We start from the raw sequence: 52,246 nt of genomic DNA, 5'->3' as shown, positions 1-52,246 counted from the left end.
TGACTAATTTCATTTAAAGATGACTTATATAATTTCTTTCTCAATACATTCTTAGGCTGCATTTTATTATGAGAGTAACGTGGGCTGATAAATTGACATCAATTGATTCAAATCAAAAATTGGTCAGATATTCAGTCATATAGACAACACGTAATGGACACACTGCACAAACGGTGCCAACATGCGAGAGCTTGTTGTGTCTGGCATCCTTTCAAAAATTCACTTCCAATTTTAGTCAAAAAGACCTTTTTTTTGTGTCATAAAGACTCTACCATGTATAAAAATACAAACGGTATGAACTCTTTATGCAAGATATCTCAGCATCCACTCTCATGGAAATGACGATTGGTTTAGCCAGCGGTGTGAACGATCAAGACCGTTTCAATCGCTTAATCGATGCCATTCGTAAAACCATCACATGTGATTGTGTCGCGCTTTTAAGCCTTCAAGGTGACACGCTAGTACCCATTGCTATGCAAGGACTCAGCAGAGACACATTCGGTCGTCGCTTTATCATTTCTGAGCACCCTCGCTTTGAAGAAATCTGCGCATCTCGCTCTCCTGTTCGCTTTGATGCTGACAGCTCATTACCTGATCCTTTTGACGGCTTGCTGATCGATCACGATGGGGATTTGCCAATGCACGCTTGTATGGGGCTTCCGCTGTTATTTGGAGACAAACTGCTGGGGATCCTAACGTTAGACAGCCTAAAGCCAGATGTCTTTGCTAATATTCCTGCTCGCAATCTCGAAGTACTGGCTGCAATTGCAGCGTCAACCATGCAAATGGCGATGACTTTCTCGCAACTTGAACATCAAGCTAAACAGTCAAAGCAGTTATTAGAAGAGTTAAATGTGGAGGCGTGGGAGCGCGATGGCGGAGAACTGATCGGCAAAAGCGATACCATGATGGCGCTTAAAAATGACATTGCGATTGTCGCGCCTTCAGAGTTCAATATCCTAATTCACGGTGACACGGGGGTTGGTAAAGAGCTCGTTGCTCGTACGCTGCATCATCAATCACAGCGTAAACGTAACCCGCTTGTGTATGTTAACTGCGCTGCGATTCCCGAAAATTTAGTAGAAAGTGAACTGTTTGGTCACGTTCGTGGCGCATTCACCGGCGCAGATAAAAACCGCTTAGGTAAGTTTGCTTTGGCCGATGGTGGCACACTGTTCCTTGATGAGATTGGTGAATTGCCTTTGGCTGCACAAAGTAAATTACTGCGTGCGCTGCAAAACAACGAAATTCAACCTGTTGGCCAAGATAACATTCAAACCATTGATGTTCGTGTATTAGCCGCGACCAACCGAGACTTAAAACAAGAAGTCGAAGATGGCCGATTTAGAGCCGATTTATATCACCGGTTGAGTGTTTACCCTATTGCTGTGCCTGCACTGAAAGATCGTGGTGACGATATCAGCTTGCTTGCGGGTTTCTTCCTAGAGCAAGCGCGTCGTAAACTTGGCATCAACCAAGTGAAATTCCGTTCTGATGTGCTTGTATTCCTGAACCGTTATGGCTGGCCTGGTAACGTGCGTGAACTGGAGCATGTGATCAGCCGTTCAGCGTTGAAAGCTCTAGCTCGTAGCACTAACAAAAACCTAGTGACGATTACCAAAGAAGATTGCGGCCCACTGGACCAAGATCAACCGATCGCAACCACACAAGCGAAGACGACACCGCTATCGACACCAACGATCGATCTCTCGGAAGGGTTGCGAGGAGCAACAGATGACTTTCAACGCAGCATCATTACTGAGGTGTTAGAAGATGCCAACTTTAACTGGGCGCAGGCAGGACGAGTGCTGAAAACAGACCGAGCAAACTTAACTCGACTCTCTAAACGTTTAGGGTTAAATGTGGCTAAGTCTCACACGATCGAACGGACAAAATAGATATTAGTGGTTTGTTGCGAGCATCTGGCAATACTTGTGTATATAATGCTGCAAATTGTAACGCTAATTTTAAATATGTAGAGAGAGTTATGAAGTTTATCCGTTGGTTCTTAGGTCGCGTCATTTTGCTATTGAATTTTGTTTTCAGCCCTCGTGGTGTGAAGCGTTCTCAAGAAGAGCAAAGCAAAGTGAATGAGCAAGCAAAAACGCACACGTTATACCAATTCGAAGCATGCCCGTTTTGTGTAAAAGTGCGCCGCGCGATGAAACGTCAATCGGTTCAGTTTGAACTTCGCGATGCAAAGAACAATGAACAACACCGTGCAGAGCTTGAAGCTGGCGGCGGTCGCGTGAAAGTGCCTTGTCTACGTATTGAGAAAGACGGCAAAACTGAATGGATGTACGAGTCTTCAGACATCGTCTCTTACTTAGAAAAACAGTTCGCATAAACTCACAAGCTAAGCGAAAGCCAGATACAAAAAATCCCTCGAATGTGAGGGATTTTTTATGCCTATTATTTGGTGCTAGTCGTTTCAAATTGGGAGCAAAACCTCAAATAACTATTTCGCCACAATCAGCATCAGCTCTACACGGCGGTTACACGCCTTACCTTGCGCTGAAGCGTTGGTACAAGCCGGAACATACTCACCAAAACCGCGAGTATAGATTGAACGACTCGACACGTAGTTGCTCTCTAATCGAGCTTTCACTTCTTTTGCACGCTTCTCTGAAAGAGGATCATTGATTTGATCAGTACCTGTGTTGTCGGTATGACCTTCAATCACAACATCGATGTCTTGGCGTTGAGATAAGTAACTGCCCAATGTATCTAACCATTGGTTGTAAGCAGGTTCGGGAAATGCAGAGCCTGTCTTAAAGTTCACATGTTGTTCAAGCTTTACCATCACATGGTTGCCAGGTAAAACTTCGAAATCGATTCGATTTTGTCTTAAAAAGACTTCCAACGGATCATTGGTCGATACGCCACGTCCGTAGTTGGTTGTGATTGTAGTATGAGTTTGCTGACGAGTCTTATTTTGGGTTGCGTAGCTTCGGTGGCTCGTGACGTGTGTTGCTTGAACCTCACCCCATTCAGGATGGATAAGATCGTAATCCGTTTGCGGTGCAGTCTCTAGCATTCCACCACCTAACATACTTGTCGGTAACGTCGTTTCACAACCAGCCAAAGCTATGCTTAACATTATCGCTAAATATCTCATTACTTCACCAACCACTTATGCAGATAACCATTCACTAATGTCTATATCGGCACCGAGGGAAAAACTTTAGACAAAAAAACGCACATCAAAAAAGTGCTTTTAATCACAGTTAACCATCAACCGGCCTGCCATCACTCACTTGTTTGAATTGTTTGCATTTATTTACCTTATAATTGTTTTCCAATTCGTACTAAATAGTTAGAATCTCACGACTTCTTAACACTAGAGTAAACATGATGTTTAAACCATTTGCTAAATTCATTACAGCACTCGCAGCCGTGCTTATTATCGCGGGTTGTAGTGAAACAGACGAGCCACAGAAAGGTGTTCAATACGAAGCGCTTCCTACTGCTCTTACAGAATTGAATCTATCTCCGGTCACTGAGATTTTCTCTCTTAACTGTGGTCATTGTCGTAAAATGGAAAGTGCTATTCCTGAGATTGAGTCCCTGACAGACCAAAAAATTGGAAAAGTGCATGTCACATTTAATGAAAGTGCTCAAATTAGCGCCATGATCTTTTACACCGCAGTAATGCAGCTTGATGCGACACCTGATCACTCCTTCATGGACGACCTATTCGGTGCGGTTCAAATGGGTGCCGATGCAACACCGGAGCAGCGCCAACAAGCTCTAGAAACAGCTTTTACTTCTCGTGGTTTGGTTAGCCCATACCAGTTAAACAAAGAGCAGCAAGTTGCGCTTTTTGACTACGTAAAGAAAGCCGAAGAGATCTCTGTAAAAGGTCAGATCAACTCAGTACCGACATTTATCATCAACGGTAAATACCAAGTACTCACGGCCGGCCACCAAGACGTTGCCAGCATCGCGAAAACGATCAACTACCTTTTGACTCAACCATAATCACGGCTTTGGCCAACTGATTAACACATTCTGCATTAATTACGAAATTCAGCACTCAATATAAATAGGTTTTACTATGTCTAAATTTATCATCCCGGTCATCGTCTTTGTTTTGGCCGGTTTCATGATTTACCGTACCTGGATGAATCATAAATCTGGCGAGGAGAACTTCGAACAAGGCCAACAATTCCTACTGGAAAACGGCACTAAAGAAGGCGTGATTACGACTGAAAGCGGCCTTCAATACCTTGTGCTTGAGGAAGGTACAGGGACTGAACACCCAACTAAGAACAGTAAAGTAACGGTTCACTACCACGGCACTTTGATTGACGGCACTGTTTTCGATAGCTCGGTTGAGCGCGGCGAGCCGATTTCATTTGCTCTTAAGCAAGTCATTAAAGGCTGGCAAGAAGGATTGACTTACATGGTTGAAGGCCAAAAAGTTCGTCTATTTATCCCAAGTCCATTAGCTTACGGTAAAGGCGGTTCAGGCCCTATCCCACCGTCATCAACTTTGATTTTTGATGTTGAATTAATCTCTATCAAATAACAGAATTCGTTGACTTAAGCCCCAATATACAAACCATGTTGGGGCTTTTTTCTCTACTAGAAAGCACGACAACTTCAGGATATTCAAAGACTAACTCTTCTAGTTGGATAACGGATAACAAGATCTAGACACACAAACTAGACGACTGGTCTAATTTAAATTATAGTACTGTTCATGAAAGAAAAAACGAATGACACCCGCTTACATATTTTGAATGTTGGTTATCAACTAATGGTAAGCAACGGCTTTAATAACGTAGGCCTATCGCAATTGCTTAAAGAAGCGGACGTGCCTAAAGGTTCGTTTTACCACTACTTTAAATCTAAAGAACAATTTGGTGAGGCGTTAATTCAGCACTATTTTGAAGACTACATCACCAAGATTGAATCAATCTTAGTACACAGTGAAGATAGTCATTTTCAGCGAATCATGAGTTACTTTTCACTATGGACTAAGACCGAAAACGGTACGTGTAATGCTCATAAGTGCTTAGTGGTTAAACTAAGCGCTGAAGTCTCTGATCTTTCTGATCCTATGCGCCAAGCGCTACTAAAAGGTGCTGACAAAGTAACAAATGCAATCAAGCAATGCATTATTGGTGGTATTGAAGACGGCTCTATAAAGCTTGAAAACAGCCAAGAAGCGGCTCAAAACTTATATTCTATGTGGTTAGGTGCTAGCTTGTTAAGTAAATTAAGCCAAAGCTCACATAGCTTGGAATCAGCTTTGAATCTTACTGAACGAATTTTGAAAGAGAGCCACTAAACATTAACAATGAAACGTATTCCGCTCCTTCTCACGAAATAGCGCTGAATCCGTTATTATTGGCCGGAATTACCCGCCCTCTTATCAACTTGATGATGGCGGGATTTTTAGACGATAAGGCTAGACGACTGGTCTAATTTTAAATAAACATAATATAAATTAAGGACATCCAATGGCTCAACAAGACAATCGCCGCATCGTATTGGCTTCTCGCCCAGTTGGCGCACCGACTCAAGACGACTTCCGTTTAGAGACAGTAGCCGCACCAACAATTAAAGATGGCGAAATGTTACTTCGCTCAGTGTACCTTTCTCTAGACCCATACATGCGTGGTCGAATGAGCGACGCTAAATCGTACGCTGACCCAGTTGCAATTGACGAAGTGATGGTCGGCGCAACCGTATGTCAGGTTGAAGAATCAAACAACAGCGATTTTGAAGTCGGCGAATGGGTATTGGCTTATACAGGTTGGCAAGATCTTGGTGTTTCTAACGGTGAAGGCCTAATCAAACTAGGTAAAGAACCAACGCACCCTTCTTACGCACTTGGCATCATGGGCATGCCTGGTTTTACGGCTTACATGGGTTTATTAGATATTGGCCAACCGAAAAAAGGCGATACTCTGGTCGTAGCTGCAGCAACAGGCCCAGTAGGTGCAACCGTTGGACAAATCGGTAAACTAAAAGGCTGTCGTGTTATCGGTGTTGCTGGCGGTCAAGAGAAGTGCCAGTACGCTAAAGAGGTACTTGGCTTTGATGAATGTATCGATCACAAAGCCGACGACTTCGCAGAGCAGTTGGCTAAAGCATGTGACAACGGCATCGACGTCTATTTTGAAAACGTTGGCGGCAAGGTTTTCGACGCAGTAATGCCATTGCTTAACACCGGTGCTCGTATTCCTGTTTGTGGACTAGTGTCTCAATACAACGCGACATCGCTTCCTGAAGGTCCAGATCGCATGTCCAGTCTTGTTGGTACCTTGCTAGTCAAGCGTATTAAGATGCAAGGCTTCATAATCTTTGATGACTACGCGCACCGTTACAACGAGTTCGCAGTGCAAATGACTGAATGGTTGTCTCAAGGAAAAATACATTACCGCGAGCATCTAATTGAAGGGCTAGAAGAAGCGCCGCAAGCATTTATTGGCCTATTAGAAGGTCAAAACTTCGGTAAACTTGTGATTAAAACTAACGAAGCGAAGTAAATTCAATAAACGGAATAAGTTAAATAGGTACAATCATGATTACTCTACATCACTTAAATAAATCACGCTCAAAACGTATCATCTGGCTACTGGAAGAACTTGGTGTTGACTACCAAATTAAACCATACCAAAGAGACAGTGTAACGTTTCTAGCGCCGCCAGAATTAAAGTCGGTTCACCCATTGGGTAAATCTCCGGTTATTGAAGACGATGGCGTTGTGATCAGCGAATCAGGCGCGATTACCGAGTACCTCATCGACAAGTTTGGCCAAGGTAAGTTTGCACCGGAACGTGGCTCAGCTGAGTATGTTGAATATTCGCAGTGGCTACACTTCGCTGAAAGCTCTGGTATTTTACCGATGCTACTTAAAATCTTTGTCATGAGAGATGGTGCTGAGACCAACTTCCTAAGCGGTTACGCAGATGATGAAAGCCAAAAAGTCTTAACCTATGTGAATAATGCATTGGAAGGCAAAACCTACCTAGTTGCGGAAACACTAACGGGAGCTGATTTTATGATGTCGTTCATCGTAGAAATCGTAGGAAACTTTGGTGCAACGGCGCTTTATCCTAACATTGCTAAATACGGCGAGCTGTTAGCTAGCCACCCTGCTTACCAAAAAGCGGAGCAAATAGAGCTAGAGCACTCGAACTGATCGAGTTTCACTCAAACGCGTGCTTCCTAAGGTAAACACGAAACAATAATTGATGCCAAAGCCGATTTATCTTCTGCTTTGGCTTCTCATTTGTCTTCATTTCGACAACAATATCGAACTCTAACTGCACAGCCACAGAGTTTGATCTTAATGCCAATAAACCTTGCTCAATACACACCTCTGCAACTAGCAAATGTAGATTTAGCGCTGCCGAATCGTTTTACGTTCCCGTATTACTATACCCCGCACCCTACATGTGAATTAGCCATGCAACAGCTTCAGCAGTCACTCATTGACAATGGTGTAAATGAAACCTCGCAAGGTAAACTCTATGCCGTTCTTCTTGTTCAGAATCCAATAACTCAAGAGCTAGGCTATCTTTCTGCGTTTTCAGGCTTACAGCTAGATCCGATACTGGCCTCTCAGTTAAAAAGTATCGACTTCGTTCCACCAGCATTCGACTCAGAACAATTTCAATCTCAAAACAGTGCCAACCTCGCTCGCCAATCTCGACTAGCGGATGACATCGAGAAACTACAAAAATCACACAACCTAAACGCATTAGAATCTGATCTTGAAACGCTGAAAGCAGAGTCTGCTCAAGCTATTGGAGCCTTTCAGCTAGCAATGGCCGAGAACAAAGCGCAGCGCACCGTACTCAGAGAGCAAGCCAATCAAGAAAAGGCATTCGGGAATATAGAGTCGGCAGCAAGCCTACTCAAGCAATTAGGTAACCAAAGCAGCCAAGAGAAACGCGACCTTAAAGCGCTTCGTATTGATTGGAAACAAAAGATCGCAGAACGCCAATTACAGGTAGATGCGATCGAAAGTGAATTGAAAAATCGTAAGCAAGATTACCAAACTATTTCTGCTGAATTAGAAGCTCAACGTTTGAACCACTACCGCTTTATCAACCAAGCAACTGAATCTAAGAGTTTACTTGATCTGTTGGAAGGCAAAGATGCACTTGAAGGTTCTGGTGACTGCTGCTTACCTAAGCTGCTTAACTTTGCCTTTGAATACGGTTTTAAGCCATTAGCATTGTCTGAATTTTGGTGGGGATTGCCTCCAGCAGATGTCATCCGACAACACGGAAACCTATACCCTGTTTGCCAAAGCAAAAGCTTCGAGATTCTCGACCACCAGCTAAACGGTATTGAATTAGAAGATAACCCACTTATCGTGAACCCTGCGTCGAGTAAGTCTTTCGATATTGTTTATGAAGACAACGAGATCGTGGTGGTTAACAAACCAGAAGAGTTTCTCTCGGTTCCCGGCAAGTTTATCGAAGACTCAATTTATACTCGTATCAAAGATCGTTACCCCGAAGCAACTGGCCCTTTGATTATTCATCGGTTGGACATGTCGACTTCTGGATTATTGATCTTGGCGCTCACGGCAAGATCAAACAAACACATCCAAAAACAGTTTATCGATAGAACAGTTGAGAAGCGTTACACCGCTCTGCTAGATGATGAAATAGAGGGTAGATCTGGTGATATCAGCTTGCCCTTGCGCGGCGACATCACGGACAGGCCAAGACAGCTGGTTTGCCATGAACATGGACGAGATGCAGAAACCCATTGGGAAGTGGTCAGCACGAAAAATGGCAAAACCAAGGTTCACTTATACCCTAAGACGGGCCGCACACATCAGTTACGTGTGCACTGTGCTCATCCATTAGGTCTTGGTGTTCCAATCCGCGGTGATGATCTTTATGGTTACAAACGCGATCGCCTACATCTACATGCTGGGTACCTCAAATTAATTCACCCAGTAACGGGAGAGTGGATCGAGTTTGAGGTGCCTTCAGAGTTCTAAACAAAATGTACAGTGAGGAGTGCGAAAGCCTGAAAGAGAGAATGGTTAGGTATTCATCAAACCGAATACCTAATTAATGTTCCAAGGTACTCTGTTGTCTCAGAGTATCATCTTGTTTCAACGCTTTGTGTGGTTTAATAAAGCCTATGGCTATTTCGAGGCACTATCTATCGATCGATAGTGAATGCACCAAAGCCACTGCATTCATACATTGATCTCAATGAGCAGGCCATTCATATTAAGTGGTTGAGAGCTCGCTTTTAAGGCCAACTAACACTATTCCCCCATCACATCAATTCGCTGCTCGACACACTCAAAAGAACCCATTTCAAACTCACGACAGATCCAAGGTCGGTTTTCGTAGATAGTACACATTAGTGTTTCTCTATCAACTGCCGAACACCAGCCGTCGTCTAATCTCAGCATGGTTTCACCGCCCCATTCGTCATAAGCAATATGCTCTTCAGGAACGCCGGTATCTGTGATGATCATAACTTCTAGCCGACAACAGCATGCCTGACAATTGGCACAAGTTACTTCAGGTTCGGTTACGTTCTTTATCTCTATGGTCATAAGTGACTACACTGCTAAATTTTGCGTATAGTAATAGAAACCGTCCGCTACGGCTAATAAAGAAAGCAGACGACATATTTTAGGTGTGTAAAAATAACAATAGGCGTTGTGATGAATCACAACGCCTATTGTATTGCTGTTTTTTATTGCCGCTGATTACTATTGCAAACGTAACAACTCACGCAACAAGGCCTACAGCATCACACCTGCGTATACTATTTAAACAAGCTCGCGAAGAACAATTTAACATAGTCCATCAAACGTTTTAAAAAGCTGCCCTGCTCAACGGCTTCAAGCGCGATCAATGGCTGAGTTTGAACATCTTCACCATCTACCATGTAATGAACCAAACCTAAGGTTTGACCTTCCGCAATCGGTGCCTTTATCTCAGAATCAAGTTCAATAGACGCAGTCAGCTTTTTACTGTCAGACTTCGAAAGCGTAATAAATGTATCTTTTGCAACACCGAGCTTCAATTTGTCTTGAGCGCCAAACCACACTTTTTCTTCAGCAACTTGTTCACCACTTTGGTGGGGGTGGAGTGTATCGAAGAATCGGAAACCATAGCTCAACAGTTGCTTACTATCTGACTCACGGCTCTTAACGCTAGACGCCCCCATGACAACCGCGATCAGTCTCATCTCACCTTGTGTTGCAGAACTGGCTAAGCTGTAACCCGCGCCAGATGTATAGCCTGTTTTCATACCATCAACTGTCAAACTTCTATCGCGAAGTAAACCATTTCGGTTATGTTGTGTAATGCCGTTGTAACTGAACGAACGCTCACTGTATAAGTCATACACATCCGGTAAATCACGAATAATTGCACGGCCTAATAACGCAATATCATAAGGGGTCGAATATAGATCGTCAGCATCTAAACCATGTGCGTTTGAAAAATGTGTGTTTTCTAATTTTAGAGACACTGCCCAAGAGTTCATAAGATCCACAAAAGCACCTTGTGATCCCGCCACGTGCTCTGCAATCGCAACACTCGCATCGTTGCCTGATTGCACAATCAATCCACGGTAGAGATCCATCATTGCTACGTCTGTGTTCACTTCAATGAACATTTTTGACGAGTCAGGAAAGTTCTTTGCCCACGCGTTTTCGCTGATTCGCACCTGGTCGTCAGCAGAAATGTTACCTCGTTTCATTTCTTGCCCAGCCACATAGCTGGTCATCAGCTTAGTCAAACTTGCTGGGTTTAATTTAGTGTGTGCATTTTTTTCTACTAGCACATCACCAGAATTAAAATCGATTAATACATACCCTTTGGATCCTAGATTAGGTGGGCTTGGTACTATAGAAGGTGCCGCTACAGCTACATTACTTACCACTGTTGCGTTACTTACAATGAATATACTTAATAAAGAGAGAGAGTATTTGGAGAACAGTTTCATTGGATCAAACCTAAGTTAACGTTTTGTCCAGTATAGACAAATGCTAGTAAAAGAAGCGCGAACTTTACGTTGCTTTACGCAAATGTACCTTTAGTTACAAATAAAAAAGTATAATCTGCGATCTGTCCATTTATTCAACAAGTAATATTGACCCAATGAATCCATCTAGCGCGTAGGCATGCGTCTAAATAGCATCTCTATAAAGCCCGTTATACGCTGCTTACTTTCGCTGGGCTCAATATCATTCTGAATACCAGACTGTGCTAATGCTTGCCATTGCACGATTTCAGAGTTAGGGACGAAAAAGGCAATATACAACGACCCTTTCTCGGCTAACTTTCCTTCATCATTATAAAATGGAACGCCTGTAGATAACTTAATCGCATCAAAGATCGATTCATCATTTAGCTCTGATTCTTCGGCCAACCCAAACCCGACGACGACATCACTAACGGCACCATTTTGCTTAAGCTGATAACCTTTCATAGAGAGTTGATCTTTAATTGCGTCACGCACCAAGTCAGTGACTACTGTCTTATCGTACTTTTGAGAAAGATACATCTGCTCTGATTCAGGATGCCATGAGTATGTGACGACATCATGTTTCATAAAATCAAAGTCACCGCTGGTCACCACACCATAGTTGTGGGTTGTAGGTACTTCTTGTGTTATACAAGCTGCCAGTCCAGCCGCTATCAAAACCACTAGTGCAGCTTTCTTTATGTCTTCTATTGTATATATGGATTGTTTATTCATTAGTGGTTTCCTGATCTATATAAGAATAATTATTAACTTAACCTCCAACATAAACAGTAATTATATTAACAAAAGAGTCATTAAACGTTTGCGTAATCGCTAACCTTCACTTCTGCTTGTTTTGGGGGTTTTATCACAAAAATAGAGTTGGTATAGTTTATCCAGTTAAACATAACCAGACCATTCGAGGCACGGAGCTTCCTCAATCATCTCATGAAGAGAAGAATTGGTACCGACAAAGTATCGGCAAATTTAAGAGGGTCAAACAATGGAATTCAATATGGTTGAGATTTTAGGTTACGCGGCGTCTATCATGGTCGCAATTTCATTAACAATGAAAGATATCGTTCGTCTGCGTGTTCTTAACTTTATTGGCTGTGCTCTCTTCACAGCATACGGTGTTATGATTGACGCATGGCCGGTTGTTGCAACTAATGGCTTTATCGCTTGCGTAAATATCTACTTCCTTGCAAAAATGCAAAAGGAAAAAAAAACGGAAGCGATGAAAGAAGCAAAAGCTTAAATTAGCGACTAGCACTTCAAATAATTCTGAAAAAGCCCAAATAGAGCAAACTATTTGGGCTTTTTAGTACACATCGTTGTGAATTTACCTAATTACTATTCCACTCGAATATTCGCGCACTACATTGTTGACGTATTAGGCATGGTTAAGAACATACTTTCGTCCAACTACCATCACTACCCGGTTCGGCACTTGTCCACCAGTTCGCTTGGTATACTACGTTGTTATAAACAACTTGGTCACCCGTGTTTGCATGGCTTGGGTTACCCGCCCAGTCTTTTTGAGGTAAATCAGGGTAAATCGCTAAACCTGTAGTGTCACAAGTACCAGGGTTTGTACCACCATCGCCAGGGTTACCGCCACCAGAACTGATATCACCTAGTGGTAAATCTGGTTGCTCAAAGCTAAAGGCATAGTCGACACCATTCACACTCACTGCATAGTTCGCAGGACCTGAAATTGGCAAGTAATACACCATATCTAGCTCATACACACCACCAGCAGGAAGATCTTTCCACGCGGGTAACGTAAACGCTACGCGGTGCATGGGTCCGTCTAGTCCGCCAATGTTATCCGCACGAGTATGACCAGATGCAATCACTGACAAACCACCGCCCGATTGATCTTTCGCGTTATCAGGTGCTGATACTGGGATATCGAATTGGAATTCGGTGCCCCCCGGAAGTGCTTGCCCCGTATTGTTCGTGAACGTGATCTTAGGGTTGATTGGGTAGTTTTGGTCACCGACTTTGAAGCCACCAACTGAAACCGCGATATCTAGCGCTTCTGTTGGGATAGCACCCGTCGCGACTTTGTTTCCATATGGGGTTGCAGACTTAAACTTATCGTAGATAGCTTTCGTCATTGTGTTACCCATGTGGAACTCACCGTTACCGCTGTTACATGCTTGCTCAGTGGTATCGATTGAAGTTCGGTTGCCACTCGCATCGAGTACATAACAGTTATAATCCCCTGCTAGCTCCCAGAACATAATGCCACCGATTTCTTTATCGATAACGTAGTCCGCTTTCACATCGATAGACTGCTTATCTTCTGTAGAAAGGAATACGCCCTTCTCTGCATTCCACAGCCAAGGTGCAACCGCCACGCTGTCGTAGTTACGCGTGTAAGTACCCGTTAGAACATCAGATGGATCGTTGACAGGATCAAGCTTGTAAGCATCCGCATAAGAACCCCAAATACCTTTCTCTAGGTTCTTAGCGTGCCACATTGGGTTAGAACCCGCGCCCATTTCGTTGCCTTTCGGGTCGGTATCATGCCACATGTTGTCGATACCAATTGCGCCATGACCACAGTTGTTCTTCTCGCCTTCGCCTGTACCCGCCGCACATTCAGATTGATTTGGTAGTGCAGCTCGGCCCCAAAGGCCATTCTCACCACCGGTCACACCTTGCCAACCACGAGTGTAGTAAGGCACACCGATGTTAATACGACCGGCTGGCATTGAACCGCGGAAGTAATGGTAAGCCCAATCCGTGTTCAGATAACCGATACCGCCGTAAGCGGCAGTGTCGTAAACGTTCCACTGTGCTAACTCTGAATCTTTACCTGTATCAAACAAGGCAGCGTTATGACCAACATGATCGTTCCACGCACCATGAAGATCGTAAGACATGATATTCACGTAATCGAGGTACTTGGTCACATCGAATGTTTCCATGCCACGCAATAAATAACCCGAAGAAGGAGCCGCGATAGTTAACATGTAATGTGTACCATCTTGTGCAGACGCCGCATCTAACTTCTCACGTAGCACTTCCATTAACACTTGGTATGAAGCCCATAAATGCTGACGACGTGGCTCCATGAAATCTTTGTCGTACGGGTTACCTGCGCCCGCCATTGAGGTTGGGTATTCGTAATCGATATCTAGACCATCGAACTGGTATTTACGAAGCATTTCAACCGCTGAAGTTGCGAATGTTTCGATGCCTTGATGGTTAATTGAACCATCGGCATTGGTGGTCATGGTATAGAAACCACCATCAGCCACTCGGCTTCCGTCAGTCGCGAAGTGACCACCGGTTTCAGCCCAACCACCAATAGAAATTAGTGTTTTAACACCGTGTTTTTTCTTCGCTGTCGCTAAAGCACCAAAATGACCTTTGAAGCCTAATTCAGGATCAACTTCCACGCCCGGCCATTCTTTACCAACCGCTGCGTTATTTGGATCGTTTACATCACCCACATTGACTTTGCCGTCTGAACCGATACTCACGAAAGCATAGTTAATATGTGTGAGTTGTTCCCAAGGAATGTCATTTACTAAGTAAGCGGCTTGTGGGTCGTCTCCTGCACGCCAGCTTGTGAAGTAACCAATCACCCGACGTGGGTGATCTGCGCCCATCTTCTCACGGCCATCTTCATCGTAAATCGTACAGTAGGGAACATCGATACCTTGTGTTTGGTACAAACCATCAGGACGACAAGTGCTCACTGTTGGAGCCCCATTCACAGTCAAAGAAGCCAGTGCTGAATCAGTCGTTGCACCTTGGTTGTCTGTCGCTTTCGCGTAAACCGCTAGAGAGCCTGCTTGAGTGGTTGTGTGATCTAGCGTGTATGGACTTGTCGCTGCTGTACCCACAAGAGCACCCGCTACATAGAAATCAACCTTATCAACTGTACCATCGCTGTCTGCTGCCGTTGCTGTCAGTGTGACTACACCACCAACATCAACAGATGTCGCTGAAAGTGCAACTGAAACTGTCGGCGCTTCATTGTCCGTTGCGACAACTGAAACCTGATGGTTACCAGACGTTGCAACCCAAGCCGCTTCAAATGGTGCCGCTGTCACCACCGCGACCGAAGACCCATCAACAAAGAATTCTACGGAAGCAACACTGCCATCAGTGTCTAGTGCTGTTGCGCTTAATACGACGTTGTCGCCTTCAACAATCACATCTGATGCCATTGGCGCTGTTAACGAAGCCGTTGGTGCTACATTTGGTGTACCGCCACCTCCGTCTCCGTTACACACATCGACTTTCTTCCATTGTGCATAGTCGCCTTCAAACTGGCTTGGGTTGTTATTCTGATTCCAGTAATTTGCTGTATAAGCACTGCCGTCATGTGAAACCTGATCACCACCGGTATATACAGTGGCAGAGTCCCACGTGTCTAAGGTTGAACAATCAACAGCTGCATAGCTGTTGAACGCCATTAAGCAGGACGCGGTGAGAGTACTGAGTGTAAAAACCTTCTTGGCCACTCTTCCTTGGTTTAGGTGCATGTGAGCTATCCCTTAAGTCTTTGTTTCAAAATGTTTAATCCAAGTGATACTTCTCAACCACTTAAATCTCTTCAAAAAACAACTGTAGGCAAAACGTACAATTAAACACCTAAAACATTCTCAATTTATAAAATGACTCGCATTAATTTGCTACAAGCATGCAATGAGTCGACACTTATTTTGCACCAATAACTAATATTAATTTATTTCGGAAAGCTAAAAAATCATGTCTCAAAAATCAGAAGTGTGATTCAAACTCGAGGAAAAAACCGCATCAAAACTAACCAAAAAGTAGAAATTTGCACACGATTTTGTGTTCTTTTTAAAATTCGCCCACTTTTTGATAACACATATGTTATTATCGGCGGCTTTTTTGACGAGCCTCACATTTATTATGTAAGTGTGGGAGAAATACATAGGCTTTAAATAGCCAAATATAGCGAAGAAATAATGTCCAACTTGACGCAAGTCGCCAACGAAAACATCAACGCAGAATCTACTTCTATCGATTTCAATAAAGCTCAATCTTTGGGTGAGAAACTGGAACTCGGAAACCCAGTCTTTTGGCTTAGTGGCAGTTTTTTAACCCTCTTTGTCATCCTCGCCTTTACCAACACCTCCGTGTTGTCCGAACTTGTTAACACCGGCTTTAGCTACTCTACAGAGTGGTTCGGTGCTTTCTGGCAAGTCCTTCTACTTCTCAATTTCATTATCGGCTTAGTGCTTGCACTAGGACGTACAGGCCATGTTCGTTTAGGAACGCTTGCCCTACCTGAAATGACAACCTTCAAATGGATGTCTATCGTCCTATGTACGCTGCTCGCTGGCGGTGGCGTATTCTGGGCCGCTGCAGAACCTATTGCGCACTTCGTTTCCGCCCCACCACTATATGGCACCGCTGATCCTCAGGCGATGGCATTAAACGCGTTATCGCAATCGTTTATGCACTGGGGTTTTCTTGCATGGGCTATCTTAGGTGGTCTGTCTTCTATTGTACTTATGTACCTGCACTACGAAAAAGGTTTACCGCTAAAACCTCGTACTCTTCTGTACCCTGTACTTGGCGACAAAGCTATCAACAGCTGGATTGGCAATGTTGTGGATGCATGTAGCATTGTGGCAGTCGCTGCCGGTACTATCGGTCCAATCGGCTTCCTTGGCCTACAGATCAGCTACGCACTGAGCGAACTGTTTGGTATTTCAGACAGCTTTGCCACTCAAAGCGTGGTTGTCCTATTCGCAATCTCAATGTACACGCTTTCTGCATTAAGCGGCGTGAACAAAGGCATCCAACTGGTTAGCCGTTACAACATCATTCTATCGGTTTGCCTGATCGGCTACATTCTTGTGGTTGGCCCTACTAGCTTCATCATTGATGGCTACCTTCAGGGCCTTGGTGCGACGGTTGATAACTTCATCCCAATGGCACTTTACCGTCAAGATACTGCTTGGCTCGGTGGCTGGACAGTTTTCTTCTGGGGTTGGTTCTTGGGTTATGGCCCTATGATGGCGATCTTCATCGCTCGTATTTCACGTGGCCGTACTATCCGCCAAATGATCGTTTCTATAAGCATCGTTGCACCGCTTGTTACATGTTTCTGGTTCAGCATCGTTGGTGGTAGTGGTTTAGCTTTTGAACTAGAGAACCCAGGTGTGATTTCTAGCGCGTTCGAAGGCTTCAACCTTCCTGCGGTTCTACTCGCAATCACAGGACAACTGCCGTTCCCTACTTTGATTTCGATTCTGTTTTTGGTCCTGACCACCACGTTTATCGTAACAACGGGTGATTCAATGACTTACACCATCAGTGTGGTAATGACAGGCACAACGGAACCGAACGCAGCGGTACGTACCTTCTGGGGTATCATCATGGGTGCTGTAGCTATTGCGCTTATCTCAATGGGTGCAGGTGGCATCTCGGCTCTACAGTCGTTCATTGTGATCACAGCCGTTCCTGTATCGTTCATCTTGTTACCGTGTTTATGGCACGCACCGAAGATCGCGAAACAGATGGCAAGAGATCAAGGCATCGCTTAATACCTAGCCCGATTTAGTTTCGGGTAGCGTGTAAACGAAAAAGCCACTCAAGTATTTCACCTGAGTGGCTTTGTTTTATTTGGTCGCTGTTTAATTGATTAATACTTGTGAAACGCAGGATGGTCTAACTTCTTACTAGTGAATGACATCCTGTTATTCGCGATTGCAATTAGCGTCATTGAACATAACAAAACTCAACAGTAAAACATAAAGCTCGAAGCTGGCTGAAAAGCACCATCAGTTTCTAAGGGGGTCAGTAAACATCTAATTAGGAATTACTTTCCGGTAATAATGAGCATCGTGATTTTGCCCTTTGAATACAGCGTAATTATTTATGTTCTCAACTAAGTCAAAACCGGCCTTGGATAATATTTTATTTGAGCCGACATTACCCACTAACGCATAGGCATCAACAAATTTAAGTGTTGAGTACTCAGCCAAGTAGATAAGCAATTTCCTCACCGCGCTAGAAGCTATACCTTTAGAAGCATAAGAGTGACCAACTCGATAGCCTAACTCTCCACTTTCACCGTTGGGGTCGATATCACGAACGTTGATTCTCCCACAAATAGTGCCATTAGCATCTTTGATCAACATAGGAATCATCTCACCATTGTCATACTCTGTGAGAAAGCTTGCGACTTGCTCAGTAACACCCGCATTAGAATAGAAACGGTCTTCCCGAGCTAGAACAAATTGCTCAAACCACTCTCTATTTTCGACTTCGAACTCCAATAAAGCACTGACATCGCTTGGGTGAAGTAAGTGTAAAAATATATCCATGATTAATCCCCATATCACGCCTACCTAAAACACCAAGACTTGCCATACTTCCTCTCGACATTAGCTAAGCGATTGTGCACTAGGCATTAAAGTGCATCAAATAGAGATGTTGAAAGTTGGTAATGGATCAAATTAAAACAAGCCAACTAACACGACTGACAACAGTACCCCGCCTATAAAGCTAGGGGCATGAAATGGTCGAGCTTTAGATTTAACGTACTCTTTCTGAAGCTCTTCTTGATAAGTTTTGACGGCAAGTTCTTTTACGTAGTTGTTTTGCATAATAAGCTCCTTTTCAATGAGTAAGAGAAGCTTAAGACTTGAAGTTAGGTTGAGGTAAAGCAAAAAATTCAAATTAATTGAACACGTTAGTTTTGTTACTCGAGGATTACTCTAAACACATCGTTGTTCACACCGCCCACATCCACTAGCTCTCTCGGTTTCATAATAAGCGAGGTGTTCAATTGTCGAGTTGAACGTGGTTGTTTCGTTTCTCGAATCACGAGCATATCGACCAAGTAGCCAGAGTCTTGCTTTCGTATTGAACCCGAAAAAGTCACACTTTCAACCCTATCAGCAAGTACTGAATTAAATGTTTTGTCTTCTAACACACCTGCGGAGATGGAGGTATCGCCATAAAACAACGTGATACTTGTTGGGTCGAGTGCCAACTCTTGATTGGATGTACACCCCATCATAGCTAGGCACAACATTAAAATAACTCGAAATTGCATAAACTGGTTTTCTTACGTTAAGCATCTGTTTTTCATATTAAAACACTTCGCATCAATAAACGCCATACGTTGGCAGAAGCTTGTTTAGAGTGATTTGTGTAGTGAGGCTTAACGATAGGTTTATATCTTGAGATGGGGCTCGCAATTCACAGATTCGGCTCTAACTCCTTGTTCAGAAGTTAGAGCCGACATTGGATGGTGATTATCGAATTGGGTTCAGTGAATTAAGCAACAACGTCTTGTGGAGGTGTGCCTTCGCAGTTAGAAACGACGGCATCAATTTGGATTAAAGCATTCATAGGAATCTCTGAAACCCCTACCACCGTTCTTGCCGGTAAGTCAGCATTAAAGAACGCAGTGTAGATCTCGTTTACCGCATCAATATCTGAAATATCCTTAAGCTGAATATTAATTTTCACCGTATCGTCCATGCTGTGGTCAACACTTTCAATGATCGCCTTAATATTCTTAAGGCACTGTTCAGCTTGTTCTTTTACACCACCAGCAACCATTTCATTGGTTTTCGGATCTACAGGTAGTTGACCTGAAATATGGTTGTAGTGAGAGAAAGCAACGGTGTGCGAATAAGCCATGAAAGGTGCATCGACAGTATTATTAGCTTCAATAACCAACAAGCGAGTGTCTTCTGGCAATTGCGGCGGTGTGCCATCGCTATGTGAAACGGATGTATCGATTTGAATTAAAGCGCCCATTGGTAGTTCAGCGGCATTAACAACCGTTCGTGCTGGTACATAACTAGGGAAGAACTTAGCGCAAACTTCATTTACCTTTTCTGCATCTTCAACATTCTTAAGGTAAATAGTGGTTTTAACCACGTCATTCATAACATGACCGATGCTCTCTAGAATCGTTTTAATATTTGCTAAACATTGTGTCGTTTGTTCTGTGATACCACCTGAAACCAACTCACCTGTATTTACATCGATAGGCAATTGAGCCGAAAGGTTGTTGTAGTGAGAAAAAGACGCAGTTTGCGTCGATACAGTACTTTGAGGCGCATTATCCGTGTTTCTTGATACCTTCACTAGCGCGCAAGGTGCTTGTGGTTTAGTGCCTTCGCCGTTTGAAATTAGCGCATCCATTTGAACTAAAGCGTCACTGCTTGGCAGCGCAGTTACACCCACTACGGTACGTGTAGGCAGGCTGTTGTTAAAGAAGCTTTTGTAAACTTCATCAATAGCATCGATATCAGAAATATTCTTAACGAAAACATTAATCTTCACAACATCATCCATAACATGGTCGATGCTTTCAACAATGGCCTTAATATTATTTAAGCATTGTGCTGCTTGGTCTTTAATATCACCAATCACAACTTCACCTGTTTTAGGGTCGACAGGTAATTGAGCTGAAAAGTTATTATAATGAGAAAAAGCGACCGTTTGTGTAGATACAGAATTTGTTGGTGCGTTTTCAGTATTTCTTGAAACTTTAATAATATCGCTACTCATCGGAATTATCCTTTTAATAATATAGGAATACGTATTTAAATTTAATAACCGTATTAGAAAGAATGATTAAAGTAGCGGCATGTTAAGCGAATTATTTTTAGGTAAACGTGATATTCATCAGACTATCACTTGGCTACAAATCAGTGAATTACAGAATAATTAGTCATCGAGCGACTAATTATCCGTAAAAAGAGGCTTTATCGAGTACCAAATTATCTTTATTTTTTAGTCTATTCAATAATTCTGAATACTCTCTCAGATAATTCGATGAGTAATTTCTAAGATTTAGATGCTATTTGATAGGTTGTTCACACTAAAACCCTCTTACTCGCTGAATTATTTAAATTATCACCTGTATCTGTGCATAAAATCTTAGGCTATTTAACTAATTATTTTAGATAGCTTACTCTATACAAATACGTTAATAATACTTTCGAGAATCGCATGCTATTTTCTTCAATAAATCGGAAAAATTCCTTAGCAATTAATTTTATTGACTTACTTTTGACTAGCTTGAATGATTAGCAACTCTATTTCATTAGCCGAAGTGTTTACTAAACTATGTGTTCCGAATCGCATGTTGACGACCATATCACCTGAAGTAACTTTTTTTTCTTTACCTTCGATCATCATCGTTCCCTCCCCTTTTAAGATGATATACATTTCTTGATCATCCCCATGAGTATGCTCTCCCATTGAACTCCCAGGTGGCATAACGACACGAATAGCAAAGTCCCAAGCGCCGTCAAAGTCCTTCCGACGAAATGCTCGATAAATATCAATTTTACCATCTCCTCCATGACTGTTATGGTCGACTTCTTTATCGCACGTGTAAAAATTACGTATCATTTGTTCTGAATCCTTTAAGTAGCATCTTCAGCAAATCTCGAGTACCCCATAGGAGCCGTCAAGAAGCATAGTTTTCACACTTCAATATGAAGTTATTCGTATCTAATTACTTCTTTTGATTGGCTAAATTTTTTTGGTTTGATTTTCAATAATGCATATTTATAAATTAATGCTTCGCAATCAACCAAAACATACGTGTGGTATTGCATAACATGAAATACCGCACATTTAGGAACATGGATTCTTTTGAAAGAAGAACTAAACAGCCCTTGGGGTGGTATTAAAGTGACGCTTAAATTCGCGGCTAAATTGGGATGGGCTGGAGTAGCCGACCCGGCGTGCAGCGTCGTTAATTCGCAGGCCTTCTGACTGAATCAGTTCTTTAGCTTTGTTGAGCCTTACCTTCTTCAGGTATTGAAGTGGTGATTCAAAGGTGACATTACGAAACGCATTGTGGAAGGCAGACACACTCATGTTCGCTTCATCGGCTAGCGATTGAACGGTAATGGTTTGGTCATACTCTTCATGCACTTTAGACAATGCTTTGGCAACACGTGCGTAATGACCGTCGTGATGGGCAAGGTCGAATAAGACACGCCCTTCAGAGCCTGTTAATGCTCGATAAACAATTTCGCTAACGAGCGCATCACCGAGTATGTTGGCTTCAATGTCGCAATGCAGCGTTTTGATCAGTCGAGTAAAGCTGTCTAGCATCTGCTCTTCCATGGGTGTCGACTCTAAACCACTCGATTTCTGTTTATGCTTATTACAGTAGCTTTCGAGAAACCCTTGGTCTTCTAGCTTTTTCACTAAGCTATGTAAGCGCTGAGAGTCGATGTTGATCGACAAACCAAGTAAGGGTTCACCATCGACAGGCAAGGCTTCGCACTCTAGTGGCATTGGCACGCCAACGACGAGGTAATCACCCGCGGCATAAGTTACTGGCCTTTCGCCGATATAGATGTTCTTCTGACCCTGTCCAAGCATGATGATCCCAGACTGATAGGTAAAAGGTTGGCGTTGGTTACCACCACTGCTTCGGTAAAACCAGACATCCTCGATCTCAGTTTTTCGGATCCCTTCGAGATCATTCCAACCTTTGTATTCAACGTAAGACTGCATTAACTGGGCGAGTGTATTCATAACGGGTGATATTCCATTCAAGGTGCGGAGTGTATTTGCACAAAAGCCCAAAAAGAATAACAACTTTGTAGAAATAGGCAATTAATTTAGAGAAACTGACCTTCACCACCCTAAACTCCTGTACTAATATGCAAATATACATATTGAGCAATACATCAGAATAAAAATCTAGCTTTACACAAGGAACCTACAATGCAATTTACTTATGTTAACCCTACCGTAATTCACTTCGGCCAAGGTCAAATCAACGCTATCAGCCAAGCGGTTGATACTTCAAAGAAAGTACTTGTCATCTACGGTGGCGGTTCAATCAAAAACAATGGCGTTTACGACCAAGTCGTCGCTTCTCTGAAAGATCACGCTTGGATTGAGTTCGCTGGTGTTGAAGCAAACCCTACCAAAGAGACACTCGATAAAGCAGTCGCTCTTGCTAAAGCAGAAAATGTAGAATTCATTATCGCGGTTGGCGGTGGTTCGGTCATCGACGGTTCTAAATACGTTGCTGCAGCCGCTAAATACGACGGTGACGGTTGGGACATCCTAGCAGGTAAACACCAAGTAACAGAAGCAACACCAATCGGCGCAGTATTAACGCTTCCGGCTACGGGCTCTGAATCTAATATGGGTGCAGTAATTACTCGTAAAGAGACTCAAGAGAAGCTGGCATTCATGAACCCAGCAGTACAGCCTAAGTTTGCGGTAATGGACCCAGATGTAATGAAGTCTCTGCCAGAACGCCAACTGATTAACGGTCTAGTTGATGCTTGGGTACACGTGTGTGAGCAATACATCACAATGCCAACAGACGCGATGGTTCAAGACGGTTACGCAGAAACACTGCTGAAAAACCTACTTGTACTGGGTAAGCAATACGACAAGCGCGACAACGACGCATGGCGTGCAAACCTAATGTGGACAGCAAACCAAGCGCTTAACGGCCTGATTGGTACTGGCGTTCCTCAAGATTGGGCAACACACATGATTGGCCACGAATTCACAGCACTGTGGCACGTAGACCACGCACGTTCACTGGCGATTGTTCAACCTTCACTACTTCGTAACCAAATCGAAGCGAAACGTGGCAAGCTAGAGCAAATGGGTCGCAACGTATTTGGCCTAGAAGCAGGTGCTGACTTAGCAGAGCGTACTATCGATGCAATCGAAGCGTTTTACCATAGCCTAGACGTGGCAACGATGTTCGACGATTACGAAACAAACAAAGAGACAGCAATCGACAATATTGTTGCTCAACTTGAATCACACGGTTACCTAGAGCTTGGCGAGAACAAAGCCATCACGCCAGCAAAAACACGTGAAATCCTAGAGTCTGCGATTCACTAAGAGCCGCTTGAACTTAAAGAAAGCAAAACAGATCGAAATACAAAAGTAATTTGAATGGGAGAGGTGCCTTAACCAATATTTATGGCGTTACACTGAACTTAATTCTTTGTTCTTTCGTATATCAAAAGCAGCGTTCATTTTGGCGCTGCTTTTTATTTGCCCTACAAGATGCTATTAAATTCTCATAAGCTCTTATTTTTATGTGCAATCATATTTCTATATTGGTAAGGTAAACTGCTCAATTACAAGGTATGTAAGACAATTTGAAGTCTCTGAAGGAAATGGTTAAGTTTAAGTCACTTAACAAGTGGTATGGTGATTTCCATGCCCTAAAGGATATCGATTTAAAGATTGAACAGGGAGAAATTGTGGTGATTTGCGGGCCGTCTGGTTCTGGTAAATCAACCTTGATCCGCTGTATCAACCAGCTAGAGCCCTTCGAAAGCGGTAAGCTTTCTGTGCTAGAACAAGCGCTTCCGTGCAAATTCAGCACTCCAGGTCAAGTCGGTATGGTATTTCAACACTTCCACTTATTCCCCCATCTTACGGTGCTTGAAAACCTGACTTTGTCTCCGACCCGTACGCTCAAAAAAAGCAAACAAAATGCAGAGAAAATAGCGATGCATTATCTTGAATGTGTGCACATTGCAGAGCAAGCCAATAAATACCCAGCTCAGCTTTCTGGCGGCCAACAACAACGTGTTGCGATTGCTCGTTCTCTTTGTATGAAACCTGAATTACTGTTGTTTGATGAACCAACATCAGCCCTTGACCCAGAAATGATCAACGAGGTGCTCGATGTGATGGTTGAGCTTGCAAGCGAGGGGATTACCATGGTGTGCGTGACACACGAAATGGGCTTTGCGAAACGAGTTGCTGACCGCGTCATTTTTATGGATGAAGGGCAAATAGTGGAATCCAATACGCCTCAAGCGCTTTTTGAAAAACCTCAACATGAACGTACTCAAGCGTTCCTAAATCAGATTTTGACTTACTGATGCTGTTTAAAATAGTGAAACCCGCCCTAGCCGCTTTAGTACAAATTGTTGTGCTCGCGGCTGCTGTTGTTTGGATTCTCGATTCTGGCGCACAAACCATGGGATACAGCTGGCAATGGGAGCGCGTACCGGACTATATTGCTTTCTATGAAGATGGTGAATGGTGGCCTGCAGAACTGATGGAAGGGTTACTGGTTACTATCAATATCTCTTTGATCTCTTTAGTCGCTACGCTAGTTATTGGTTTAACCACAGCCCTATTACGGAACTCTAATTCCGTGGTTGGTCGTACCTTAGCCACCAGCTATGTTGAGTTGATACGTAATACGCCGTTATTAGTACAAATCTATTTGCTCTATTTTGTGTTTGGCCCCGTACTAGGGTTGGATCGATTTAGTACTGCTGTTTTAGCCTTGGCACTTTTCCAAGGGGCATACACTGCCGAAATCTTCCGTGCCGGTTTAAATGGCATTGCTAAAGGACAATTTGAAGCAGCTCAATCTTTGGGCTTATCAAAGACCTATACTTATTGGGATGTGATTCTTCCTCAGGTGATTCAACGCACGTTGCCACCTTTGACAAATGAAGTCATCTCTCTTATTAAAAACTCTTCGATTGTGAGTGTCATGGCGATTTTCGACCTGACAACTGAAGCCAGGAACATTGTTTCTGAAACCGCGATGCCATTTGAGATTTGGTTCTCTGTGGCGATCATTTATCTTGCACTTACACTTTCACTTTCTGCCGTTGCTGCTTGGCTTGAGCATAAGCTCGGGGCTAACTGGCGAACACAATAAGGATTTATCAGCATGAAGCTATTTAAAACCGCAATTACAGCTCTACTTGCGCTTGCCGTCAGTTTGCCTGCACTTGCTTCTGAAACGCCTAACCTAGATAAAATCAACGATCGTGGCTCTCTGCGTGTTGGTATGTCGACTTTTGTACCTTGGGCAATGCGTAACAAACAAGGCGACCTTGTTGGCTTTGAAATCGATGTGGCGAAGCGTCTTGCCAAAGATTCAGGCTGGAAAGTCGAATTTGTTCCTACGGCGTGGGACGGCATCATCCCTTCTCTATTATCAAAGAAATTTGATGTGATCATCGGCGGTATGTCTATCACTGAAGCGCGATCTAAAAGCGTACTGTTCACTGAACCTTACTCTCACTCTGGCGTTCAGCTAGCTGCAAACAAAGATCTGGCTGAAGGCTTTACTCAGCTCTCTGATTTCGATTCTCGTCGTGTGAAGATAGCTGCTCGTCGTGGTGCTTTCACGGTTCAAGTCGCTCGTGAAACCTTCCCGAAAGCTAAGGTTCTACAGTTTGATGACGACGCTCAAGCGTTCCAAGAAGTGTTAAACGGCAATGCACACGCGGTTATCGCATCTAGCCCAAAACCAGAACACGAAACAATCAAAAACGCAGACACGCTATTCATTCCATTTGAAGAGCGCCTATCAAAAGGTAACGAAGCGTTTGCTGTGCGCCTAGGCGAAACAGACAAAGCAGAGTTTTTCAACGCGTGGATCAAAGCTCGTACTGAAGACGGTTGGTTGAAAGAACGTTACGAGTACTGGTTCTCTACGCTGGATTGGCAGGACCAGATTGCTCAAGGTCAGTAACCTGAAGCCGAGCGCACTTTTTGAATATGGGCTTGCTATTGGTTGATTAATCAAGGCAGTGCGCAGTTTGCACTGCCTTCTCATCGACAACTTAAATCGCCTTTAAGTAGCTTTATTTGATTCGCTTTAGATCCAAACAACAAACCAATAATAATTAGTGTTTAAACAGGAATGACGTGAGTAGTACTAGCGCATTATCAACCCCCAAGCCCAACCTTCACATAAAGCCTTGGTATCAACGCCTCAATCTATTAGATGGAGTGTTGTTTGCCATCATTTGTGCATTCGCAGGTTGGCTTTATTATCGCTCTGCTGTCGGTATTAATTACCAGTGGCGCTGGGAAGACGCGTTCACACTGATCTTCATTCCACCTTCTCAAGGCAGTGTCCCTTATTTCTTCCAAGGCTTGGTCGCAACACTGCGTTTAAGTTTATGGAGCATGGTGTTAGCGCTCTCTTTCGGCACACTGTTAGGGGTGGCAAGACACTCTAAAATCGCTTTATTCAAAACACCGGCGCTGATTTTCATTCAGTTGGTTCGAAATATTCCGCCATTGGTATTTGTGTTTATCTTTTACTTCTTTGTCTCCAACCAGCTGATCCCTCTGCTTGGCTTAGAAAACATTTTACGTGAACACAATGGTGAAATTAATGCTGTTCAAGCGTTTCTGTTCGGACCCGCAAACCTTTGGGAAAACTTAGCCTCTGGTGTTATCTGTATTGGCTTGCTTTCTTCGGCTTATATCGCTGAAGTGATTCGGTCTGGTTTAGAAAGCATTCCTAAAGGGCAATGGGAAGCAGCTGACTCTCTCGGTTTATCTACGCTGTCTAAGTATCGATTTGTGGTTGGCCCACAGGTATTAACCGCGATTACACCACCTTTGGCTGGCCAAGCAATCTCTTTGGTTAAAGACACGTCGATTGTCTCACTGATTTCGATCCAAGAGATGACGTTTGTTGGTACTGAAATGGCGAACTCTTCCGGTTTGATCTTCGAGATCTGGCTGATTGTTGGCGCGGTTTACTTCGCGCTGTGTTTCACCCTCTCACGTATTTTTAAAGTCATTGAACAACGCTCGAGCGTTTACCTTAACCGCTAGTGTCATAGATTGTTTGAACGTGAATTCGAGCATCTGTTCGATTATCAAGATCATGATTCACTGTGCCACCGAGTCTAAACCTAACCAGCCCTTATGGTTACTGATGCCACATATAAACAAACTGGTCGTTTTGCGAGGTGATTTCAAAACCAAATCTTAAGTACAGCTCTCCAACTCGATTACCTTGCAGATAACACAACTCAACCGGTTTATTGAGCTTGTCTGCGTAAACTAAGCAATCGGTGAGAACCTGACTACCGATACCCTTGCCATGATATTCAGGCAGCAGGAAGAAACGGCAAAAGTAGAAGTGATCACCTTTGTCTTGCAGTAACACACTGCCAATCGATTTACCTTTATATTCAATAATTTCAGGCCGTTCTTCTACCCACTCTTCGGCGTGTATATCTCGTTGAGCTTGTTCATCCCAGCCAAAAACAGCCTTGATTGGCTCAAATTCAGCCGCCTTTTTTAGCTCGAACAAAAATTCATAATCTGATGCCTGAGCGGGTCTTGTCGAATACTTCAAAATACCTCCAACAATAAATGAATGGTTACTGCTTTTTCACGTATTTCGCTGTCACCAACATCTCCCCGCCACCATCAAGCTTACAATCCAGCTGATGATCTTTGCCTTCGTTGATACGTCTAATCACAGCTTTAGTACCAATTTTCAAGACGCTAGAGCTGCCTTTTACTTTTAGATCTTTAATAAAAGTTACTTTATCGCCAGTTTCTAGAACGGCACCGTTAACATCCTTAACGCGCGCTGCTTCTCTTTCTAAACGCTCTTCTTCTGGGTTCCACTCATAAGCGCACTCAGGGCAGATTAGGTTGTTTTGGTCTGGGTAGACGTATTCAGATTGGCATTGCGGACAAGGAGGTAAAGACATACGTTAATCCTTCATTTAAATGGAATTTGTACTCATTTTAATGGCTCTTGCTAGGCTTAGCGAGCACAAATCTAACAATTGCTCCTAAGTGAATCTAACGCAAAAAAGAGCTGCGCCTAAAACGAACAAACACAGCCATGGGCTGTGTTTGTCTATGATAGTAATTTGTTTAAAAGGCAGCCGTAATCTAAAAAGGTCAATGTTCTACTTTTGGCGAGTAGATTGAATACGCTGTGATTTGCCCAGCCACAATCGCGGAGAACATAAACAGCGCCGATAAGCCGATACTTGGGATCGGCAAGATAGACTGCTCAAAAACCGATTGGCTAGCACTCACCAACACGCGACTACCCGGGACCAAGATAATGATCCCTTGCACGATATAGATCGATCCAGTGAGATCCATTTTCTTCGCAATCCAAGTACCATAAAGAGTAATCAACACAGTGGTTACCCAAGTACCGACAACCCAACCACTATCAAAACCTAGATAAAACGGGCCCCACATACCGAGAACAGCGACGGGTAAACCTAATAGAATGTCCGTTGGGCGCGCATTAAACATCACACCGATAGAGACAGAAATCAGCACCAATCCAGAAATGTGCATCCATATCGGCACTGCATTGATATAAGAAATAGAAACGGCCTGCCCCCATATCGCTTCGCCAATATTGAGCCCCATGACAATGCCAACAAACAGCTTAATGAGGGTTAACGCACTTTGACCGAGCAAGCTAGTGCCGGAGACCAAGTCATTAAACGCCAAACACTCTAATGCGTTGGCTATTGATAACCCGGGGACGAACAAAACTATTGAAGCAATACACAATGCCCAAACAGGAATGGGCAGACCTGTACTCGCCAAGAAAGCAACGAAAATACCGGTCAATAACGCCGAAATGAATTCAACCGCGATGGCACGACGTGAATGTAGAACTTGCTGACACACCCAAACCATCAAACCCAAAAACACCGAGAAGGCAACCGCTTCTAGCGTACTGCCTACAAGCATCAAATACGCGGGCGGAATGCCCATATTGGCAAGAGCTGTGACCCATTTAGAATAACCTACAGGTTCTGGCACCGGTTCACTACTCGGTTGATTAATACGAATAATGGTATTTGCCAACAAACTCAGATTAATTGAGGCCAATTTTTGGCGTTTTAGAATAACGGCGTTGTTATCATCTGGAAACTGATAGTTAATCGCGGTTGGCGTCGCTTGGATCATCACATCAACACCATGCTTTCTTGCATAGTATTGTGTGTACTTTTCAAGCTTATAAGGAGCACAACCACTGCGGTGAAGAGTGTCGCCAATTTCAACAATTTTGTTAATTCGGTACTGAGAAGGCATGAGTGCGCTAAAGGTGGGAGACAAAATATGCGATAAATGTACCAAACGACAGACGGAATGACGAGAGTTTTGCGCAAATTATCAACTAAATTTGTTACTTATTTCTCCAAACGATCATGATTACTTATAACGCTACTATTTTGGGATTAGTTTAATGAATTATGTGATTTATGCTCAAGTTGTATTTATGCATCTAAACTGTTATCAGAAATTCGATAATTTGGATGAAGCCCCCTTTATTTTAACATACGGATTTTCATAATTTGCTCACACCTTGAACGAAACGAGTACTCATTTAAATTTACAAATCGCAGGCTAACGCCTTCACCAAAGATATAGGTTATCTGTTATTTTAGACCTAGACTGAATAAGAGTTTAATCACACTTTACTCTTTCTAGAAGCACAAAAGGCGAGTAAAAAACTATCGGAGTGGTGATTATGCGAGCACTTAGAATAAAAATGAAAGAAAAAGGTTTCGTTTTCAGTTAGATGTGGCATTATCAAACTCGTTAAGACGATGTGCGTGCATCGTATAATGGCTATTACCTCAGCCTTCCAAGCTGATGATGCGGGTTCGATTCCCGCTGCACGCTCCAGTCTTCTTGATGCTTCAGTCTTACTCTTAAGACAGTGTGCGTGCATCGTATAATGGCTATTACCTCAGCCTTCCAAGCTGATGATGCGGGTTCGATTCCCGCTGCACGCTCCAATCCTATTTAGGCTTTATTCAGCCGAAATTCATATCCTAATAAAACCTCTTCAACACAAATTTTATTTGCATCTAGCTCTATTAGATTAATCTCTACAGCGTTATCGACTTCGCCATGCCCGCTTCTGCGTGACCTGGAATATTACAAGCAAACTCGACTTGATTATCACCATGGAAATGCCACAGTAATTGCTTCGCTTTGCCCGGTTTCACCGTCACTGTACTGCCAGAATCATGGTGGTGGTTACCCATCTTTTTCATCTTTTTCATCTTTTTCATCTTTTTCATCTTTTTCATCTTTTTCATCTTTTTCATCTTTTTCATCTTTTCACGATGCTCTAACTGCTCTGTTGCAGAACCAATCGAGAATTCGTGGTCAATCTTGCCTGTATTCATTACTACAAACTGAACTACGTCATTGGGCTCAATATCGACCTTGTTCTTAAACGTAATTCTCATGTCGTCACTCAGTAGAACATGAACCACTTTATCGGGTTTAGCGCCTTGAGCTGGCATGCCAACTTCCGATATGCCTTCCATATCTATCATTCCATCCATATTCATCATCTTCGAATGGTCCATCTTTCCACCATTCATCATGCTGTGATCCATCTTTGAATGATCCATTTCTCCGTTCTTCATCATCGAGTGGTCCATACCTGAGTGATCCATGTTTGAATGGTCACTAGTTGAATGGCTCATAGCAGCAAAAGCTGTTGCAGTAGTCAGTGTTAGGGCGATAGCAATTAGTGTCTTTTTCATGGTCGTTCCTTAGATTAATTCAGATTTTAATGTTCATGTGTTAAGCCCTTACCCACTCTGTTTTGATAAGTAAGGGCTAGTAATCAATACGTTATTTGTTTGTTTCGTTTTGGCTGCGGGTAACCTCACGCTGCTTCCAGAGCTTAAAGATTGCGGGCAGCACCAGTAGAGTAAGCAGCAGTGCAGACGCCATTCCGCCAATCATCGGCGCGGCAATTCGTTGCATCACTTCTGAGCCCGTACCCTCGCCATACATAATTGGAATAAGGCCAATGATCACGGTAAGAACCGTCATCATCACTGGGCGAACACGCAGTCCTGCGCCCTCACGAATCGCATCCGTTAAGTCTTCACTCTGAAGTGCTTGCTGGTTCTGCTCCGCATCCAATTTTTTGTAGTGCCATGCTTGATTGAGATACACCAACATGATCACACCTATCTCGACCGCAACGCCGGCTAGCGCGATGAAGCCAACACCAACTGCAATAGAGAAGTTGTAATTGAGGTAGTGCATCAACCACAAACCACCGACCATGGCTAACGGCAATGTCAGCATGATCATCATTACTTCACCAACACGGCGGAAGCTCAAATACAACAGCAACATGATGATGGCGATGGTGATAGGCACAACCACACTTAGGCGATCTTTGGCGCGTTCCATGTATTCGTATTGACCAGACCATGTAAGCGAGTAGCCCGCAGGCAGTACTATTTGGTCGGCAACCACTTGCTGCGCTTCTGCCACATAAGAACCAAGGTCACGACCATCAATATCCACGAATACCCAACCGTTAGGACGCGCATTCTCAGTCTTGATCATTGGCGGGCCGTCTTCATAACGGATATCCGCAACATCAGACAAAGCTATACGAGCACCGTTTGGCGTAACGAGTGGTAAGTTCTGCAACTTGACGACAGAATCACGATAATCTTGTGGGTATCGAACGTTGATTGGGTAGCGTTCCAGTCCTTCAACGGTTTCACCGACATTCATACCGCCAACTGCAGTCGAGATAACCTGTTGAACTTCTTTGATGCTTAAACCGTAACGAGCAGCAGAGCGGCGCTTGATGTCTATCGTCACATAACGACCACCAGCCACACGTTCGGCATATACAGAAGCCGTGCCGCTGACACCGTTCAAGATAGGTTCAAGCTGAGAACCAATATCCTCAATAACACTCAGATCTGGCCCTGCTATCTTGATTCCGATTGGCGTTTTAATACCGGTCGCTAGCATGTCGATACGAGTCTTAATTGGCATGACCCATGCGTTAGTCAAACCCGGGAACTGAATCAGATCATCGAACTCTTTACGTAACGACTCTGTAGTGACGCCGTCACGCCACTCATCTCGAGGTTTAAGCTGAATTACCGTTTCAATCATGGTCAGTGGCGCAGGATCGGTTGCGGTCTCTGCACGTCCGATTTTGCCCCATGTGGTTTCAACTTCTGGGATGGTTTTGATTAACTTGCTGGTTTGCTGTAGCAGCTCACGCGCCTTACCTATCGAGATCCCCGGATAAGTGGTCGGCATGTACATCAAATCACCTTCATCCAAAGGAGGAATGAACTCACTGCCAAGCTTGCTGATTGGGTAATACGCAGAAGCCATCAAACCCAATGCAATCACAATCATCACTTTTGGATACTTGAGACTTAAGTTAAGCATTGGCTTATACATCGCGACCAAACTACGGTTCACTGGGTTCTTATGTTCAGGTAACACGTTGCCACGAATGAAGTAACCCATTAACACAGGCACCAGTGTGATAGCCAAACCTGCAGCAGCCGCCATTGCATACGTTTTAGTAAACGCGAGTGGCGAGAACATCTTGCCTTCTTGGCCTTCTAACGCGAACACAGGCACAAAACTTAAGGTAATGATGATGAGCGAGAAGAACAGTGGTGCGCCAACTTCTTCTGCCGCTTTACCAATTACTTGCCAACGGTTTTTATCAGTCAGGGGCGTTCGTTCTATGTGTTTGTGAACGTTCTCTATCATTACGATCGCGCCATCGACCATGGCACCAATCGCAATTGCGATACCACCGAGAGACATGATGTTGGCATTAATGCCCTGCCAATGCATCACAATGAACGCACCTAAAATACCGACAGGTAAGCTAAGCGCGATAACCAGTGATGAGCGAATATGGAATAGGAACAATGCGCACACAATCGCAACCACGATGAACTCTTCAGCCAGTTTCTTCCAAAGGTTTTCAACGGCAGAATCAATCAAGGTTGAACGGTCATAAGTCGCGACAATTTCAACGCCATCGGGTAAACCGGTTTGCAGTTCAGCTAGCTTAGACTTTACTGAATCAATTACTTCACTGGCATTTTCACCAAAGCGCATCACGATAACGCCACCAACCGCTTCGCCTTCACCATTGAGCTCAGAGATGCCACGACGCATCTGCGGTCCAAGGTTAATGTCGGCAATGTCACCCAATAACAGCGGTGTACCTTTATCGGTCACTTTTAATGGCAGTGATTGAATGTCTTTAATGCTTGTGAGGTAGCCCGTGGTACGAACCATGTGCTCCGCTTCAGCAATCTCAACCACTGATGCGCCCGTTTCTTGGTTGCCATCTTGGATCGCCTTATTGACTTGCTGAAGCGTTAAGTCATAAGCACGTAATTTGGCAGGATCTATCTGTACTTGATACTGCTTCACCATGCCACCGACAGTCGCGACTTCAGATACGCCCTCAACGGTTTGCAATTCATACTTCAAGAACCAGTCTTGCAGGCTACGAAGCTCTGCTAAGTCGTGCTTACCGGTTTTATCTTGCAGTACATAGCTGTAAACCCAGCCCACACCGGTTGCATCTGGTCCTAATGTTGGTTTAGCACTTGAGGGCAAGTTAGGCGCGACTTGGCTCAGGTATTCCAACACGCGAGAACGCGCCCAATACATGTCAGTATCGTCATTGAAGATGATATAGACGTAAGAATCACCAAAGAACGAGTAACCACGAACCGTTTCGGCACCCGGCACGGCTAACATTGCAGTAGTGAGTGGATACGTTACTTGGTCCTCAACCACTTGTGGCGCTTGACCCGGATAGCTAGTTTTGATGATCACCTGTACATCAGAAAGATCTGGAATAGCATCGACGGGCGTATTTTTAACGCTGTATAACCCGCCAAACACGATGGCGACAGTCGCGACCAGCACCAAAAATCGGTTACTGATGGACCAACGAATAATTGCATTGATCATAATGTGCCCTCACCTGCTTCTAAAGATTTGAGCACATAATCTGAACCCTGTTTCGCCACTAGAAACCGGATGCTTTGCCCCTCAGAAAACTCCGATAAATCAAGGTCGTGACTGGCTTGGAAGTTCATTTCACCCGCTTTCCAATCCCACTCTGGTACTGGCTTGTAATTCACCGTGATCATTCCGAAATCAGGCATTAGCATAGTGATATCGCCTTTCACCCACACTTCGCCCGCCATTTGATGCTCGCTCACCTTATAATCAACGACTTCATACTGGCCTGATTCTGTTTTCATCATTTCAAAATCAACGACTTTCCCACGCTTCACGTCGGCCATATCTAAGCCTTCCGCAAAGGTGAAATTCATCACCATGCCCGGCCAATCCCATTCAGGAACAGGCTGGTGATTGATGGTTGCCATACGACTGCCTTGCATCACATCGGCAATTTCACCCTTTGCCCAAACCGTTTCGGCTTGCTCTTCAATGCCATTGATTCGTGACAAATCAGCGGATTGACTAGATTCAGAGTCCAGCATGAAGTGCGCTGAAGTCACAATGTGTTCGCCTTGTGTGAGCCCTTGCAACACCTCGGTCTTCTCGCCAGCTTCACGCCCTACTTCAATGCGTGCTGAACGGTATTTACCTTCACCTTCAGACAACACAACACGAGTCATGCCCCCAGAGTGGATAACTGATGATCTTGGTATGGTAAGAACTTGATCATCACTGATTGGTTTCAGTGCGATATTGGCGAACATATTTGGTTTGAGCTCGCCATTAGGGTTAGAGAACTTCAAGCGAACGCGTAAGGTTCGAGTTTTTGGGTCAAGAATCGGATATACATAATCCACATTGCCCTGCCACTCTTTGCCCGGAATCGCATCCAGTGTCATCACCGCATTGCTGCCCGATGAGATCCAGTGTGCTTGGCGCTCAAACACTTCTGCATCAACCCAAACTTCATCTAGCGGCCCTGCACTGATTACCGCTTGTGCAGGTGAAAGGTAACCACCTTCACGAATGTTGAGGCTCGCAATAACGCCATCTGCAGGTGCTTTGATTTCAATGGTTTGTGAAGCTTTACCCTGTCGAGTAATCGAGCGAATCTGCGCCTTATCGACACCCAAGGTCACCAAGCGTTCAGTCGATCCTTTTATCAATCCTTTGCGACCCGTTTTGTACGCACTAAGTAACTCTTCTTGTGCCTTAACCAGCTCTGGAGAATAAAGTGTGAACAGTACATCGTCCTTGTTCACCTTCTCACCGACAGCATTGATGTAAAGCTTCTCAACCCAGCCAGCAGCTCTTACGTTGGTTTGCCACAATGTACTTTCATCGAACGCCACGTAACCCACGGTTTCAATACGTGGCGACAAAGCTTCCAACCCTACCTTTGCAGTTTTGACACCGAGATTGTTTTCTACCGACGGATCGATAAATACCGTTCCTGCTTTGTCTGAACCACCACTTAAGTCATCGGCATAAACAGGGATTAAATCCATCCCCATAGGTGACTGACCCGGCTTGTCACGCTGATAATTTGGGTCCATTGGCGCAACCCAATAAAGAGGATCATCACTTGAACTTGCTGCTGAACCTGTCCCGCTAGAAGCAGCCATTGCAGACATATCGTGAGCTGAATTAAAGAGAAAGTGATTTACACCAAAACCTAATGTGCCACCGACCAATAAAGCGATAGTCGCTACTTTTACTGTATTCATTGTCTATTCCTTTATTGATTGGCTGTTGTTTTGAGTTACGGTGGAGTTGAGTTGCGGTTGATTAACTTGATAGCCAAAACCACTGACCAGTGAGGCCAGTTTGCTATTTACGATGTTGAGATCGGTAATCAAACGCTGTTGTTCTAACTTCAGGGCGAGTTCATCCGCCGTTGCTGCAATAACGTCATTAAATTGCGCAGTGTTGTTTTGATAGCCTCTTTCCACCGCACTAATACGAGCAGCAGTTTGAGGAAGCAAGGTGCTTTGGTAACGCTCTAACCGCTGAATCAGGTTCGACCTATCTACTAATAACGCATTCACTTGCGCGTTCATTTGGGAAAGTAAGGTGTCTTTTTGGGATTTAGCCGCGCCAACTTGGTACTGAGCCGCAGACAAGTTCTTGTCTTGTCGGTTGCCGGTAAACAGTGGTATATCAACCGTTAGATAAGCACTCACAAGATCAGAAGCGGGTTCGCCCGCCATGTTGTTCGCTTGTCGATGGGCATACATCACTTCCACACCAAACTGCGGCGTATACGCTTGCTCAGCTAGCTCTACTTGAGTTTGATTGGATGAGATAGTCGCATCTGTGATCTTAACGAGCGGATGATCCATCAACAGTTGATAATGCTTGGTTGCATCGTTGTTGGTCGCCAATTTACTTTCTAATAACGACCAATCAATTTGATTAGTCGCATGAAGCCTCCCCTGAGGATCAAGCGTCTGAGAATCAAGAGCCTGAGATCCAATAGCTTGAGTACCTAACCAGTCAGAACCGAGCCACTCAGACAGTTGAGAGATTAGACGGCGTTGAACTTGCTGGTTGGCTTGTAGTTTTTCATCAAGTTTACTGACTTGAAGCTGAGCATTAAGCAGATCTTGCGCTTCACTTTTTCCAATCGAGTAATTGGTTTGCACATAGTTCTCTAGCTCAACCAACAAGCGTCGATTTTCACGCATCACACCTTCAGCGACTTGCTGATAACCCAATTCAAGCCATAACTGCGTCATGCTGTTAGCAACGGTAAGCTCGCGAGCCTGCACTTGAAGAGCTAACCCATCCGCTTGCTGACCGGCTTTTTTCTGCTGAAGATCGAGTGTATCGCCACGCTCGAATTGCTGCATTAGACCGACCGAAATATTGGTCATTGGATCTTCATCAAACTGGAAGCTATCGACTGGCAGTCCACCAAATCCGACTTTCAATTTCGGATCCATTAAGGTTGCGCTCGCAATACCGGTTTCACGCATCGCTTGCGACTGAGCAAAGTACTGCTTGCGATTGCTGTCTTGGCTCAATGCTATCTCAATCAATGTATTGAGTTGCTGTGTTGAGCTCTGTTGATCAGCTTGTGTTGAAGCAGGCGCCGCAGCTAAAGCACTGGTTGAAATAAAAGCAGCACTCGAAACAAAGGCAGCAGCGACCACGACACGCGCGTTTATTCCAAACACGGAGGTTGTTGGTTTTATATTCACAATGAATGTCCATATCTAGCGTTAAATAACGCATATAAAAGATTGGCGTATCAGGTTTATGACTCTGATATCGCTATATTTTTAGATATAGATTTATGCGGTGGGTGGGCGTAACAAAGATTGAGCGCGTGCGACTTTCTGCCCAATAATGACAGATTGAAAACGAGCTAAAGAAGAGACAAAGGGGTTGGCGGCTTGAACAGCCTGAATTGGAAAAGAAGTTGTAGAACACACTGAGGCACAACAATCGGCACTCGAACAATGGTTACCCATCATGTGGCCGCCGTCTTCGCTCATTGAAGACATGTCGCATTGAGCCATCAAACCATGAGCACCCATATTGGAGTGTTCAGCGTGTGGTTCTTCACTCGTCACATGACATCCCGCCATTGAATCATTAACCGACGTATCGCTGTGGTAACAAGCCGATTTGCTCGAGAGCATTTCCATCATCATTACTTCAGTCATCATGGCTGATGAGCTTGAGGCATAGCTAGACATCAACATCGCGATGATGCTGAAAACAGTAATCCAAGTTGTTCGGAGTGTGTTTGTCATAGCTAACCTTTAAATTTATACGGTAACTATAAAGGTTCCCCTTAGGGTAAGGTCAATGCTCATTACTCAATACCTTGAGTTAATGAACAAATGGATATTCAACACGTTTACATCAAAATGAGAGAATTGTTTGATTTAAAGAAATTTTCTTTAAAAATTATCTTATTAGCTCGCCAAACCTCGATCTGTGTATTTTACTTAAAGCAGAATAATAGAGATTCACGGATGAGAAGATGACTAAAGAAAACAACGTCAAAATAAGCACAAAGCTCAATAAAAAAGAACAACCTAAAACCCAACCCTCAGCAGCTGTAAAAGAGGGAAAAAAGAAAAAAGTTCGATTACATTCGCAACTCAAGATCAATGTTCCTCTGACTCAGTCTTTAATGCTCATTCTACCGTCGCTCGCTAAACACGCTTCAGCTGAAACGTTGAGCCCGACGGATGATTCAACATTGGTTCACCAAGAGCCCATCAGCAATCAAGAAAGTGCAGTTCATTTAAGCACTGATATTTCTAAAGACGAAAATCAAAAACCAATAACAAGAAATATTCACGATTCAAATGCTATTGTTGGTCAAGAGTCCTCTTCTTCAGGAAGTGAAACTACGCTAAAACCGTCACATCACCTTTCTAGCTCATCGCACCCTCAAGCACATTACATCCCTGCAAGTTCGATTCCTTCTATCGAGTCGGGTGAAGTAACCGCACCGACCAACAATGTTCCTACAACACCCAGCCTACCAGTAACCTTTACTCCGGAAGTGATCAAAGGAATATATGGGGAGCTTCACGTTGATGCGGGCGGTAAATATACCTTTGTATTGAACCCTCTCTCACCCCAATTCATTTTGCTACACCAGAATCAACCCGGCACAGATAAGTTCGTGCTTCACTTATCAAATGGGTCTAGCGTTGTCGTTCAAATACCCGTTACTGGTAAGCAAGATGTTCCTACCATTTCTGGAGATTTGCACGGCATAGTGACTGAAGATAGCAACGTGGATTCTCACGGCTTCTTGAACGCAGTAGGTAAGATTGATGTTGTCGACCCCGACCATGATCAAAGCTCTGTGCTTGCTGAAACAATTACCGGAAAATATGGCACACTAACTATCGACTCTAACGGTGCATGGCACTACCAAGTCAACAATTCACTTCCCAATATCCAAGCGCTGACCTCACTCTCTAGCCTCCATGAGTCGTTTACCATTCACACCAAAGATGGCACTCCTCAAGCGCTTGAAATGACAATTGGCGGCATTGACGACAACGCAGTGGTCACAGGGTTAGATACTGGCACTTTGATCGAAGACTTAACATTACACGCTCACGGGCAATTAACAGTTTCTGATCCGGATTTAAACCAAGATCACTTTCAATCCGAACAACTTCAAGGCCATTGGGGCAGCCTATCCATTCAACCAGACGGTACTTGGGCTTATGATTTAGACAATACCAACCCGAAGGTACAATCATTATCGAAAGGATCCACAGTCACGGACATCATCACTGTTCACTCTGCTGACGGCACACCACATCAAATTACGTTGACGATCAAAGGCACCAATGATGCCGCAACCGTCAGCAACGCTGCCGTGGCAGTCGATGAAACCGATACGGTCATTACTACTTCAGGCACTCTGACCAGCACCGATGTCGATAATCCAGACAATGCGTTTACCGTAGCTTCACTGACCGGGACGAACGGCGATTTAACGATCGACGCCAATGGTCATTGGACATTCACTGCTAACAGCGCCTTTAATCAATTAAACGTTGGCGATAAAGTTGAAGAGACTTTCACTGTGTCTTCGGTTGATGGCACGCCATCGACCATTAAGGTCACGATTAATGGTACTAACGATGCCCCTACTATTAATGCTCAGGCTCACTCTGTTACTGAAGGCGGTAGCGTTCTCCATGGGCAAATGGTTGGTCAAGATATAGATACAAGCGCCACATTGACTTACAGCACACCGCAAATCGATGGTTTGTTGATGAACCCAGACGGAAGCTATAACTTCAATCCTAGTCATTCCGCTTACCAATCTTTGGCATCAGGTGTCACGAAAACACTCACTATCCCAGTAACAGTGACGGATGAGCATAACGCGAGCAATACCCAAAACCTCTCAATCACCATCACAGGCGTGAACAACTCTGCGAAGATCACTGGTGTCGATACGGGTGAGGTCCACGAAGGCCGCTCCTATACCGCCCCCGATGGCAGCACCAGCGGCACCAGTGTTGACGATCGCTCCCCCGATCATGCACATGGCAACATTGCCGAGCTGAGCAATGCTCTCATTCATACCGAAGGTCACTTAACCATCGTGGATGCTGACACTGGGGAAAGTCATGCTAAAAATGGCACCTATCAAGGCACTCACGGCCAAGTCATCATGCAAAGTAACGGCGATTGGAGCTATTACGCCTCCATCGGACAAACCGCTACTGGCCGAGCGATTGATCATTTAGGTAAAGGTGAATCATTAACCGACACCATTACTGTGAAATCCGCCGATGGCACCACTCACGATATTCATATCACCATTCATGGTGATAACGACCGCCCATACTGTTCATCTGAAGTGCAGCTAAACAGCGGTAAAGAAGACCAGTCGCAAACCTTCACCACTGCACAGTTGCTGGCCAATACCGTCGACGTCGATAACAACGACGCTGGCAAACTTACCCTCTCGAACCTGCATGCCGATCATGGCACCGTGCTCGACAATAAAGATGGCACCTATACCTTTACTCCTAACACCAACTACAACGGTAAGGTGCATTTCACATATAATGTCGTGGATGCTCATGGAGGGACGACTCACACCGGGGCGATCACGACCCTAACGCCCACTGACGATAAAGCCATTATTACTGAAGTTAATACTGAAAACGTGACAGAAGATGGTTCGAACAGCACACACAATCGTGGGGTAACCACCGAACTCGCGCATGGCGCACTCCAAGTGGTCGACCCGGACAGTGGTCAAGATAAGTTTCAATACAGTGCCTTTGGTGAGCGCGCGATTCATGATCCTTTCGGTGGGATGTTACGCATCGATAGCGCTGGCGGTTGGGGTTACAGTGTCGACAACGCGCGGCTGCAACACCTCGCCCAAGGCCAAGTGGAAACCGTGGTTTATCGTGTTTACAGCTACGACGGCACACCTTATGACTTACACATTGATGTACTCGGCACTAACGATGCACCAACCGCTACCAAGGTGGTGTTAACCAATGGTACGGAAGATACCCAGTACCAAATGCAGGCCAGTCAGTTTGGCTTCTCTGATATTGATACGGGCGATACCCTGCATGCCATTTCAATCACTGATTTACCCCCTGCCACTCAAGGTAAATTTGTGCTCGATGGACATGACATTCACGCAGGGCAAGCCATTGCGGCGGCCAATATCAGTAAACTGCAATTCGTACCAGCTCCTAACTTCAATGGTGACGTTGCATTCAAATATACCGTGAATGATGGGCATACTGATTCAACCGAAACACAGAATACCTTACACATCGATGCGGTGGCCGATGCCGCCACATTTACTGGAGATGATACTGGCGAGGTCCACGAAGGCAGCGCCTATACCGCCCCCGATGGCAGCACTAGCGGCACCAGTGTTGACGATCGCTCCCCCGATCATGCACATGGCAACATTGCCGAGCTGAGCAATGGTCTCATTCATACCGAAGGTCACTTAACCATCGTGGATGCCGATACTGGAGAAAGTCATGCCCAAAGCGGTACCTATCAAGGCGCGCACGGCCAAGTCATCATGCAAAGTAACGGCGATTGGAGCTATTACGCCTCCATCGGACAAACCGCTACTGGCCGAGCGATTGATCATTTAGGTAAAGGTGAATCATTAACCGACTCCATTACAGTGAAATCCGCCGATGGTACAACCCACGATATTCATATCACCATTCATGGTGACAACGACCGCCCATACTGTTCATCTGAAGTGCAGCTCAATAGCGGTAAAGAAGACCAAATGCAGACCTTCACCACCGCACAATTGCTAGCCAATACCGTCGACGTCGATCACAATGACGCTGGTAAACTTACCCTCTCGAACCTGCACGCCGATCACGGCACCGTACTCGACAATAAAGATGGCACATTCACCTTTACTCCAGACCATAATTACAATGGCCAAGTCCATTTTACCTATGACGTAGTCGATGCTCATGGTGGGATGACGCACTCACGAGCAAACATTAACTTAACAGCTGTCAGAGACGCAGCTACCTTTACAGGAGACGACACTGGTGCCGTTAAGGAAGATATAGGAATATCGAGATCTGGCGGAATAGATCAATTAGTCGCTTCGGGGACGCTTGCAATTCACGATCCGGATGGACCACAGGAAGAATTCTTCGACTTCAAATCTTGGGGAGAACATGCTATTTCCGATCCTTTTGGTGGAAACCTGCATATTAGCCAAGCGGGAAGTTGGGCTTACGTTGTCGATAATAATAACCCAGCGTTACAGGCTTTAAAGGAAGGGGAGACACGTGACGTTGTTTATAGAGTAACTTCACGAGATTATAGTACTCACGAAATTACTATTACAGTAACAGGGACTAATGATGCACCAACCGCTACCAAGGTGGTGTTAACCAATGGCACGGAAGATACCCAGTACCAAATGCAGGCCAGTCAGTTTGGCTTCTTTGATATTGATACGGGCGATACCCTCCATTCTATTTCAATCACTGATTTACCCCCTACAGCTCAAGGTAAATTTGTGCTCAATGGGCTTGGCATTCACGCAGGACAAGCCATTACAGCGGCCGATATCACCAAACTGCAATTCGTACCGGCCCCTGACTTCAATGGTGACGTTGCGTTCAAATATACTGTGAATGACGGGCATGCTGATTCTGCTGAAACACAGAATACCTTACACATCGATGCGGTGGCCGATGCTGCGACATTTACCGGAGGTGATACTGGCGAGACCCACGAAGGCAGCGCCTATACCGCTCCCGATGGCAGCACCAGTGGCACCAGTGTGGACGATCGCTCACCCGATCATGCACATGGCAATATCGCCGAACTCAGCAATGATCTCATTCATACCGAAGGTCACTTAACCATAGTGGATGCCGATACTGGGGAAAGTCATGCCCAAAGCGGTACCTATCAAGGCGCGCACGGCCAAGTCATCATGCAAAGTAACGGCGAGTGGAGCTATTACGCCTCCATCGGACAAACCGCTACTGGCCGAGCGATTGATCATTTAGGTAAAGGTGAATCATTAACCGACACCATTACTGTGAAATCCGCCGATGGCACCACTCACGATATTCATATCACCATTCATGGTGACAACGACCGCCCATACTGTTCATCTGAAGTGCAGCTCAACAGCGGCAAAGAAGATCAGTCGCAGACCTTCACCGCCACCGAACTCTTGGCAAACACTATAGACGTGGATAGCAACGACCTAGGCAAACTCACCGTTGCGAATCTTCACGTTGATCATGGTTCTATTCTAGATAATCAAGACGGTACATACACTTTTACTCCAACCAAAGACTATAACGGCCAAGTTCACTTCACTTATGATGTGCAAGACGCGCATGGTGGTGTTACGCATACGGGAGCGAGTATCACCCTTGCAGCCGTGAATGATGCCGCAACATTTACTGGTGACTCCGGTAGCATAAGAGAAGATACAAACATTCACCACAGCGTGCATACCAACGGGGCAGCAAACATTCCAGATGTCCTTGTTTGTCATGGACACTTGGTTATTTCTGATGTTGACGGACAAGGTGAAGCAGCACTAGATCTCAAAGGGAAGCCGTATATATCACAGGATGGAACCTATGGTCACTTCACGATCACTAGTAGTGGTACTTGGGTATATACAGCAAACAATAATAGTACGCCGATTCAAGACTTAGACAATGGACAAACACTCACAGATAGAATTGAAGTCACATCAAAAGATGGTACCAAAAATTCAATTTCAGTCACTATTAATGGGACTACCGACGATCCTATTTTGCACAGTCTTAGTGATTCAGGCATCCAACATAGTGGCCCAATAGAAGGAAACCTAATTACAGGCTTTGGCACTCATGAAGGATTAAGTGGTGCTGCAACAGATACGGATTCCAATGCACACCTAGTACTGCAAGATATTCAAATCAAAGACCCCGTTGCAGGTTATGTCACGGTCACACCTGGGCACCCACATTCTATGAATGGAATTGGCACGCTCGCTATTGAAACAGATGGGCACTATACCTTCACGCCCGATGCTGGATTTACTGGAACGGTACCTAGCATGGTCTATCGGGTCGGTGATACCAATGGCAATTCAAGAAATGATTCATCTCAAAATAGCTTAACCATTGAGGTCAACTCTCCGGCTCCGCATGCGCCAGTTCAACACGATGAACCAGATTCACCTCTGACGTTTGAGGCTTCTGTTACTATCGTAGAAGATAGCAATGATACAAATGAGCAACATGTTAGTGTTAGTGCTACAGACCCTCAACATCACGATGTCAGCCACCATGGTGCAGCAGCTTATCTGGATGCACTGGGCATTAAACCCGACGCGACATCGACAACAGTTGACGATCAACCTGCTGATATGGACATCGTACTTGCACAAGTCGACCAACAAGATGCAGCAACACATGACCAAGCGCACTTGGATATGTCAGACGCGTTGGAACACCATGATGCGAACGTCAACCACAACCAAGATGATGAGCATCACCATCACAACGACATAGACGGGCTGCCAGACATAGACCCTAATCCATAACATCAACATCAACATCAAGTAAGATTGGGAGTGTTGTCTGCTCCCGTAATCTCCTCTAATGAACATACAGAACAAAGAAAATGGAAACCAAAAAGGGAGCACATGATGTGCTCCCTTTTTCGGCTTTGCTGTTTTTGTACTCGTTTACTCTCAACGACTCTTCATCACGATTACCTTTCGCCAAAGGCGACACTGACATTGGTGTAAATCGGCTTCCAAAGATACTGGAATACTGACTTCTCACCAGTAGTGATGTCCACCTCACCCGTCATACCAGGCAAAATAGAAAAGCTTTCCGGATTATCGCGGAAATAAGGCGTATCAACGGACACTACGACTTCATAATAGATCTCGCCTCGTTCACTTTGGCTTGTGGTCGGTGAAATACTCTCGACCGCCCCTTTTAGTGCCCCAAAGCGACTGTAATCAAACGCATCAATCTTAATACGAGTCGGCTGCCCCACACTCACAAAACCAATATCTCTTGGCGACAAACGAGCTTTAAAATCAGCTTCCCCTCCGACAGGAACAATTTCTACTACCGTTCCACCCGGCTGAATAACACCACCATTTTGCGTGCTTGGTAGGCTTTGCACCAAACCTTGTAGCGGCGACACCAGCATGGTGTTCGTCAATTTAGCTTGGCTTGAACGAACTCTGGCATTGAGTGCTGATAAGTCAGATACGGCTTTCGAGCGATCATCACTGACTTTGGCTTTTGCCTCTGCCAAAAGCTGCTCAATTTTTTGGTCATTACTGTCTGCTTGTCTAATCAATACCGACTTCTTACCACGAGCTTCTTCAATTTTCTGCTCGATACTGGCCAATTTCTGACTCATTTCAAGCACACGTAAACGTGAAATATTGCCCGCTTTGTAGCCCTTTTCTAGAATATTCAACTCCTGCTTGGTTGCACTCAACTCTCTCTCGTAGCTAGGTAAAGATTTCTCCACACTGCGAAGCTGCTCTGCAATTTGTTCACTTTCTTTCTCAAGTACCACACGTTTTTGGAAATACAGGGCTTTTTGCGCGTTCAACTGTGCTTTTTGTTGGCTAACGATCTCTGGATAATCGACCTCGAATTCAGCGAGGTTCGGTTCACGTTGTTCAAGCAGAGCATTCATACGCTCCACACTGGCTAGAAGCGTCACTTGTTGAGATTTCAATTCTTCAAGAGCGGTACGTTGGAAGGTCGCATCAAACTCAACAAGTGGCTGACCTTTCTCGACCAACTGACCTTCTTTAACGAGAATTTGCTTTAACTTACCGCCAATTGCACTTTGTAATACTTGCTTCTCGCCTTCTGGAATCACTGCGCCTTTGGCTTTGGCAATTTCATCAACTTGGGTGACGACAGACCAAGTGGCAAAAGCGATAACACACAAAGCAACTGACCATGTCGCCATCGCTAATGTACGAGCCGTATTCTGTGATTCAACAAGTTCACCGTAGCGCTTGCCCTTCTCGATGCGTTGTTTAGCCATTAGCGACTCCTTGCTTAGACTCTGATTGTTCTTGTGGGGCTGCATCTTGTTGAGCTGACGCCTCTTGAGTTGACGGCTGTAGCTCTTGAGATAACCGTTGCTCAAATAACTGCGGTTCTTGAGAAACTTGAGGCTCTGCAGGTTGTTCCTGCTCCGAAGACTGTTCCGGCTCTAATGGACCGGCATAAACCACTGCACCTTCATTTAATACCACGACTTTATCGGCAAGCTTGATTAAATCCGGATCGTGGGACGTGTAAATCACTGTTGCTTTTCCTTTTTTCGAGTGGACAAAATGACCAAATATACGTTTAGCATTTGGGTGAGCATCAGGCACAGGGTTATCCATTAAGAACATTGGGTAGTCATAAACCAGCGCTTTCGCGTCAATGAGGATCTGCGCGACACTACCAGACAACATGTCAAAAAGGCTATCCGGCTGAATACTACTAATAGAGGTATCTAGTCCACCTGACAACGACTCAAACCAACGCTTTCCTCCCACCATTTCAATCGCAGAAATCATTGTCTGATCTTCGACTTGATGGCCGTCGTTTAACCACTCTCGAATACTCAGTGTGAGCAAATCAGGATAAGCCGCTCTAATAAAACACCAGTGACGATAGAGTTGCGGATCGTATTGAACGAGGTTAACGCCTTCAAGCTCGACCATGCCATTTTGAATAGGCTGTAAGCCAGACAACACTTCAATCAATGTTGATTTGCCACTCCCAGAAGGGCCGGTAATCGCGACAATTTCACCGGCTTCAATATCAAAACTGACACCACTCAAGGCGGGGCGACTCTGCTTAGGATAACGCAGTGTCACTTGGTCTAACTTCAAGTTAGGCGCTACTGTCGGTAAGGGATGATGCTGGTAACTAAACTCACGCTCAGACGGTTGAGACAAAATACGGTTCACTTGCAGCTTGGATTGATTAAAACTATTAAAACGCATCGCGCTGTTTGCCAACACCTGAGCAGGACCCGTCACTTTAGATATCAACATCATTGAAGCGATCAAACCACCGGGCGTCATCACTTGTTCAAAAATGAGCCCTATTCCCAACCCCATAACGGCGAGTGTAGACCCCACACCAATGAAGTAATAAATCGAAGTGTACCGACTCTGGAGAACCGATTGATTAAAAGTCACTGTAGAAGCAAGAAGATTGGCCTTTTTGAAGCGCTGAATCCAGTGTTCTGAGAATCCAGCACTGCGAATAAAGGCAAGTTTAGATGACAGCTCATTGGTCATGTTTTGACGATTAGTTCCTGCCACCGTTGATTGTATTGAGCGTTTGCTGCTAGAACGTATCGAACGTTTTGCTAGCAAGTAGTAAAGCACCAAAGAGACAATAGGAACCAACACCAACCATCCACCTAAAACACCAATCGCAAGTACAAAGATAAGAATGAATGGCAGATCAAACAGCGCATTTCCTAATGGCCCCGATAGCACACCTGAAATACGCTCAGACAGCATCACTTGGTTTTGTTGACTAGAAGAGGCTGTTTGCTGATTTTGAGCATAACTATTTCTAAGCAGACGCTGAACAAGCGATTGAGAGATCTCGCGACTTACTCGATTTGCCACCGAAGCAAACACTCGGCTGCGCAATGTTCTTAACCAACCCATCATCAAAAACAACAAGGCCGCGCCAATGGCGATACCTTGCAACTCATGGCCTGCATCACCACCAATCACATGGTCATAAATCGACATCGTGATGAAGGGAACGGCAAGTGCAAACAAGTTGGTGATAAAACTGACCAACAACAATTTCGGAATAATGGGACGAAACGCATCTAACCTTTCACCAACCCAATCAGGAGAAGCCTTCTCTAACGGTGGGCCTTCGATAACGATGCAAAACTGAGGGACATCGGTGATGTCGTCATTGGCGTTAAAAGAAACAAATTGTTTGGATTCTAAGTGACCAGGGACCAGTTCATTTTCACCAAGCACCAGTAAAACCAATTTATGCTCGCCAACTTCATCTAGGTTGGCAACCAAGCGATAGGGCAATGCAAGCCTATCGAACAAAGCAAACATATCGTCGATTGACTCAATCCCATTTTCATCGACCCATTGATGTGCGAACAACTGGATATTCGCATTCACTTCCAACTGTTTAAGAACCGAAAGGCTTTCATTTTCTAAATGGTTCATCACCTCTTGTTGACCATTCGTGCCTGCTCGGTTGCTAGCATCTAAACGATTCATACGATGGCCTCCTGATTGATCTCACTTTGTTCGGTAATAGACCGACTTTCCATTGTAATGATTCGATTAGCTAATTCGCGAAGTTTCGAATGATAGCTCACCATCAATATCGTGCGTCCTGCCGTCACTTCTTCTTCCAACACCTTAGCTAGATTTCCAAGGGCATCTAAATCAAGTGAAGAATCCGGTCTTTCTAACATAATAATGGGTTTGTCACTGGCTAGTTGAGCCGCGATATTGAGCATTTTAACGTTGCCCATACTCAATAATGAAGCACTCGAATGACCAATTAGTGTCTCTAATCCGTCAGGTAATCGAGTAATTTCCTTGGTTAAACCCAAACGCTTAGCATAGTCACTAGCGCTATGCGTTCTCTCAGGATCAAACCCACACAAGTTGTCGAGAATAGTGCCTGACACCAGTTGCCCTTTTACTCCACAGTAAGCTGTAATATTTTTTAAGGATGTAATTGAAACGGACTCCCCGTTAATAAAGCACTCACCCACCTTCAACTCATCAATACCTGCAATCGACGACAATAAATGACTGTTAGTGTGGCGATCTTCACTCTCTAACAACACCAATTCACCTTTATTCAGTGTGACATCGGCATGAGTGAGTTCACCGTACTTTTCAACAGTCGCTTGCTTGATTTCTAACGTCTCAAAGTCAGATAAATGGAGCTCAGGTTGCTTAAAATCTGAAGACTCAAATAGCGATAAGTCACTCAATTTTTCTATTGCCTGATTGGCGCTGTGTATTGAATTAAGCTTGATTCGAACCCCAACCAGAGCGCTTAAGGGCGCAACCGCTCTGCCTGATAAGATAGAACATGCTGCCAACCCACCTGTGGTCAACTGACCATCTAACACCCACAAACTGCCAGTAATCACGAGTAGAACTGAGGTCGCTAATGCTGCAAGCTGAATACATTCTTGGGCGAAGGCATTCTGTTCCTCTTCTCTCGCTTTAGACTGGGAGCGAACATTATTAAGAGATTTAAACTGATTGAAGATTCGAGACTCTACAGCCTGACGTTTGATTCCCTGAATGGTTTGGCTCAGTAAAATCAAGAACGCTTTGCGCTCCTGCTCATCTTGGGAAGCTTCTTCACTTAGGCTTTTAACACGAATAGAAGATAACCAAACAATGCCAAGTGTGATGAGCCAAACTGCCAAAGGTATCACCACTAGCTCACCGCCGATATATGCCACCAGCCCCAAAAAAATCAATGCAAAAGGCAAATCGATAAAGCCTGCGATCACCCCACCAGAATACCAATCCTTAACTTTGGATACCGACCCTAGCCCCTCTTCAACACCACCTACACCGAGCTTGCGAAGGTGACCTGATGAAGCCGTTGTTACTCTTTCAACCAAGGTTTGGTAAGTCGCTTTCTCGGTGTTACTGGCTGCGGCAGACAAAAGCCAAGTTCGCACAAACCGGATTAGCGCTTCCATAGCGACAGCCAACGTCGCACCCGCTAATAACAGAGTGGCAGTCCCATAACTTTGGTTGGGTAAGATACGATCGTAAATTTGTAAAACCGTTAGCGGAACGGCGAGAGAAAGAAGGTTTATGAGTAAAGAAGGCAGTAGAACTTTTCCTACTACCCCTTTGTTTTTCATTGAACTTGCGTGCATACACAATCCTTATCCATGCTTATGAAATAAGATTGGTACACCATGTTGGGGATTGCAAGGTAACAAACTGATTTAACGTGTTTTTCAGTATAAATATGACGCAAGTCGTTCTATGTTTACTGGCTTATGCACTTGCACTTCAAAATTTGATGTCGTAATCCGCTATCGCCTACTTTCACTTTGAAAGAGCTAAGTTACATAAATACGATTCCGGGTTTCAAAAGTTATCAAAACGGCCCTTAGCAACTTTCACAGCCTCAAATATAGACTCAGCTATAAACTTAGGCTCACGCTTAGATCTAAGGCCAGCGACTACATGCGAGAAAGCTGCACTTTTCTGTCTTTGTTGACCACGCAGAAGTTACCGCGCTTGGTCCGACACTTAGAGCATCGTTCACATTCTACTGGACTTCGGTCACCCTTTTTCCAACGCTTAACTAAATGAGGTTCAGAAAGCAGAGGCCTTGAAAGCGCGAAGTATTCAATACCCGTGTTGTTAGCAATAGCTTCAATGGCATCAAAATCAGTTAAGCCGCCTACCGTAATAACTGGGATCTCGACGTCTTGGCTGATCACGTGGCCATACTCATGGAAGTAACCTTCAGCTTGAATGGTAAAGCCATCGTGCGACTCGCCAATCATGGTGTCGGCTTTACCATGAATGTTGCCAGAAATCACAATGCCATCAACACCCACTTCTTCAAGCTTTTTACAAACTAAGCGAGTTTCATCGAAGGTCACACCACCTTCAAAAAACTCCGAAGCGGTCAACTTAACCAAGATAGGGAAATCGTCACCCACCAGCTTGCGAGTGGCCATGTAGATCTCAAGTAAGAATCTCATTCGGTTTTCTAGGCTACCGCCGTATTCATCTTCACGCAGGTTGTAATAAGGACTTAAGAACTGGTTGATTAAGTAGGTGTGAGCGGCATGAATTTCCACCCCATCAAAGCCTGATTTTTGTGCTCTCAATGACGCTTGAGCAAAGGCATCAACAATGTAGTTGATCTCACCTTTGGTCATCGCTTTACCCAGTGTTTGAGTTCCTTTTTCTGGAACGTCACTTGGTGCAAAGATCACTCGCTCGCCAAGTTCATACGTGGTTTTCGTGCCGCCATAAGCCAATTGCATTACGATTTTAGAATCGTTGTCGTGGACGAGTTGAGTCAGCTTTTTGTATTCATCGATAAACGAGTCGTTATAGATGCCCATCATGCCTGCGTTCGGCTTCTCTTCTTCAACGATGTTCGCGTAACCCGTCACGATCAAGCCAACCTCACCTTGAGCCAACTCTTCATAGATAGCGTAAAGTTTATCTGTCATATGGCCATCTTCTGTCGCCATATTTTCCCACGTTGCACTTCTCATGAAGCGGTTTTTCAATGCCATGGTGCCAATGCGGGTTTCTGTAAACAAAGTACTCAAGTCTAATCCTCATTAAAATCGTTTTGCGAGTTACCCATTAAGCATGGGCCACAGATTCAGGCGGATACTACAGAGAATAAGGCAGGGGAAACTTAATCTAGATTAAGAGAGCGACACTTTAGTATAAGAAAAACGTTCATTTCCATAAACAGCTTTGTTCGGTTTGACTAGGTTCATTACCAGTTGTTCAGAAAAGGTTTTTCTTGTAGATGCCGACTTTAAAAGCACAACTAACGATGACTCCTATACCATTAATTACTATTTAAATTTCCTCGCTACATAAGAACGTGGTTTGTCACGGTTCATTTCACGCTGAGCGGCAATCGCCCTGTTCTTACCTAGACCTACCTTTATCTGATACCAAGTCTCGTAAAATACA

General features: G+C 44.5%; 40 protein-coding genes and 2 tRNA genes (1 of these 42 cut by a window edge). 18 read left to right on the top strand and 24 right to left on the bottom strand.

Translation table 11 applies throughout. The features are described 5' to 3' along the window. The first annotated feature begins 305 nt into the window (after positions 1–305). Positions 306–1,898, top strand: a complete 1,593-nt coding sequence (gene norR, locus OCU50_RS20705; protein WP_060469623.1) for a nitric oxide reductase transcriptional regulator NorR — start codon at positions 306–308, stop codon at positions 1,896–1,898. 89 nt (positions 1,899–1,987) lie between these two features. After that, positions 1,988–2,347 carry a glutaredoxin family protein gene (locus OCU50_RS20700; RefSeq protein WP_010430193.1) on the top strand — a complete coding sequence of 120 codons (360 nt, stop codon included), beginning with the start codon at positions 1,988–1,990 and terminating at the stop codon, positions 2,345–2,347. A 111-nt stretch (positions 2,348–2,458) separates the two neighbouring features. Here the strand turns inward: OCU50_RS20700 and OCU50_RS20695 are convergent, their stop codons facing one another. Continuing rightward, positions 2,459–3,100 (bottom strand): OmpA family protein, encoded by a 642-nt coding sequence (locus tag OCU50_RS20695; protein ID WP_060469622.1) that lies wholly within the window; start codon positions 3,098–3,100, stop codon positions 2,459–2,461. A gap of 254 nt (positions 3,101–3,354) precedes the next feature. Between OCU50_RS20695 and OCU50_RS20690 the strand changes: the two genes are divergently transcribed. The 6 genes from OCU50_RS20690 (at position 3,355) to OCU50_RS20665 (ending at position 8,977) form a co-directional block, all read left to right on the top strand. Then, on the top strand, positions 3,355–3,981 hold the full coding sequence (locus tag OCU50_RS20690) for a thioredoxin domain-containing protein (protein ID WP_046224878.1): 627 nt from the start codon (positions 3,355–3,357) through the stop codon (positions 3,979–3,981). Between the two features lie 76 nt (positions 3,982–4,057). Continuing rightward, positions 4,058–4,531, top strand: coding sequence for a BamJ family beta-barrel-assembly machinery protein (gene bamJ, locus OCU50_RS20685; protein ID WP_060469621.1), 474 nt, complete (start codon positions 4,058–4,060; stop codon positions 4,529–4,531). A 174-nt stretch (positions 4,532–4,705) separates the two neighbouring features. Then, positions 4,706–5,296 (top strand): TetR/AcrR family transcriptional regulator, encoded by a 591-nt coding sequence (locus OCU50_RS20680; RefSeq protein ID WP_060469620.1) that lies wholly within the window; start codon positions 4,706–4,708, stop codon positions 5,294–5,296. Positions 5,297–5,468: 172 nt separating this feature from the next. Continuing rightward, the gene (locus tag OCU50_RS20675) at positions 5,469–6,500 is read left to right on the top strand and encodes an NADP-dependent oxidoreductase (RefSeq protein ID WP_060469619.1); all 1,032 of its coding nucleotides are present in this window, start codon (positions 5,469–5,471) and stop codon (positions 6,498–6,500) included. Positions 6,501–6,535: 35 nt separating this feature from the next. Beyond that, entirely contained in the window at positions 6,536–7,156 is a 621-nt protein-coding gene (locus tag OCU50_RS20670) for a glutathione S-transferase family protein (protein WP_060469618.1), read from the top strand. Positions 7,157–7,306: 150 nt separating this feature from the next. Continuing rightward, positions 7,307–8,977 (top strand): RluA family pseudouridine synthase, encoded by a 1,671-nt coding sequence (locus tag OCU50_RS20665; protein ID WP_060469617.1) that lies wholly within the window; start codon positions 7,307–7,309, stop codon positions 8,975–8,977. A 276-nt stretch (positions 8,978–9,253) separates the two neighbouring features. Here the strand turns inward: OCU50_RS20665 and OCU50_RS20660 are convergent, their stop codons facing one another. The 3 genes from OCU50_RS20660 to OCU50_RS20650 all read right to left on the bottom strand — a co-directional run bounded on the left by OCU50_RS20660 (position 9,254) and on the right by OCU50_RS20650 (position 11,709). Then, positions 9,254–9,550, bottom strand: coding sequence for a YkgJ family cysteine cluster protein (locus OCU50_RS20660; protein ID WP_077681393.1), 297 nt, complete (start codon positions 9,548–9,550; stop codon positions 9,254–9,256). 215 nt (positions 9,551–9,765) lie between these two features. Beyond that, positions 9,766–10,953 (bottom strand): D-alanyl-D-alanine carboxypeptidase family protein, encoded by a 1,188-nt coding sequence (locus OCU50_RS20655; RefSeq protein ID WP_060469616.1) that lies wholly within the window; start codon positions 10,951–10,953, stop codon positions 9,766–9,768. A 165-nt stretch (positions 10,954–11,118) separates the two neighbouring features. Continuing rightward, entirely contained in the window at positions 11,119–11,709 is a 591-nt protein-coding gene (locus OCU50_RS20650; RefSeq protein ID WP_060469615.1) for a DUF4136 domain-containing protein, read from the bottom strand. Positions 11,710–11,977: 268 nt separating this feature from the next. On the opposite strand from OCU50_RS20650, the gene OCU50_RS20645 reads away from it, so the two are divergent. After that, positions 11,978–12,232 (top strand): YgjV family protein, encoded by a 255-nt coding sequence (locus tag OCU50_RS20645; RefSeq protein WP_029627241.1) that lies wholly within the window; start codon positions 11,978–11,980, stop codon positions 12,230–12,232. A 145-nt stretch (positions 12,233–12,377) separates the two neighbouring features. Here OCU50_RS20645 and OCU50_RS20640 read toward each other — a convergent pair whose 3' ends face one another. Next, a complete protein-coding gene (locus OCU50_RS20640) occupies positions 12,378–15,482 on the bottom strand; it encodes a chitinase C-terminal domain-containing protein (RefSeq protein WP_060469614.1) in 3,105 nt (1,034 codons plus the stop codon). 450 nt (positions 15,483–15,932) lie between these two features. Here OCU50_RS20640 and OCU50_RS20635 point away from each other — a divergent pair, with 450 nt between their 5' ends. Next, positions 15,933–17,519, top strand: coding sequence for a BCCT family transporter (locus tag OCU50_RS20635; RefSeq protein WP_017058157.1), 1,587 nt, complete (start codon positions 15,933–15,935; stop codon positions 17,517–17,519). 264 nt (positions 17,520–17,783) lie between these two features. On the opposite strand, the gene OCU50_RS20630 is transcribed toward OCU50_RS20635, so the two are convergent. From OCU50_RS20630 to OCU50_RS20605, 6 genes are all read right to left on the bottom strand, one after another. Then, complete coding sequence (locus OCU50_RS20630; protein WP_060469613.1) at positions 17,784–18,302, bottom strand: GNAT family N-acetyltransferase; 519 nt, start codon at positions 18,300–18,302, stop codon at positions 17,784–17,786. Positions 18,303–18,434: 132 nt separating this feature from the next. Beyond that, positions 18,435–18,584: a hypothetical protein gene (locus OCU50_RS20625; RefSeq protein WP_167346772.1), complete on the bottom strand. Its 150-nt coding sequence runs from the start codon at positions 18,582–18,584 to the stop codon at positions 18,435–18,437. A gap of 95 nt (positions 18,585–18,679) precedes the next feature. Next, positions 18,680–19,036, bottom strand: a complete 357-nt coding sequence (locus tag OCU50_RS20620) for a hypothetical protein (protein WP_060469612.1) — start codon at positions 19,034–19,036, stop codon at positions 18,680–18,682. 224 nt (positions 19,037–19,260) lie between these two features. After that, complete coding sequence (locus OCU50_RS20615; protein WP_060469611.1) at positions 19,261–20,508, bottom strand: RidA family protein; 1,248 nt, start codon at positions 20,506–20,508, stop codon at positions 19,261–19,263. Positions 20,509–21,006: 498 nt separating this feature from the next. Beyond that, positions 21,007–21,357, bottom strand: a complete 351-nt coding sequence (locus tag OCU50_RS20610) for a cupin domain-containing protein (protein WP_060469610.1) — start codon at positions 21,355–21,357, stop codon at positions 21,007–21,009. Positions 21,358–21,615: 258 nt separating this feature from the next. Then, positions 21,616–22,500: an AraC family transcriptional regulator gene (locus tag OCU50_RS20605; protein WP_060469609.1), complete on the bottom strand. Its 885-nt coding sequence runs from the start codon at positions 22,498–22,500 to the stop codon at positions 21,616–21,618. Between the two features lie 192 nt (positions 22,501–22,692). On the opposite strand from OCU50_RS20605, the gene OCU50_RS20600 reads away from it, so the two are divergent. The 5 genes from OCU50_RS20600 to OCU50_RS20580 all read left to right on the top strand — a co-directional run bounded on the left by OCU50_RS20600 (position 22,693) and on the right by OCU50_RS20580 (position 27,558). Then, complete coding sequence (locus tag OCU50_RS20600) at positions 22,693–23,841, top strand: iron-containing alcohol dehydrogenase (protein ID WP_060469608.1); 1,149 nt, start codon at positions 22,693–22,695, stop codon at positions 23,839–23,841. Positions 23,842–24,122: 281 nt separating this feature from the next. Next, a complete protein-coding gene (locus tag OCU50_RS20595; protein ID WP_060469607.1) occupies positions 24,123–24,839 on the top strand; it encodes an amino acid ABC transporter ATP-binding protein in 717 nt (238 codons plus the stop codon). Continuing rightward, positions 24,839–25,636 (top strand): amino acid ABC transporter permease, encoded by a 798-nt coding sequence (locus tag OCU50_RS20590; protein WP_060469606.1) that lies wholly within the window; start codon positions 24,839–24,841, stop codon positions 25,634–25,636. Before OCU50_RS20595 ends, OCU50_RS20590 begins: the two co-directional genes overlap by 1 nt. Positions 25,637–25,648: 12 nt before the next feature. Continuing rightward, on the top strand, positions 25,649–26,458 hold the full coding sequence (locus OCU50_RS20585) for a transporter substrate-binding domain-containing protein (protein ID WP_060469605.1): 810 nt from the start codon (positions 25,649–25,651) through the stop codon (positions 26,456–26,458). Between the two features lie 176 nt (positions 26,459–26,634). Further along, positions 26,635–27,558: an amino acid ABC transporter permease gene (locus OCU50_RS20580; protein WP_060469604.1), complete on the top strand. Its 924-nt coding sequence runs from the start codon at positions 26,635–26,637 to the stop codon at positions 27,556–27,558. A gap of 97 nt (positions 27,559–27,655) precedes the next feature. Here the strand turns inward: OCU50_RS20580 and OCU50_RS20575 are convergent, their stop codons facing one another. The 3 genes from OCU50_RS20575 to OCU50_RS20565 form a co-directional block, all read right to left on the bottom strand. Continuing rightward, entirely contained in the window at positions 27,656–28,087 is a 432-nt protein-coding gene (locus tag OCU50_RS20575; protein WP_060469603.1) for a GNAT family N-acetyltransferase, read from the bottom strand. 25 nt (positions 28,088–28,112) lie between these two features. Next, positions 28,113–28,451, bottom strand: a complete 339-nt coding sequence (locus OCU50_RS20570) for a zinc ribbon domain-containing protein YjdM (RefSeq protein WP_046224897.1) — start codon at positions 28,449–28,451, stop codon at positions 28,113–28,115. 196 nt (positions 28,452–28,647) lie between these two features. Further along, on the bottom strand, positions 28,648–29,811 hold the full coding sequence (locus OCU50_RS20565; RefSeq protein ID WP_017058138.1) for a threonine/serine exporter family protein: 1,164 nt from the start codon (positions 29,809–29,811) through the stop codon (positions 28,648–28,650). A 522-nt stretch (positions 29,812–30,333) separates the two neighbouring features. Between OCU50_RS20565 and OCU50_RS20560 the strand changes: the two genes are divergently transcribed. Together OCU50_RS20560 and OCU50_RS20555 are read left to right on the top strand one after the other, a co-directional pair. Beyond that, positions 30,334–30,408 (top strand) — tRNA-Gly (locus OCU50_RS20560). 38 nt (positions 30,409–30,446) lie between these two features. Beyond that, positions 30,447–30,521, top strand: a tRNA-Gly gene (locus tag OCU50_RS20555). A gap of 93 nt (positions 30,522–30,614) precedes the next feature. Here the strand turns inward: OCU50_RS20555 and OCU50_RS20550 are convergent. From OCU50_RS20550 to OCU50_RS20530, 5 genes are all read right to left on the bottom strand, one after another. Then, positions 30,615–31,283 (bottom strand): cupredoxin domain-containing protein, encoded by a 669-nt coding sequence (locus OCU50_RS20550; protein WP_261809204.1) that lies wholly within the window; start codon positions 31,281–31,283, stop codon positions 30,615–30,617. Positions 31,284–31,374: 91 nt separating this feature from the next. After that, positions 31,375–34,518: an efflux RND transporter permease subunit gene (locus OCU50_RS20545; RefSeq protein ID WP_060469600.1), complete on the bottom strand. Its 3,144-nt coding sequence runs from the start codon at positions 34,516–34,518 to the stop codon at positions 31,375–31,377. Next, positions 34,515–36,242 carry an efflux RND transporter periplasmic adaptor subunit gene (locus OCU50_RS20540; RefSeq protein ID WP_060469599.1) on the bottom strand — a complete coding sequence of 576 codons (1,728 nt, stop codon included), beginning with the start codon at positions 36,240–36,242 and terminating at the stop codon, positions 34,515–34,517. Before OCU50_RS20540 ends, OCU50_RS20545 begins: the two co-directional genes overlap by 4 nt. 3 nt (positions 36,243–36,245) lie before the next feature. Next, positions 36,246–37,712, bottom strand: coding sequence for a TolC family protein (locus OCU50_RS20535; RefSeq protein ID WP_060469602.1), 1,467 nt, complete (start codon positions 37,710–37,712; stop codon positions 36,246–36,248). A 99-nt stretch (positions 37,713–37,811) separates the two neighbouring features. Further along, positions 37,812–38,276 carry a hypothetical protein gene (locus tag OCU50_RS20530; RefSeq protein WP_060469598.1) on the bottom strand — a complete coding sequence of 155 codons (465 nt, stop codon included), beginning with the start codon at positions 38,274–38,276 and terminating at the stop codon, positions 37,812–37,814. A 233-nt stretch (positions 38,277–38,509) separates the two neighbouring features. Here OCU50_RS20530 and OCU50_RS20525 point away from each other — a divergent pair, with 233 nt between their 5' ends. Then, the gene (locus tag OCU50_RS20525; protein ID WP_065311184.1) at positions 38,510–45,088 is read left to right on the top strand and encodes a VCBS domain-containing protein; all 6,579 of its coding nucleotides are present in this window, start codon (positions 38,510–38,512) and stop codon (positions 45,086–45,088) included. 170 nt (positions 45,089–45,258) lie between these two features. Here OCU50_RS20525 and OCU50_RS20520 read toward each other — a convergent pair whose 3' ends face one another. From OCU50_RS20520 to OCU50_RS20500, 5 genes are all read right to left on the bottom strand, one after another. Beyond that, positions 45,259–46,572, bottom strand: a complete 1,314-nt coding sequence (locus tag OCU50_RS20520) for an HlyD family type I secretion periplasmic adaptor subunit (protein WP_060469595.1) — start codon at positions 46,570–46,572, stop codon at positions 45,259–45,261. Then, positions 46,565–48,799, bottom strand: coding sequence for an ABC transporter transmembrane domain-containing protein (locus OCU50_RS20515; protein ID WP_060469594.1), 2,235 nt, complete (start codon positions 48,797–48,799; stop codon positions 46,565–46,567). Before OCU50_RS20515 ends, OCU50_RS20520 begins: the two co-directional genes overlap by 8 nt. Beyond that, positions 48,796–50,442 (bottom strand): ABC transporter transmembrane domain-containing protein, encoded by a 1,647-nt coding sequence (locus tag OCU50_RS20510; RefSeq protein WP_060469593.1) that lies wholly within the window; start codon positions 50,440–50,442, stop codon positions 48,796–48,798. The genes OCU50_RS20515 and OCU50_RS20510 overlap by 4 nt, the downstream gene beginning before the upstream one ends. A 312-nt stretch (positions 50,443–50,754) precedes the next feature. Next, entirely contained in the window at positions 50,755–51,867 is a 1,113-nt protein-coding gene (locus OCU50_RS20505; protein ID WP_060469592.1) for an NADH:flavin oxidoreductase, read from the bottom strand. 258 nt (positions 51,868–52,125) lie between these two features. After that, positions 52,126–52,246 carry the end of a crotonase/enoyl-CoA hydratase family protein gene (locus OCU50_RS20500; protein ID WP_060469591.1) on the bottom strand. Its footprint extends 692 nt past the window's final position, so the window shows 121 of its 813 coding nt (coding positions 693–813); its start codon lies beyond the right edge, outside the window; its stop codon occupies positions 52,126–52,128.

This window comes from Vibrio toranzoniae (assembly GCF_024347655.1).
Classification (GTDB): domain Bacteria; phylum Pseudomonadota; class Gammaproteobacteria; order Enterobacterales; family Vibrionaceae; genus Vibrio; species Vibrio toranzoniae.
Note: the sequence above shows the minus strand (reverse complement) of the source record. Positions and strands in the feature narration are given on the sequence as shown.

Bases quoted from the DNA above. Each gene is read 5' to 3' on its own strand.
- OCU50_RS20655 (WP_060469616.1), bottom strand. From the start codon at position 10,953: ATGAAACTGTTCTCCAAATACTCTCTCTCTTTATTAAGTATATTCATT.
- OCU50_RS20620 (WP_060469612.1), bottom strand. From the start codon at position 19,036: ATGCAATTTCGAGTTATTTTAATGTTGTGCCTAGCTATGATGGGGTGT.
- OCU50_RS20690 (WP_046224878.1), top strand. From the start codon at position 3,355: ATGTTTAAACCATTTGCTAAATTCATTACAGCACTCGCAGCCGTGCTT.
- OCU50_RS20630 (WP_060469613.1), bottom strand. From the start codon at position 18,302: ATGGATATATTTTTACACTTACTTCACCCAAGCGATGTCAGTGCTTTA.
- OCU50_RS20650 (WP_060469615.1), bottom strand. From the start codon at position 11,709: ATGAATAAACAATCCATATATACAATAGAAGACATAAAGAAAGCTGCA.
- OCU50_RS20635 (WP_017058157.1), top strand. From the start codon at position 15,933: ATGTCCAACTTGACGCAAGTCGCCAACGAAAACATCAACGCAGAATCT.
- OCU50_RS20585 (WP_060469605.1), top strand. From the start codon at position 25,649: ATGAAGCTATTTAAAACCGCAATTACAGCTCTACTTGCGCTTGCCGTC.
- OCU50_RS20510 (WP_060469593.1), bottom strand. From the start codon at position 50,442: ATGCACGCAAGTTCAATGAAAAACAAAGGGGTAGTAGGAAAAGTTCTA.
- norR (WP_060469623.1), top strand. From the start codon at position 306: ATGCAAGATATCTCAGCATCCACTCTCATGGAAATGACGATTGGTTTA.
- OCU50_RS20525 (WP_065311184.1), top strand. From the start codon at position 38,510: ATGACTAAAGAAAACAACGTCAAAATAAGCACAAAGCTCAATAAAAAA.
- OCU50_RS20700 (WP_010430193.1), top strand. From the start codon at position 1,988: ATGAAGTTTATCCGTTGGTTCTTAGGTCGCGTCATTTTGCTATTGAAT.
- OCU50_RS20565 (WP_017058138.1), bottom strand. From the start codon at position 29,811: ATGCCTTCTCAGTACCGAATTAACAAAATTGTTGAAATTGGCGACACT.
- OCU50_RS20515 (WP_060469594.1), bottom strand. From the start codon at position 48,799: ATGAATCGTTTAGATGCTAGCAACCGAGCAGGCACGAATGGTCAACAA.
- OCU50_RS20615 (WP_060469611.1), bottom strand. From the start codon at position 20,508: ATGAGTAGCGATATTATTAAAGTTTCAAGAAATACTGAAAACGCACCA.
- OCU50_RS20570 (WP_046224897.1), bottom strand. From the start codon at position 28,451: ATGTCTTTACCTCCTTGTCCGCAATGCCAATCTGAATACGTCTACCCA.
- OCU50_RS20540 (WP_060469599.1), bottom strand. From the start codon at position 36,242: ATGAATACAGTAAAAGTAGCGACTATCGCTTTATTGGTCGGTGGCACA.
- OCU50_RS20550 (WP_261809204.1), bottom strand. From the start codon at position 31,283: ATGAAAAAGACACTAATTGCTATCGCCCTAACACTGACTACTGCAACA.
- OCU50_RS20520 (WP_060469595.1), bottom strand. From the start codon at position 46,572: ATGGCTAAACAACGCATCGAGAAGGGCAAGCGCTACGGTGAACTTGTT.
- OCU50_RS20645 (WP_029627241.1), top strand. From the start codon at position 11,978: ATGGAATTCAATATGGTTGAGATTTTAGGTTACGCGGCGTCTATCATG.
- OCU50_RS20610 (WP_060469610.1), bottom strand. From the start codon at position 21,357: ATGATACGTAATTTTTACACGTGCGATAAAGAAGTCGACCATAACAGT.
- OCU50_RS20640 (WP_060469614.1), bottom strand. From the start codon at position 15,482: ATGCACCTAAACCAAGGAAGAGTGGCCAAGAAGGTTTTTACACTCAGT.
- OCU50_RS20530 (WP_060469598.1), bottom strand. From the start codon at position 38,276: ATGACAAACACACTCCGAACAACTTGGATTACTGTTTTCAGCATCATC.
- OCU50_RS20625 (WP_167346772.1), bottom strand. From the start codon at position 18,584: ATGCAAAACAACTACGTAAAAGAACTTGCCGTCAAAACTTATCAAGAA.
- OCU50_RS20675 (WP_060469619.1), top strand. From the start codon at position 5,469: ATGGCTCAACAAGACAATCGCCGCATCGTATTGGCTTCTCGCCCAGTT.
- OCU50_RS20600 (WP_060469608.1), top strand. From the start codon at position 22,693: ATGCAATTTACTTATGTTAACCCTACCGTAATTCACTTCGGCCAAGGT.
- OCU50_RS20670 (WP_060469618.1), top strand. From the start codon at position 6,536: ATGATTACTCTACATCACTTAAATAAATCACGCTCAAAACGTATCATC.
- OCU50_RS20605 (WP_060469609.1), bottom strand. From the start codon at position 22,500: ATGAATACACTCGCCCAGTTAATGCAGTCTTACGTTGAATACAAAGGT.
- OCU50_RS20680 (WP_060469620.1), top strand. From the start codon at position 4,706: ATGAAAGAAAAAACGAATGACACCCGCTTACATATTTTGAATGTTGGT.
- OCU50_RS20660 (WP_077681393.1), bottom strand. From the start codon at position 9,550: ATGACCATAGAGATAAAGAACGTAACCGAACCTGAAGTAACTTGTGCC.
- OCU50_RS20590 (WP_060469606.1), top strand. From the start codon at position 24,839: ATGCTGTTTAAAATAGTGAAACCCGCCCTAGCCGCTTTAGTACAAATT.
- OCU50_RS20665 (WP_060469617.1), top strand. From the start codon at position 7,307: ATGCCAATAAACCTTGCTCAATACACACCTCTGCAACTAGCAAATGTA.
- OCU50_RS20595 (WP_060469607.1), top strand. From the start codon at position 24,123: ATGGTTAAGTTTAAGTCACTTAACAAGTGGTATGGTGATTTCCATGCC.
- OCU50_RS20695 (WP_060469622.1), bottom strand. From the start codon at position 3,100: ATGTTAAGCATAGCTTTGGCTGGTTGTGAAACGACGTTACCGACAAGT.
- OCU50_RS20545 (WP_060469600.1), bottom strand. From the start codon at position 34,518: ATGATCAATGCAATTATTCGTTGGTCCATCAGTAACCGATTTTTGGTG.
- bamJ (WP_060469621.1), top strand. From the start codon at position 4,058: ATGTCTAAATTTATCATCCCGGTCATCGTCTTTGTTTTGGCCGGTTTC.